This window comes from Marinilabilia salmonicolor JCM 21150, from assembly GCF_000259075.1.
GTDB classification, from domain to species: domain Bacteria; phylum Bacteroidota; class Bacteroidia; order Bacteroidales; family Marinilabiliaceae; genus Marinilabilia; species Marinilabilia salmonicolor.
Genome location: NZ_AJKI01000026.1, coordinates 1 through 57671, shown reverse-complemented (window position 1 = coordinate 57671; position 57671 = coordinate 1). Strand labels below are relative to the sequence as shown.

Sequence of the window (57671 nt, the reverse complement as noted above, 5' to 3'; positions counted from 1 at the left end):
AACTTCAGAATGGAACAGAAATTCCTTGTGAGTTGGCCGTCGTTGCGATTGGAGTGCGTCCCAATACTAAACTTGCCAAAGAAGCAGGATTGAATATTGGAGAACTTGGAGGTATTTCTACCAACGAATTTATGCAAACCAATGACCCGGATATTTATGCAGCTGGGGATTGTTGTGAGGTTAAAAATCTCATCACGGGAAAGAATGTGTTGGCTCCTTATGGTGATTTGGCCAACTTGCAGGGACGTGCCGTGGGTGAAAACACTACGAAAGGAAATATCGCTAAATTCCCGGGAACAATACAAACAGGTATATGCAAGCTGTTTGATTATGGAGTTGGCATTACCGGTTTATCGGAGACCAAGGCAATAGAAGCAGGGTTTGATTATGAACGTGTGCTGAATGCAAGTCCTGATAAGCCGGGGTTTATGGATGGGAAATTGTTGATAACTAAATTGGTAGTTGATCGAGAGAGCAGGAAGATACTTGGTGCTCAGGTTTTGGGCCCCGGAGATGTAAGCAAGCAGTTAGCCATCTGGGCGACTGCCATTAAAGGTAAACTAACAGTAGATGACATGGTCAATGCCGACCTGCCTTATGCACCACCATTCTCTCTGGCCATCGACCACAGTATCGCCACGGCACATATCATGCAAAACAAACTGGAGGGAATCTTTGACGGAATTTCTTCGGTTGATTTGAAAGCTAAATTGGATAAGGGGGAGGACTTGTTTATCCTGGATGCCCGTGGAGCCGATGAGTACGAACAAATGCGTCTGGGCATCGGCGAAACCCTGATTCCCATCGGAAAACTGAGGGAACGGCTTCATGAGTTGCCACAGGACAAAAATAAAGAAATTGTCACCTTGTGTAAGATTTCATTACGTGGTTACGAGGCAGCTGTGCTGTTGAAACATCACGGTTATAAAAATGTGAAAATCCTTGAGGGAGGAATCGCAGCATGGCCTTTTGAACGGGAGAAATAATCTGTATATTACTTTTGAGAGTTTGTTGAAGCCCGGGCAGAGTTGATTTTCTGTCCGGGTTTTTATTAACTATTCCGACTAATCACTTCCAGCTTTTTTATATTCTTTATTTCAATATCTTTTTTCTTTAGTTCCACAATCCCTTCGCTTTCAAATTCTTTCAAAAACTTAATGGTGCTTTCGGTGGAGATGGCGGCAAAATCGGCGATGTCCTGGCGGGTGAGGTGTTGAAATACCTGTTCCTGCATAAACGATTCAGAAGAGAGGTAGAGCAGGGCAGAGGCCAGTTTGCCGCGCATCTGCTTATATGAAAGATTCCCAATCACATCCAGGAGTTGTTTTTCGTTGCGACAATTCCGGGATACAATCCGAAGGGCAAAGTCAGCGTTGTTTTGCAGTAAATTACGGAGGGCATCTTTTTCTATCATACATACCCAGGCATCTTTTACTGCAAGGGCTGAATAGTTATAGGTGGTCTCTCCAAAAACAGAACTGAACGACAGAAAATCGCCAGGACCGGCCATTCGAATATTGAGCTGTCGGTTGTGACCGGTTTGCAGATACACCCGAACTAAACCACTCAACACATACGTGACATGCGGAGAAAAAGCACCCTGCTTAAAAATATTCTCTCCTTTCAGATATTGAACCCTTGTCTTACTGTCGCTGAGTTTCTCCAGTTCTTCGGGATAAAGTCCCTGAAAACAGGCAGCTGAGTCAAATATGCTCTCGGTATTTATTTTATCAGGCATGTAGCGTTCATTTTAAAGAATTTGATGGTAAAGTTAAGGAAAAAATGGTGGTAGACGTCCCCCTAAATCCCCCCAAATAGGACTTTGAAATGTATAATGAGTTCTGAATTGACCTCAGAGTTTAGATGTTGTTCACACAGCCCAAAACCCGAACACAGAACCCAAAATTAAAAACGCCAAAACTAAAAACCCTTTCATGACATAAAAAAAGCTGAAAAATTTCAGTTTTGAACCCGGAATGCTCCAGCCCTTATTTATTGGGCTGCTCAGGCGGACGTAGTATGTTTGCAATGTCAAATAAACGATGTCTCAATGATGAAATCGACATCAAATTGTAAACAAACAAAAAGTATAGTAATATGAAAATGTTGCAAACAGAAATCCAGGAGATTGAATCAGCCGATGAGCTGCAAAAAATTATTTCAGAAAATGATAACGTGATGGTATGCTGTGGACGTATGGGCCCCATGTGTATTCCCGTCTATGATGCTATGGAAGAGTTGGAAGAGGAGCGTGAGAATGTGAAGTTTTACTCGATGGCTTTCGATAATCCTGAAGCGCACGTAATTCGCAATGCACCCGAGGCACAGGGATTCATGGGACTGCCCTTTACTATGTATTACAAAAACGGTAAGGTAGCAAATGCCACCAGCAGTATTCAAAGCATGGATCAGATTACCAGTGTACTAGACGAACATTTCAACTAATATGAACGATACATACGACGTAATGATTATCGGAGCAGGAGCTGCGGGCCTCACAGCCGGCATCTACGCCTCCCGTGCCCGGTTGTCAACGCTGATATTGAATGACGGAGCTATCGGAGGACAAATGGTGCTGACCAATGAGGTGGCCAACTATCCCGGTGTGGAGACGACCAATGGTTATGTGCTGGCCAATACCATGAAGAAACAAGCCAAATCCTTTGGTTGTAAAATCAAGTCAAATGCAAAAATAGCCCGTTACCATCTGGAAGGTGATGTGAAGTCGGTGGAGTTGGAAGATGGTCGTACCTTCAGTGCAAAGACAGTGATTCTGACACCGGGAGGTCGTCCCCGTTCGTTGGGAATTCCCGGTGAGGATACTTTTAAAGGAACTGGGATTTCGTATTGTGCTACGTGCGACGGCGATTTCTTTAGGGATAAGGAGATTGCGGTGATTGGCGGCGGAAATTCAGCACTAGAGGAGGCAGTGACACTGACCAACTTTGCATCAAAAGTGACTATTGTGCATCAGTTTGATCATTTTCAGGCATTTGAACATGCAGTGGAGGAGGCTCGGAAAAATCTGAAAATAGAATTTGTGATGGAATCTGAACCCCGCGAATTCTCGGGAAACGGTTCGTTGCAGAGCCTTACCGTGGAGCATCTTCCCACAGGTGAAAAGAAAAATATTGCAGTAGACGGAACCTTTATTTTTATTGGTTACCTGCCCAATACTGAACCATTCAAAGGCTTGGTAGAGTTGAATGAGCGCAACGAATTTGTAGTTGATGGTGAGATGAAGACAAGCATTCCCGGAGTGTTTGCTGCCGGGGATTGCATCAACAAACGATACAGACAGATTACCACAGCAACAGCTGAAGGTACCGTCGCAGCACTGAGTGCTTCAGAATACCTCAGACAGATGTAGTTTTTTGAATTGTTTCTAAAAACCCAAAGATGGAAGAGGCCGGTTCGATGTTGTTCGAACCGGTCTTTTTTGATTTATTTGGATGCGAAATGGCCCGCTGTTTTAGTAGTTTTTGATTAATTAATTTAAGTTTAACTAAAAAGCAAAGTTCGGTGTCTGGCCAAAAAAGGCAAGTTGCAAAGCCTGCCCCGATTTTTTTTTCGGGGGCTTGCGACTACGTGCCACCTATAGCTTTAGCGGTGGGCACAAGACACAAAAAAGGGAGTCCCGAAGTAGCTTTTGTAAGGTTTTTTGAACAAAAAACCAACGAAAAGCACAATCGGGATGAGGTTTTTGGTGGCAAGCTTAACGCAGCAAATGGTGCTTTATGGACTGACACCTTTTAGAAACTCATATCTTCACCACCGCCATCATCTCCTCCATCTCTGCTTCCGCCACCCTGACGTTTATTTTGGTTCAGTCGATAGATAAATGAAAGTCTGAATTCCCGGGTGCTCCAGCGAAACTGGTTGTTCGATATGAGATTAGGTTGATGGATTTCGTAGCGGAATTTTCGGCTGTTCAGCACATCTCGCACATTGAAGGTGAGCGTTCCTTTTCCTTTCAGGATGTCTTTACTCAGAGACATATGCATCATATAAAAAGGTTTCCGGATTCCCTGGGTGGTCTCTTGTTCTCCCCGATAGAAGAAAGTGGTCTGAAAGCTCAGATCATTGTTCCAGCGCATACGGGAATTGAGACGGGTATCCCAGGAGTAGGTGTCGCTTTCTAAATCCTGAACAATTCCATTCTCTTCGAAACTTCCTTCAGTTTGCATACGATAGAAATTGACATTTCCTGAAAGATTCCACCATTTCCAGGGCTCGACTGAAACATTCGCTTCGGCTCCGTAGGCATGACGTTCGGCCAGATTTCGCGGCTCAGAAATGGTAATGCCATCGTCTGTTACAAAATTGATGCGTTCTTCTACTCCGGTGGTGTATCGGTAATAAACTCCGGCATAGTATGATGCCTGTCCCGGTGTATAGACATATCCACTTTCGTAGGCATCGGTATATTCGGGTTCCAACTCCGGATTTCCGCGACGGATATTCCGGGCATCACTTAGGCCGAAGAACGGGTTCAGGTGCCAGAAATGAGGCCGGTCGATACGTCTGCTGTAGCTGATCTGCCATGAGTTGTAATTATTGAAATGGTAGGTTGTGTGGATGGTAGGGAAAAAATCAAGATATGAACGGTCGTTTTCCTCTCCTGTTGTTTTCAGGAGGGTTGTTATCCCTGTATATTCCCCACGTAACCCCAGTTGGGCGCTGATGGGGCCCCACTTGTTGGCTCCCTGAAGGTAGAGCGCTACCACATTCTCATCATAACTGAAATCATTGGTATATTCCGGGTCATTCACCCAGTTCCCGGATTCGTTACGATTCTGCACTTCATAAGGATTGTCAATAACCCGGAATTCTCCGCGTGTCCCGGCCTCAAAGCGGCCGTTCTCACTAAAAGGATAGACATAATCGGCCTGAAACATATAATTCTCTTCTTTTTCTTCGTTCAGCACCTGCTGATAAATGATGTCATCAAGGGTGCCGGTTTCCGAGAGAAGCATTTCTTCTTCAATCTCAGAATCTTCTGTTTCATCATCGAGGATATATTGTGTAAAGATGTTGAGTTTATGTTCCTCATTTTGCGGATCGAATACTTTCTCAAAGTTCAAAGAGAATTCCACATCCCATTCTGTTTCAATCTCTTCATCGTATCGTCGGGTGCGTTCAAAGAGCGTTCCGGGCTCACCATTGTTGTCGTAATAGTCCTGATAGACCACATCGGTGTAATTTTTATCCGTGTCGTAGTCGAACATACCGGCAGCGGTGAGGGTGGTGGTGCTGTTAATGAAAAAGTCGGCACCTCCCCTCAGATTGTTGGAGAGACCTTTTCGTTCCCTGTCGCGGTCGAGTCGTGTATGAAAGGGCGTCTCTACCAATGGGAAAAACTGATTGGAGTAACCTTCTCCCAATCGGTTTCCGTATCGAAGGCCGTAATTGAAAAAGTAATTGATTTTTTCGCGTCTGAAATTTACATTGGCTCCAAACTGGTAACGTTCGGGAGAGGCCACAGAGGCTTCAAAAGAGCCATTTACTCCTCTACGTTCGTCTTTCTTCAAAACAATGTTGATAATTCCTACCATACCGGCAGCTTCGTACCTGGCACTGGGGTTGGTAATTACTTCTACGCGCTCAATCATATTTCCCTGCAAAGCCTGGAGCGCACTTGCATCTCCCGAGTTGACAAGTCCTGATGGTTTTCCGTCAATCAACATACGCACCCCGCCACTGCCTCTCAGGGAAATGTTCCCTTCGGCATCTACCGCCACCGTGGGGATGTTGTCCAGAATTTCCGCAGCTGAGTTTCCTGTGTTGCTCAGATCTTTCCCTACGTTGAAGATTTTGCGATCTACTCCGATTACCATCTCGCTTTTTTCACCCCGAACGGTTACTTCGTTCAGATTGGTTGTGGCGGATTGCAATCGGATGGTTCCTAAATCCACGGAAGCCTTGCGATTGGCAATATTGACGTCTTCGATGGTACGTTTTTCATAAGATACAAACTGAACCTCCACATAATAATCGCCGGGATTCAGTTCAAACAGAAACTCTCCTTTGGCATCCGTAATACCACCATCCACCAATGATGAATCAGTTGTGAAAATAGAAACAGTGGCAAATTCGAGTGGCGCATTTTCTGAGGCATCCATAACTTTTCCCGTTATTTTGCCTTTTGCTGCCGGAGGTGGTGCCGACTGACTATAAAGATTTATGCTGATTAGGGAAAGTATGGTAAGAAAGAAAAAGCATCTTTGCATCATAACAATTTATTTTATGTTATTGTATTTCGGTAATTTAGATGCTTTTGTCCTGAAATAGTTTAATCTTTTGATGCGTTAAGATGTGTTAATGCTTCTGATTTGTAAGGAATGACCCTTCAGGTTAATAAAACGGTTAATGTGAACGGATTTCCCAATTTTGTTTGTACTAAAGGGAAATAGTTCTGATATTTCTGATGTGAAAAATCAACTTTATTAAATCTTCTGATTATGAAAACGACTGTATTTTTATTCTTTTTAACAGTTTCTTTAATGGCAGGCTGTACGCAGCCACAGAACAGGCTTACAGAGGAAGAACATAGAGACGGGTGGCAACTTCTTTTCGATGGCTCTTCAACAAATGGTTGGCATATGTTTAATGATTCTGGTGAGGTTACCGGATGGACTGTTGAAGATCAGTGTCTGGTCGCCTTGGGTAAAGGAGGGGACATTGGTGGTGATATTGTTTCAGAGCGCCAATTCCAAAACTTTGAACTTAAGTGGGATTGGAAAATAGAGGCTCAGGGAAACAGTGGTGTAATGTATCATGTTATTGAAGATAAAAAATTCGGGGCACCTTATCTTACCGGACCGGAATACCAGATGATAGATGATTTCGAATTCCCTCAGGAACTGGCGGATTGGCAGTTGACGGGTGCCGATTATGCTATGCATATTGCTGATCCGGAGAAAAAGATTATAAAAAAGGCCGGGGAGTGGAATACTTCACGTATAGTTTTTGACAATGGAAATGTTGCACACTGGCTCAATGGTGTGAAGATTGTTGAGTTTGAAGCATGGACAGATAAATGGTTCGAGTTAAAAAACAGTGGGAAATGGGAAAATGCACCGGAGTACGGTTTGGCGCAAAAAGGAAAGTTCTGTCTGCAGGATCACGGCAGTAAAACCTGGTTCAGAAATATAAAAGTCAAAGAGCTTCCTGACAAACCAAAGTCCTTTGGTCTTTTTAACGGGGAAAACCTTCATGGATGGACAGAGTTTGGGAATGAAAAATGGTATGTTGAAGAAGGTGCTATTATTGGAGAAAACGGGCCTGAAAAAGAGTATGGCTATCTTGCTACAAGAAGGTATTTTGATGACTTTGATCTTACCTTTGAATTTAAGCAGGTGAAAGATGGTAACAGCGGATTATTTTTCAGAAGCGTTTTGGAAGGAACAAAAATAACCGGTTGGCAAGTGGAAATTGCACCCCCGGGAAAGGATTCCGGTGGTGTTTATGAATCGTATGGCAGGGGCTGGCTCATTCAAATACCTGAAGAAAAAGAAGATCTACTGAATTATGGCGAGTGGAATAACCTGAGAATAAGACTGGAAGGCTCAAGAGTAACTACCTGGCTTAATGGAGAACAAATGGCAGATCTGGAAGATGAAAAGATTGGTCGGGCCCAGGGGCGTATCGCGTTGCAAATACATTCTGATTCAAATGTTAAGATAATGTTCAGAGATTTGAAGCTTCAGGAGTTGTAAGTTGAAGAAAATAACAATTGCCAAAAAAAGCCGGCGGACACGTTTGTCCACCGGCTTTCCTAACTTAAACCTAACCCAAAAGTTCAAAAAAAGGTAAATCTAATTCATGAATTAGATTTACTGGTCGTTGATATCTATATCCAATACTGTTTCCTCAAGACTTTCAACCTGAATATCTTCCAAAACCTTCAGTACCTGGCTGAATTCACCCTCCAGGGTTTCAACAACGATTAAATCGTAAGCTCCCGGAGCCAAAAATGCCAAGGTGTAATTACCTTCTTCATCAACTTTCCAGTTGGTAACGGCATTGGAAAAACGGACTGCTTCTTCTTCCGGTTCTGCAGCTTCTTCTTCTGTATAAATACCATCTTCATAGGCATAAACCATTATGCTGCTTCCTTCGGGAATATTGGTGACAGTTCCCGAGATGCTTCCCGCCTGATTGTCCGCAATCAGCCGAATGGTGGGCTTGAGAATGTATTTGCCCGAATTGCCGGCTTTAACAACTGATTTTCGTGCGTCGAAATCGGCTGTAACGGCTATCTGCCCATTCACAGGAACCGTGAAGTTACCGGTGGCTTTGTACCCGGTTTGAGCTCCGCTGGGTACGAAAAGTGGTTGGGTAGAGCCATCTTCAAATTCCAGGTAGCATCCGGGGTTGGCCATTGCCGATGCAGGCACTCCAACAGGCAAATCTAAAATAAAGCGCAGTTGGGTATAATTACCTGATCCTAATTCAAATTGTCCCAATAATTCGGATTCGCCTCCCGTCAACTCCAATAAATTAAATGTATCCGGTTCAAATCCTTCAAACGATTTCCATTCTTCACCTTCCACGTGATACTGCACTTCTTTAACGGCAATATTGACTGCCGTGATGCCATCCGTATCAACCGGAGCATCTGTTATTGAAAGTTTCAAAGTACCTGTTCCTGAGGTTGAATTTCCATCCTCATTACAGGATAAAAATAGAAATGGTGTAATTAACCCGATTGTCAGAAAGATTAATTTCTTCATAATTGCCCTTGATTTTTTAGTTAAAAAAATAAATTCTCCGGTTTTATCTCCGGACTTTAATGAATAGACGTGGAGGTTGGTGAAGGGTTGGAAAAATTATAAAGAAAATGTGTAACCAACCGAAATGGTGAAGTTAAAAGATGTGTTGGAGGATTGGTTTAGATTGCTGGAAATTAAATCGTTGCCTGCGAAGATGTTTTTCAATCCCTGCCTGTAAAACGCACCTGCTGCCAGCGTTATTTTGTTCGTTACAGGAGCGAAATATTGGTATCCTGCAATGATGCCAAAGTCAGTTTTTGTATAATCTGTTGAGATGTCTGTTCTTTGGTTGCTGATAAATTGATGTGCATCATTTAAAAATGCAGAATAAAGGCCTGTTGAAAATGCATGGTTCAGATTTCTTTTAAATGGCCTGTAGCGGGCTCTTAAGGCAATGTCTGTATATTCCAGGTCAATGTTGTTGGAGACATATTTCCCCTGGTAGTACTCTTTGTAATGTTGGCCGGTTTGTCGGGCGAAACTGAACTGTCCTACTATCTCCCATCGCTCTGTAATGTTTCCGGAAATCCCGATCCCGTAATTTTGTTTTATGGTTGTCTGGTTGGCCGTAAAGTCTTGTGGATCGAACGCCTCTTTTGTTTTGGGGCTGATGAGCCAGGTATTTGCCAGTTCGCCAGCCGCAAAGATGGTAATTCTGGAAAGAATCTGATTTGTATTGCTTCTTTCAGGGAAGATTGGTTCTTGTTTCGGTTCCGGCATCTCAATATGGGCCTGAAGTGTTTCGTAATCTATGGACATTTTGGCTTCAGGGATGATGAAACTCATTGGGGAAAGCCTGTCCTTGTTGATTCCTATGTGGCCGGCGTTTCCCGCCATGGGAAACACAGGGGATGCAGTTTCGATGTGAAATGAATCCGGATTTACTATTATTGTCTGATTATCCGGTTCCGGTTGCAGGTCTGCCATCAGGATACTCTTATCAGTATCGTTTTTTTGTTTTTTCTGGGTTGACTGTATAGGAATAATTAGGGTGTGAGACATTTCCTGAAGGGAGCTGGTATCTGTTTGTAGCAGGGGAGGGGCAATGCTCTCAGGTTGATGCAGAGTTGTTGGGGGTGAGGATGAATTGATAGCAATGGGGGGTTCAGTGGTTGTTTGTCGAAAACGATTTATGAGCATTGTTCCTACTGAAAGCAACAAAAGAATACCGGCAGCAGAGGATGCCCGCCAAATCCAGATTTTCCGGCGGTCTTTCTGCAGTGATCTTTCGAGGCGTTCATACACATGGTCAATATCCAGATCATTCTGAATATCTTCCCATGTATAGTCAGGAGGCTCTTCCTGGCCTGAATCTACTGTGTTTTTATACCACTTAAGAAAGTCCATCTTTTTTGTGCATTAATTCTTTTACCCATCCCTGAAGCAATTGTCGCGCCCGGCTGAATTGCGACTTGGATGTTCCTGTTGTAATGTTCAGTTTTTCTGCAATTTCATGGTGTGTCATTCCCTCCAGAGCATATAAGTTGAATACAATTCTGGCTCCTTCCGGCAAGCGCGCTACCTGTTGGTGCAATTCATTCATGCTGATGGAAACAGTTTCTTCGTCTATCTCTTCCGTTTCCGGGATCTCCTCATTAATCAGCGGTACGTTTTTAATATTTCTTCGAATATGGTCAATTGCTGTATTGGTGACAATACGTCGAATCCAACCTTCAAAAGAACCCTGGTTTTTGTATGATTGAATATTTCTGAATATTTTCAAAAAAGAATCGTGTAAAACATCACTTGCCTGCTCCCGGTTTTGGGCATAACTAAGACACACCCCGTACATTTTCGGGGCAAAACGGCGATATAACAGTTCCTGATAATATCGCTTTTTTTCCTTGCAGCCTTCTATTACCTCCTCTTCAGGAAACAGTTCTTTCTCCATTCATGCTATTCAAAAACTAAAGAAAAAGACTCTTCAAGTCTTTCACTCATAGCTGTAAAAAAGGGTGTATCTTTTTCGTTGATATTGCTTATGATTATTTCGTTTCCCTCTGTGAGTTCCTCTTTTTTATGTTGAGCTAACAAAGGAATTGGGAAAAATTTGAAAAAGTAATCTGCATCCAGGTTAAGGGATGCCTGCTCTTTGTGGTCCTTATTCAGAATAATACTGTCGCCGGGTCTTCCGGCCTTTTTGGTTGCCTGGATCGTTACTTCCTGTTTCAGAACAAACTGATAATTGAAAGTGATTGTTGGTGATTTTCCCGGGGTAACTTCTCCTTGGAATTCCAATGCGGTGTGGTTCTCTGTGCCCATAAAAATCCTGAGTTCGAGTTTTTCGTACACCCCCTGAGGAATGTCAAAGGAAAGATGTTGGGACGTGGTTTTTCTCTCGTCCAGTTGAATCTCCAGGGGAGGATCAAAGGGAATGGTCTCATATACATCAGCACCCTGTTTTCTTATTCCTTCTATAATCATGTCGGTGATGAAAAAAGTGGCTTTAAAAATCTCCATTTTTTTAATTAATCCCGGAGGTGGGGTTTGCCCAAGGATGTCAGTATTACTTAGGGAACTGTTTTTGAGCAGAGCCTGACTTGATTGATAATCAATATCGCTTTTAACAAAGGGTATAAGGTCGAAGTTTACATCCACACTGGCGGGCAATGTCAGTTCGTCTTTTTGACATGCCCCCAGTATCAATGTTGTTAAAATCAGCAGATAGAACCTTTGTTTGCGCATTTTTTGTTGTTTTTGGTATTTTAAAGACGATGAAGAGCAAAAAAGGTTGGAATAAATTTCCTGTTTTATTTAAACAGATTAGCCTGTGTCCCCTTTACATTTGTTTCTATTACAAACAAAGACCCGCTTTGAGGATAAGTTTTTAGCTGTTCTTCCGATAGTCCCTCGCGTGCAGTAGTAATGTAGAGGGTGGTAAGATCAGACCCTCCGAATGCGCAGGAGGTAACGTTGGGAGCTGGTACTTCAATTTTCTCCATCAGGTTTCCGGTTTCCGGATCCCAACGATAAACGCCGTTGCCACCCCAGTGAGCTATCCAGAGTTTGCCTTCTGCATCAATGCTCATTCCGTCAGGACTTCCCTTTTCTTTGGGGACTTCCACTACAACCCGCTTATTGGAGATGGCTCCGGTTTCAGGCTCATAATCGTATGCTGCCACTTGTTGCGTCGGGGTATCAATGTAGTACATGATGTTTTTATTGGTATCCCAGACAATTCCATTGGAAATAGTGATGTTACTTTTTTTGATGTGCAGGCTGTCGTCCCCCAACATATAGAGTTTGGCAGCACCCTCTTTTGCTGTTTTTTCCATGGTTCCAACCCAAAAACGTCCTTCCGGATCACATTTGCCGTCGTTGAACCGCACATTGGAAAGTGCATCGGCCGGAAAATCAGCAATTTTTTGTTTGGTCCCGTCCTCTTTTAATCCGGAAATCCCTGTTTCCTGGGCTGCAATGGCAAAATATTCTCCGGTTGCCGGCACCACCGTACCTACCATACTTTCAAGAGAGATGTCGTGAATCATTCCTTTGCCTGGTTTGTACATATATACCTTGCCTCCGGTGATATCCACCCAAAGCAAAGCTTCTTTTTCGGGATGCCAGATAGCACCTTCCCCTAATTGGGCAGTTGGGGTGCTTTCGACAGGTTTAATGCCTGAAGAGCAGGAGGTTATAAGGATTATTGCTGAGAAGAATAAAAGGTTTTTCATGGTTTTTGTTTTTTCATGTGTATGAAGTATAAAAGTAATCATTTTCTGTGGGCAACAGAACGAGGTTGTTTCTGATTTTTAGTTTTTGACAGGTTGCTCCCCTTATTTCATCCTTTATTTGGTTTCATTCTCAATATTTCCATGATTATTTTCGTGATCCAAAATCAAATGTTAAAGATAAACGACAAATAATATGGACAAATTATTAATAGGAACAGAAACAGAGAAGAATTTGTTGAAAGCTTTTGCCGGTGAGTCTCAGGCACGCAGTCGCTACACCATGTTTGCCAGCCAGGCACGCAAGGAAGGATATCGTCAGATTGAGGCCATTTTTATGGAAACTGCCGAGCAGGAGTTGCAGCATGCCAAACGATTTTTTGATTTTCTTGAAGGTGGGGATGTGGAGATTACTGCTACCTATCCCGCCGGTAAAGTGGGCACTACAGCAGAGAACCTGGAAGCTGCTGCCATGGGGGAAAATGAAGAGTGGGAAGAGCTGTATCCCAAATTTGCTGAGGTTGCTGCTGCCGAAGGTTTTCAGAAAGTGGCCAATGCCTTTAAAAATATTGCTAAGGTAGAGAAGGAACATGAAGCCCGCTACCGAAAACTGAAGGCCAATGTGGACGAAGGAAAAGTTTTTGAGCGTGAGGAAAAAGTACGTTGGAGATGCCGCAAATGTGGTTTTGTTCATGAAGCTAATAAAGCGCCCAAGGCTTGTCCCGCCTGTAACCATCCGCAGGAACATTTCGAGATTGAGCCGGAGAATTACTAGGAAATAGCTATTTAGTGTTTGTCTATAAAGTCCAAATTCTGCGTTGTTGCTCAAAATATAAATCCTCAAACACACTAGTATTCTGCGGTTTAGATTTTTCACACGCCTTGAATTTGAACTTTCTAGCTCAAACACATGAAAAACGCTTAGTTTATGGACAGAGACTATTTAGTGCCCGTCTATAAAGTCAGGAAAGTTTCTGGCTGGAGCTGTGTCTGTTCAGAAAGTGCCAGTTACAAGGCTTGCGAAGTCCGAAAATACGGAGTTTACTTTTCGTAAATGAGTACTTTCCGGACAAGCGTAACGCAGTAAATGGTACTTTATGGACAGAGACTATTTAGTCTTCAGGCAGAAGGCAGAAGAGATTTTTTTATACAGAGGGTCTCACATCAAGCGAGTGAGGCCCTCTGTTCTTTATTTCTTACTGATTCAATTTTTTAATGACTTTGGCCGGATTGCCAACAGCCAGGCTGTCTGCAGGAATGTTTTTTGTGACTACCGCCCCTGCTCCAATCACAGCTCTGTCGCCAATGGTAACTCCCGGACAGATGGTGGCATGACCACCAATCCAGCACTCATCTCCAATGGTAACTGGCCGACAGTTTTCCCATTTTCTTCGATCCTCAATGTTTACAGGGTGTTCCGCTGTGTAGATGTGCACTCCCGGTGCAATGAGGGTTTTACGTCCAATGGTCACTCTGGCTCCATCAAGAATAACAGCTCCGAAGTTGATGAAAACACCATCACCGGCATAGATATTCTCTCCATAATCGCAGTAGAAGGGTGGTTCCAAATGTATATTTGGGGCTGAGTTGGGACACAGCTCATTCATCGTATCTTTAAAGTGGTCGGTATAATATTCGGTCACATTGAGCTTGTGTAATATGCGTTTTATCTTTGTACGTATGGCAATCATCTCTTCGCAATGAGCATCATAGGGCTCACCTGCGAGCATTTTTTCTTTTTCTGTTTTCATCCGTTTAAAATCTTGTAATTGCCTGATGTAGAATTAAATAAAAATTTGAGAACGAATTGAACCGCTTCGCTCTCACATCCTCTTTGGAGGTAAAAAACCATTTTCTTCGGTGACTCCCCCAGCCAGGGGGATAATAGCGCCGGATATCCAGGAGGCTTCATCAGATATCAGGAAATTCACCATATTGGCAATATCTACGGGTTCTCCTACTCTTTTTAGCGGATGACGCACTCTGGCACCCTCTATCATTTTGTCGTAATCTTCCCGACTGGTAAAAATGTTGTTGTCGAAATGCAGATGGGTTTTTACTAATCCCGGATTAATGGAGTTGACCCGGATGTTGTAGGGCCCTAAGTCGGCTACCAGAAAACGTGTAAGCATATCCAGCCCTGCTTTGGATACAGAATAGCCTATGCTGGTGCCCGGACGCAGCCCTGCAATAGACGAAATGTTGATTACGGAAGCTCCATTGGCTTTTTTCAGAAGGGGGAGCATTGTTTTTGCCATAAGAAAGGGGCCGGTAAGATTTACATTCAGCATCATTTGCCAGTCAGCAGGACTGAGTGTCTCCAGTGTTCCTATGCTAATGATTCCTGCACTATTGATGAGCCCATGCAATACGCCATATTGATTTTGAATATACGAAAACAGCTTGCCAATGCTTTCCTGACTGGAAACATCCCCTGGTATGAAATCCACTTTGTTTTTCAGTTGGGGCTTCTCTTTAACCGCACGTTCAATTTTCTCCTGATTTCGGCTTACAGAAATGACCTTGTAATTTTGACCTGTTAATTTCTCTGCAATGCTGAGTCCGATTCCCGAACTTCCGCCGGTTATGAGAATTACTTTTTTGTTATCCATAATTTTGTTTTTTCACGAAGGTAACAAACAGTAAGTGGAACTGGAACATTTCGGAGGTGAAGTTATGATTGTTTTATTGATTGCGACCATGGCCCGGATGTAGCTTTGTCGTAAAACGTTTTTATTCTACTCGAAAATAATATTCGCCCTCAGATTCATCTAAAAATCTCCATGAAATTTCACCACATGAATTAAAGCCTAGTAGATTAGGACTGTTTTGGATTGGATAATTATTGATAACATTTTTATGTCTATTTGCATTTTGAATTGTTGCATTTCTCCAGCTAATGGCATAATCTCCGATTAGCAGAGGTTTTAATCCAATTCTATATGTGTAAAGTAAATTATCTTTTTCTAAAACTGGTGACATATATAAGTCTGCATTTTTACAACGACCCAATGAATAGTCTCCTTTGTCTAATATTAACTTGAATTTATTCATTGCGTCTATGCAGTTTGAAGTTCCGTCAGGTTCAAATATTTTATAGATTGAAAAATAATCACCATTGGGAGACTCCAGGAATACAGAGTCATTCAATGATAGATTATATACTTGTGAAGAAATAATTCCTTTTATCCAAATGGTATCATTTAAAGAGAAAGATGATGCAGGTGATATATTTACTTTATAATCATTATACTTTAAAATTTCCTGATTTTCATCCTCGCATTGAAATGCCATTAAGAATGTCGAAATAATCAATAGCTTCCATAATCTTTTGAGAAGGATTCTTTGTTTCATGGGTTAGTTTAAATCTGGTTTTTAATGTTTTACAATTCAATTCATTGGTGTCCGGTTAATAGATTGATATTGCTTCTCTACGTTCGCAATGACGGGCCTCTGCCAACCTTGCTGAAAAACTTTTACGTGTTATTCCTGTCCTTAAACCTCCTGATTTTAATCTTCAAAACTGCAAAAAGTATGCTCATCAAAGGACTGATGATATTAAAAAAAGCATAAGGAAGATAATCAAAAGTGGCTACTCCCAGAATTCGGGATTGGGTTGCCCCACAGGTATTCCAAGGTATCAGTACGGAGGTCATGGTACCTGAATCTTCCAGCGTGCGGCTCAAAACCTCTGGTTTCAGTCCTTTCTCTTCATAGGCTTTTTTGAACATACGCCCGGGGACTACAATGGAGATGTATTGATCGGAAGCCGTGGTGTTGAAGAAGATGCAGGTTCCCACAGTGGATGTCACCAATGCCCCTGTTGATTTGGCCATCTTCATAATCGGTCGTGTGATGCGGGTAAGGAGTCCTCCGGCTTCCATGACTCCGCCAAACACCATGGCAGAAAGAATCAGCCAAATGGTGTCCAGCATCCCGCGCATCCCGGAAGTATTCAAAAGAGCGTTAACGGTAGAGTTTGTTGTTGAGAGTTGCACATCGCCAAACATTGCCTGCATCACTGATATGTAGGAGGCTTTCACGAAACCCACTCCTTTGCCTGCCACTTCCTGAATGGTTTCCGGTTGAAAGATAATGGCAAAGAGTCCGCCCAGTAAGGTTCCGATCATAAGTGCCGGGAGAGGGGGCATTTTAAGAATAATGATGGTCAATAAAATTGACGGAACCAGAAAAAGCCATGGCGAAATGTTAAAGGAACCTTCGATGGCTGCTTTTACGGTTTCTGTACTTGTGATGGTGGTTCCAAAATTGTAATTGATGCCGATAATTGCGAAGATAATCAGGGTGATGGTCATGCTGGGAACCGTGGTGTAAAACATATACCTGATGTGCGTGAAGAGGTCGGTGCCAGCCATGGCCGGTGCCAGGTTGGTGGTGTCGCTCAGTGGCGATATTTTGTCGCCAAAATAGGCTCCTGAAATAATGGCGCCGGCAGTAACGGCATCATTTACACCGATGGCTTTTCCAATTCCTAACAGGGCAATTCCAATGGTCGCAATGGTGGACCACGAACTTCCGGTCGCAACCGAAACGATGGCACAAACGATTACGGCAGTAATCAGGAATACGTGAGGATTTATAATATCCATACCGTAATAGATCATTGCCGGAACTACCCCGCTAATCATCCAGGTTCCTGCCAGGGAGCCTATCAGCAATAAAATTAACATGGAGGGCATAGCCGAACCGATGGTTTTTACGATGTGATTTTTGGTATTAGCCCAGCTTAGCCCGTTGCGCGAAACAATGATGCCTCCCAGTGATGCTGCCAGTAACAAAGCAATCTGGTTGGCACCTCCCAGTGTATCATCAAACAGAAATACATTAGCCGTAAGTAACCCAATCAGGAACAGGATGGGAAGAAGTGCTTCGAACAGAGATGTGTTTTTGGAATCAGGCATGTTAAAAATTAAAGTGTGTTCTGACAGCAAATATAAGCACATCTTCATCAATTCCACTGGCATTTCGGATTCCCTGGACGTGGGGCGAGATGTGAATCCATTGATTGATCTGTCTTCTGAAATACAATTCTGCCACTTGTTCTTTTTCTATCTGATCATTATCCGAGAAGTTTTCGCCATAAGCCATCCCTATTGCCAGGGTCTGGTTTGCAATGATTCTTACAAATCGTGTTCCCGCGCTCCATGCTTCTTTGATGCCCCGGAACTGTGCCACATTGTCTTCATTTTGTCCATAACGACCAAAAAAGTGGTAGGCGCCAAACAGGATTTTATCAAAGCTAATCCCCCACCCGCATCCGTGATTGGCCAACGGGTGTTGGTAGCCGTATATTCGAAGGTTAGATTCGAAGCCGGTGCCTGGTAAAACCGTCCATCCCAGACTGCCGATTCTATAGATGTCTTCGAATATTTCATCACCTGAATTATCTGCACTTGAGGCTCCGAACTGAAAGTGGTATTTATCAAGCAAGGTGGTTCTTAATCTCACTCCCGGTCCATTGCCGGGAACTGCAAAAGCAGCACTGTTGATAAATGCTCCGCTGATGAATTGCATCGTTTCGTCATTGGCCGAGGAGTTGTTATCGAAGTAGTTGGTCAGATCAATCTTTCCTGCAGTTATGGTAATTGCCTTATTCAGCATGGTGAATTCAGTCCATGCTTCCAGAATGGTGAGCCTGTCGGTGCCGTCAGAAGATTGGGTGGAGCCTGCATCACCATTGATTCCGGCCATATTTGGATAGTATTTGTCGGGCCCGTTGCCGCCAATTGCTTCCAAATCGAAAAAGAGCAAGGAATTGGGACTAAAAGCTGTATGGGCATAAATGTCGAATGAGCCGGTAAAAGTATTGTGATGATCTTTTCTGTTGCGGGAGTTTTGATAAATCGATGTCGCTCCTCCGTTAAATTGTAATCGCCCCGGTTGTTTTGTGATCGCCTGTAATAGGGCATCAACTCTTCCGCGTCGTGAACGTGACTGGAAATTTTCATCTGTAGTTTCGTTGGGGTCAAAAATGCTGATTAATTGGTTCATATCTGAATGACTGGAATCCACCGCCTGGCGCAACTCATTGATGGCTCCCTGCATTTGCCGGAAGGCTTGTTTTAAGGAGTCAAGTTCTGCGTCTGTTTTGGTATGTCTGACAGAGTCGTTTTCAGTAGTTGTCTGACTGTTTATTTGTGCTGAAATCAAAAGTAGTATGAGTAATACAAACTGTTTTGGGGAGGAGGGAATCGCCGTAGATAATATTCTCATAGCAAAACAATGATTTAGTGAAGGTTAATAAAAACAAACCTTATTTCTAATTGACAAATTATTAAATTTTCAGACCGAAAGCAAAACTTCAGAGCAATGCTCTCTGCCGTGCAAAAAAACCATATACATAATTATTGTGTGCAAAGAGCAGTAATATTCTGATCAAAAAAAGACAGGTTTCTCAGGTCATTTTTATTTTAAAATAACAATAAACCTGAGTTTTTGCTTTTATTATTTGAGAAAGGTTGTAAAATGAACTATCAGGCAAAACATAGAATCCTATAGGATTGGTTGAACCCGATTGCGGTGCTTGTTGTTTAGGAAATGTATAACAGTTTTTTTCTTTTTAAAATATGCTCCATGAAAAAGGTGCTTTTTATTGTTCTTCTGATATTGGCTTTTGTTGTGCCGATTGATAGTCAGTCAATTGAAGAGGTGAACTTTGAAGAGTTGTCTCCGCTGCTTCACCAAAACAACGATACCACATATGTTGTGAATTTCTGGGCAACCTGGTGCAAACCATGTGTGGAGGAGATACCTCATTTTCTGGAGGTGGCATCGGAGATGAAAGATGAAAAAGTGAAGTTTGTTTTTGTGAGTCTTGATTTTCCGACTCAAAAAGATAGTCGGTTATTACCATTCATTGAGAAACACCGGATTGGAGAGCAGGTAATACTGTTGAATGATCCTAATAGTAATGAGTGGATAAATAAAGTCGATCCAACCTGGTCGGGAGCGATTCCCGCCACTATGATTTACAGAGGTGACAGTAGGAATTTTCACGAAAGTTCCCTTTCAAAAGAAAAATTAATATCCATAATTAAATCAATAAAGTTATGAAGAAGCTGATGATGAGTCTGACAGTGGCATTTTTTGCCGTTGCTGTCACAGGACAGGGATATGCTCCCGGTGATGAAGCAAGAGATTTCCGGCTGAAAAATGTGGATGATGGTTTGGTGTCAATGGCCGATTTCCCTGATGCAAAAGGTTTCATTGTGATTTTTACCACCAATCACTGTCCTTATGCGGTTGCCTATGAAGACAGGATTATTGCGCTGGATAAAAAGTTTAAAAGCAGTGGGTATCCCGTAATTGCTATAAATCCTAACGATCCGGTGGCCTATCCTTCCGATTCTTTTGAAAACATGAAGGTGAGGGCAGAGGAGAAGGGTTTTACCTTTCCATATTTGTTTGATGAGACCCAGGAAATTGCCAAAACTTACGGAGCTACCCGTACGCCTCATGTATATCTGGTAAACAAGGAAGTCGGTAAGTTGATTGTAAGATACATCGGGGCAATTGACGACAACTATCAGGATGCATCTGCGGTAAAGGAGAAATATGTTGCAGCCGCTATCACGAGCCTGCAAGCAGGAGAGCCTGTTGATCCTAAAGAGACAAAAGCCATTGGGTGCAGTATCAAATGGAAGTAAGTTGATTGTGGGTATATTATCGTTAAAAAAGAAAAGGGCCTTTCCGAATTATCAGAAAGGCCCTTTTTTGGCTATGAAAAAAAGAGTTTTGTTGAATTTCTTTCTTCCGGGGATAACGGCATCAGATATAGGTTTAATTGACCTCAGGCGGATAATTTAAGTTTTACTCAACCTTTTTCCCCCATATTGCAGTTCCGTTCTCCATGATACCGGAAAAAAGAATGGTTTCTTTTTCGTTCTCCCAGTCCCATCCTGTAAAAACAGTACATTTTGCATCGTTTATTTCAAGGAGCTCACCATCAAAGGTCCACTGATTAATACATTCATGGTTGATTTTGCCATCATCGGAAAGTTCCAGTTTTTCAGATACGTTGAAAGCACTTTTGTCATAGGTCCAACCTCCGGGAGGAATCTGGCCCTGCCAAAGTTCTGTTTGATCTACAAGATCTTTGAAATGTATGACTTCCCATGTTCCGGGAATTTCCCCGGAGTTAATGCTTTTATCTTTCAATCCTGCGTATCGCTCGGGCGAAACAACAGGCCATCCGGATGGAAGCCATTTCATCTCCCTGACGTGCATTCTCATCTGCAGATTATCAGGAGCCAGACGTCCCTGATGTAGCATGAAAAACTTACCATTGTCGCTAAGAACGCCACAATGTCCGTTGCCTGACCAGCCGGGATGGTTTTCAAACATATAAGAATGAGTCAGCATTGGGTAGTTGTTGGTCTCTTCCGCCATATCGTTCCCAAAATAGTCCAGAAAAGGACCATTAGGATTGTCTGAACGGCCAACACGTATATTGTAGAATGTGAACAACGGATCGTAGGATACAAAGAGATAGTATTGGTCAAATTCAGGATGGTAAATGATTTCGGGGGCTTCGATTACACGCGTTTCTTTATTCCCTCTTGTGGCAACCAGGTTGCCTTGATCTCCCGGTGTTTTTGCCAGTCCGGTTTCTTCATCCAGTTCCATGACATGTAAACCACCAAAATAAGATCCATAATGCATCCAGACCTTATCGGTTTTTTTGTCCTTAATGACTGAGGCATCAATGGCATTCATAACACTTGAAGTGTCGGTTTTTACGACGACTCCTTTGTCGGTGAATGGGCCTTCGGGCGATCGGGCTTCTGCAAGTCCGATGTAAGATGCCTGTGAGCCAAAGCTGGAAACAGAGTAATAAATCCTATAGGTATCATTGTGTTTGTATATATAGGGAGCCCACATATTGTCAGCGCCTTTGTTGCCAGTGTATGAGTGAACATGGTCAATGGCCGGTTGAGGGATGGACTCGAGCGCCCATCCTGCGAATTCCCAGTTGACCAGGTCTTTGGATCTGCGAATGGGGATATTTCCCATTTTTTCGTCAGTGTCGTTGAACTTAACTCCTCGTTTTATATAGTAGGCATCGGTGGAGTAAACGTAGTAAAAACTGTCTGTCTTGATGATGGAGGGATCATGAACGTTTGCTGTTCCCCATTTGTCTCTTTGCGACAGCGGAGTGATGTCAGCGTAATCATCCTTGTACGGATTGGTTTCCGGGGAGGGGGCTTTTTCATTGCATCCCATTGCCAATATCAGAATGGCCAGTGAAGCAGGAAAGAAGATTTTTAAAATGTTCATCGCAAAATTTGATTAAATTACCATTAAAAAGGGTAGGAATAAACTGTTTTCAAATGTATTTACAACGCAGGGAAACAGGGAGGATGAAATGTGAAAAGTAGGGGACTGTTGAATAATTGTTTGTCTTGCGGCGTTTATTTGTTCTGGTTTCTTTTAAATTTATGCCTGTATAAAATGATTCAGCATATTGCAGGTTATCTGTTTTACAGGTTTTAATGGCTCGAATTTTTCAAATTGAGTGGAGGTTCTAATACTTCTTTGGCAGACGGAGATTAATATATTGAAAGCTGTTGAATAGCAATCCGGGCAACTTCAGTCTTGTTGCTCAAAGATTTTCGCTCTTTTTTAAGGAAACGATCAAGTGTCAAAGCAGTTCTAATATGAAAAAAATAACGATGGGATTACTTAGGAGGACATTATTCTTTTTTCTTTTTTTTGTTTGCACTCCCCTGCTTTTTCTTGTCAGAGGAGAGTTTAGTTACCATGTTCAGTATCTGACCATTGATCAGGGTTTGCCTCAGAATACGGTAAATGATATTTTACGTGATCAGGATGGTTTTATGTGGTTTGCCACCGGAAACGGTCTTAGTCGTTATGATGGATACGATTTTACAAATTATTGGAAACCTGATCTTCCTTCCAATCTTATAAATGCACTTACTCAAAGCCATGAAAATTATATATGGGTGGGAACTTCCCAGGGTTTGATGCGATACGATAAGGTTAACGAAGAATTCGAGGAGATTTTATTATCGGATCATCCGGAGCATTCCTTCAATGTTGTAGCTCTTTATGCAGATACGGATAATCGTGTTTGGGTGGGGACTTATGAAAACGGACTGTTTTTACTTAAAGAGAACGAAGATACTTTGGATATCAGTCATTATGATTCAGGTAACAGTTTGCTTCCCGGAGATCATGTGGCTTCATTTGGGAAGATGAAAGATGGTCGTTTATTGATAGGCACTAACCATGGTATTGCCGTTTTTGATAACCAGCGTTCCGGCATTCACCTGTTTTCGCATGCTGGTTTACAGGATGCCATGATACTTTCCATATTTGAGAGCAGAGAAGGCGACCTGTGGGTAGGAACACTTAACGGATTGTGGGTATATAATCCTGTTTCGGGGAGAGATGAGTGGTTTTTTCATGATCCACTGGATGATTCTTCTCTTAGCCACAACAGGGTCAACTCTATTGTACAGGACTTTAGAGGTAATGTTTATGTGGGATCTCTGGGCGGAATAGATGTCTTTAAAGCGGTTAGTAATTCTTTTGAATCATTTCCTTTCAATACCATTGATGAATTTTCCCTCAACAGCATTTTTATTAACACTGTGGATATTGACAAAGAGGGAAATGTGTGGGTAGGAACGGAAAAGGGTGGCGTCAATCATTTCAACCTTTACCAAAAGCCTTTTAATTACATTATTCATGAGCCGAACAATTCCAATAGTTTGTCTCACAATGCTATAAATTCAATTTATGGTGATGATGATGTTTTGTGGATTGGCACTGCAGGTGGAGGCTTAAATAAATTTGATCGCCGCACCGGGAAATTTGACCGATTCCGTCATGAGCCCGGAAAACCTTCTTCCCTACCTTCTGATTATGTGACAGCCATTACGAAAACACCAGGAGGAACTCTATGGGTGGGAACATGGGGTAGCGGACTTGCTAAAATGATGCCTGACGGAACATTTCGAACAGTGATTCCACCTGTTCCCAATCCTGAAACAAATTATCAGAATGCTTTCATTTCATCGTTGCTTTACGATACCAGGGGATATTTGTTTGTTGGTACGGAAGGCGGGCTGGCGATTCTTAATCTTAGCACGGAGACTTTTATCGATATAAACCAGGATGAAAATGCTCTTGTTCAGATCAGTGAAATTGGTTGTTTGATGAAAGATGACAAAAATAATCTTTGGATAGGAACCCGTAATGGATTGTTTAAATTCCCTGTTAATGCACTTGAGCTTCCGTTTAAAGCAATTTGTACATCCAATCAGCTTCGGGTATTCAAAAGCAATAATACCGAGGGTTTTCCGGGCAACTATATTACTTCGCTTGCTCAGGATATGGATGGGAATATATGGATTGGTACTTATGGAGATGGACTGGTAGAGGTTACTGCCGATACCGGGTACACCTTCAGGCAATACAATAAATCTGATGGGTTAAGCAACAATGTAATCTATGCAATTCAGGAAGATGTGGCCGGATTTATCTGGGTAAGTACAGACTATGGACTTTCAAGGATAAACAGTAAAACCGGGCAGATTGATAATTATTTTGCCGATGATGGTTTACTGAGTGATCAGTTTTACTGGTCTGCTTCTTTTAAGTCTGATGAAGGAGAGTTGTTTTTTGGAAGTATCAATGGAGTGAATCATTTCTTCCCTTCCGGTTTTCCTGTTTATCCGCATGAGCCGGAGGTTACCATCTCCTCGCTGAAGATTTTTAATTCTGAAGTTGAAGTGGGGGATAAAAGGAATGGTAAAGTTGTTCTTAAAAATCCCGTTCAGGATGTTGAGGAAATTTCGCTCTCGTACAAAGACAATGTGTTTTCACTTGAGTTTACAGCATTGGATTACTTTCTCACCCGAAAGATAAAATATGCTTATCAGCTGGAAGGGGTTGACCGCGACTGGGTGGAGGTAAGTTCTAATCAGCGATCCGCTTCCTATACTAATTTGAAAGGAGGTACTTATCTGTTTAAAGTAAAGGCCAGTAATAGCGACGGCCGTTGGAGCGATGAGGTAACCTCCATGCGAATAGTTATTCGGCCACCTTTCTGGCAAACTACATGGTTCCTTGTTTTACTAACCATTGCAGTGATTGCAGGGACTATTTTGTACATCAGGCACCATACTAAACGCTTGGTACTTGAAAAGGAGACACTTGAACGAACTGTACGCGCAAGGACTGAAAAGATAGCTGAACAGAATGAGCACATGAGGCATCAGGCCGAAGAGCTTAAAGCGACAAATACCGACCTGCAGAGGAAAAGTGATGAGGTGGAAGGTCAGAAACTTCAACTGGAGGAGAAAAACAGGGAAATTCTTCTGCAGCGTGATAAGTTGCTTCAGCTCAATGAGGAGATTGAGAGTATTAATCAAAGCCGATTGCGGTTTTTTACCAATATCTCTCATGAATTCAGGACTCCGTTAACCCTTATCATTTCCCCCGTAGAGCGTTTGCTGAAAGAGATGCACCTTCCCGGGATGGCCCACGAGTTATTGACATCGGTTCAACGTAATGCTCGCAGACTGAATCTGTTGATTGACCAGCTGTTGATGTTCAGAAAGATTGAGACTGGAAATCTTTCGGTGAGAATAACCAATAGTAATCTTTCATCTTTTATTTCTGAAGTATTTCATGCCTATGATGTGCTCGCCAGACAAAAGAATATTATTTATATAAAGAATGTGGAACTTAAAGGTGACAGTTATTGGTATGATGATGAGAAGCTTGAGAATATTCTGTACAATCTTTTGTCCAATGCTTTTAAATATACTCCTGAGGGTGGAGAGATAAACTTGAAGGTAACGGAACAACATTCGGAAAATCAGAAGCCTTCCCTTTCTATTGAAGTGACCGATACCGGGGTTGGAATTAAAGAAGAGCAAATGGAGAATATCTTTAAAAGGTTCTATCGTACAACCGGTGATAACCTTACAAAAGGTACCGGCATCGGTTTGGCTTTGACCAAAGATCTGGTGGACGTTATGAATGGCTCCATTGTTGTAGCCCGAAACGGTGTTCAGGGAAGTCGTTTTATCGTGACGATACCTTTCAGGAAGGAAGATTTTCCCGGTGCTGAGGTGAATGAACTGCCAACGTATGACTCTGCTGAAATCAACAATAAGGTACAGGTCGTTCTGGATAATATTAAAGAGGAGGAGGTTTTTCTGGGCTTGAATGAAGACGGAAATACCGATGAGGTTACTGTACTGATTGTAGAAGACAACAAAGAACTCGCATTATTTATTGCCAACTCGTTGAGTGGTCCGTATCATGTGCAGGTAGCTGAAAATGGGAAAATCGGTTACGATATGGCTCGTAAGAATCCACCTGATTTGATTATTTCGGATGTGATGATGCCCGAAATGGATGGTATTGAGATGTGTCGTCAGATAAAAAATAATCTCTATACAAGTCATGTTCCGGTTATCATGTTGTCGGCAAAGGCATTGCTTGAAGATCAGTTACAGGGGTTACAGTTTGGAGCTGATGACTATATTTCCAAACCTTTCAATCTGGATATTCTGAAGGCGAAAGTTCACAATGTCATTGAGACACGTCGAAAAATCAGAAGTCTTTTTACTGCCCGGGCAGATATCCCCCAGGTAAATCAGGAAAGCGAGTCTCTGGATGATAAGTTTTTGTCCAAAGCATACGATGTGCTGGAACAGTCCTACAGCAATCCGGATTTTAGCGTAGAGATGTTTTCAGACAGTATGTTTGTGAGTCGATCATTGCTTTACAAGAAACTTAAAGCTTTGGTGGACTTGTCGCCCAACGACTTTATTGCCATTTACAGACTGAAGAAAGCTCGTCCGCTCATCTTGTCTAAAGAGATGTCGGTGAGTGAGGTGGCTTACAGTGTCGGGTTTAACGATCCCAAGTATTTTAGCCGTGTGTTTAAGAAGTTTTTTAAGAAGACACCAAGTGAATATCTGGAATAGGTACTTTGTTTTCGGCTATGCCAGATTGGACTTTGCACAATTTCCTGGTTTTTGTTCATTAAAGTGATTGTGCGACTATTCTCTTGCCTGTCTTATGTATAAGGCAGGTCAAAATAGTATGATCCAATATCAAGAAATATCTATAATTCCTACGATAATCAAGAATATCGATAATTTAGTCGATAAATAGTCATATCGACTTAATAGTCTATATTTTTGACAATCTTATTTATTTGTTTTATCTTTGATTTTAACCGTAAATAGAGATACTGCTCAAATCAGCAGACTCGATTATAAAATTTAAAGCGAATGAAACAAGTATGATATTTTTTAAGCATAAATATCACCATAGAATATGTTTAAAAAATATTATGTGAGAGCGAAGCGGTTTTATTCGTTCTTAAATTTTTAATTAGTGCCCGTCCATAAACTAAGCGTTTTTCCCGTGTTTGAACTAGAAAGTTCAAATTCAAGGCGTGTGAAAAATCTAAACCGCAGTCCCGAAGTAGCTTTTGTAAGGTTTTTTAAACAAAAAACCAACAAAAAGCACAATCGGGATGAGGATTTAGATTTTGAGCAACAACGCAGAAGTTAGACTTTATAGACAAACACTAATTAGTTTTTCTATCAGATAAATACAAAGTTTCAAGCGAATGAAGGCTGTTATCACAGGCGATGTTATTGGCTCCAGGAAAAGTAAGAGTTTTGAATGGGTTGATTCATTAAAATCCGTTCTTTCTCTTTACGGGGAAACGCCTGGGGATTGGGAGATTTTCAGGGGTGATAGTTTTCAGTTGATGCTTGATGCTGATACGGCAATGCTTGCTGCTTTTCACATCAAGGCAGTGATGCGGGCTGCAGCTTCACTGGATGTTCGTATGGGTATTGGTGTTGGGACAGTAAAACATCAGGCGGTGAAAATCACAGAATCAAATGGAGAGGTTTTTGTGTTTTCGGGCGGTTGTTTTGAATCCCTGAAGAAGCAGACATTGGGTTTAAGAACAATGGATGGCTCTTTGGATAAAGCTTTGAATATTATGCTTGGTCTGGCTTTACTGACCGTAAACGATTGGAGCGCAGCGGTCGGACGGGTTATAAGTTCCAGAATAGAACATCCGGAGAAAAACCAACAAGAACTGGCGGTCTTACTCGAAAGATCCCAAAGCAGCATTAGTGATGCCCTTAAAAGGGGCGGTTGGGATGAAATGATGCTGCTTGAAGAATATTATCGTGAACAAATATCCTGCTTATGATAACCCTGGCCCTGAAGCTATTGATTGTCCATTTTTTGGCTGATTTTGCACTGCAACCCGACAGTTGGGTGGCTGCCAAAAACAAAAAACAGCAAAAGTCTCCCTTCTTGTATTACCATATCGGGATTCATGTGCTGCTTTTATTGGTTGTTTTTCAATTTGACTGGAGCTATTGGCTTCTGTTTTTGGTGTATACCTTAAGTCATTTTATTTTCGATCTGGTAAAACTATTTCTGAATGGGCGATTGAATCCGCGTTTTCTATTTGCAATCGACCAAATGGCACATCTGATTGTAATTTTTCTATTGGTCGGGTTTTATAATTCTTTCAATATTGATTGGAATACACTGATTTCTCCCGGCATATTGCTGTTTATCGCTACTTTTCTTGCGCTTACTTCCGTATCCTCTGTCATCATCAAACAGATGATGAGTCGCTGGAATGTGCAATCACTGGAAAATGATGAATCTTTAAAGAACGCAGGGAAATACATTGGGATGTTGGAGCGGTTGTTTATTTTCGGATTTATACTGCTACATCAGTGGCAGGCTATTGGTTTTCTTATAGCTGCCAAATCTATTTTCAGGTTCAGTGACCTCTCCCGGGCCAAGGACCGGAAGCTTACAGAGTATATGATTATTGGAACTTTTATTAGTTTTGGACTGGCAATACTTATAAGTGTTTTGTATTTGTATGTGGCGGATGCTCTTTAGTTTTGGAGGGTTATAGTTAAATCTGTATTTGTTGTTTTGATGAAATATTGTTTCCTCATTTTTCTCTTTTTAATGATCTCGTTTTCGGTTTTTGCTCGACCTGAAATCGATTCTCTTTTTCATGCGCTGGATGAGGTAATCGAAAGAAAACACGAGTTTGAGAAGGATAAAAAAGACGAAATTGAAAACCTTTCAAATCAGCTGAGGACAGTGAAAACAGGCTCCATGGAAGAGCGGTTTTCGGTGACAGAGCAATTGCATCAGGCTTATTTTACTTTTAATTATGATTCGGCCCTGCTTTATTCGCGGCAATTGCTTGAAATTGCCAACAGGTCAGGCCAGAAAGATATGATTGCCCGTGCCCAATTACGAATGAACGAAACACTTCTGGCCTCCGGACTTTTTGCTGTGGTTAAAGATTCTCTGGAGAAGATCTCTTTACCTGACCTGAGCGATAGCTTGCGTGCAAAGTATCATTATATGAATGCCCGGTTGTACATAGATATGAGTAATTATTACCAACGTCCTTTTTATTCCGAAAAGTTCGGTCAGTTGGTAACTGCTCATCTCGATTCTGCAGTTTATTGGGCAAGAAAGGAATCCAGGATCTGGTACTCACTCAGGGGATTAAGATTCATCTGGCGATTGGAATACCAGGAAGCCGAAGAAGTTTTTCATGATTTGTTCACCAATTTTGAAGTGGGAGGCCGGCAATATGCTGTTGATGCTTCTACTTTTGCTTTCGTTTTTCGACAGTTGGGGCAACCGCAAAAGGAGCTGGAGTGGCTGCTAAAGGCAGCTATCAGTGATATTAAGCTCGCCAATAAGGAGACGGTGGCACTTCGCATCATTGCTAACCGGCTGTTTGATCAGGGCGAAATTCAGAAAGCAAGCCACTACCTGAATGTGGCGATTGAGGATGCCCGTGGTTATGGTGCCATACAGCGCGAATTACAAATTTCCCAGATACAACCGCTTGTGGAAGCTGCAAAACTGGATCTGATTGAAAAGCAGAAATCCAGAATTCAAAATTTTGCATTGGCGCTTTCTGTGTTGTCTTTTCTAATTATTTTGACGCTGATTTTGTTGATGCGTCAATACAGAAAAATCAAAAGAGTTAAAGACAAACTGCATCTTTCCAACCGTGCACTTTCTGAAACCAATGTCCAGTTGCGGGAAGTGAATCTTATTAAGGAAGAGTATATTGCCTTTTTCTTCAAAACCAATTCCGACCTTATAGAAAAACTGGACAAATACAGACAGGCAATAGACAATAAGCTGGCTTTGAATAAAGTTCAGCAAATTGGGTCCATCATTACCCGTTCGGATATCAAGCGGGAACGAGAAGCGCTTTTCCGTGATTTCGATGCCGGTTTTCTGAATATTTTTCCTGATTTTATTGCCCGGTTCAATACTCTTTTCAAGGAGGAAGACCGTGAGTTGCCTGAGAGCAGTAAGCACCTTAATACAGATATGCGCATTTTTGCATTGATACGTTTGGGAATATCTGACACAGATAAGATGGCCCATATCCTCAACTACACCGTCAATACCATCAATACCTACAAAACCAGAATCAAGAATAAATCCATAGTCCTTAATGAGGATTTTGAAAAAGAGATTCTGAAAATTCAATCAATCTGACTCCGAAAATTAATCAGACATCCTCCTTTTTTGTTAATTAGTGTGTCAAAACCTCAAGAAATACTGCGAAATTCCATTATATTTTTTAGCTTGTTTTTCCTGGTTGGGTAAATGTTAATCTCCATATGGTCAGATGTTTGTTGTGTTTGAGGGGCCGTGAACTTGTTATATTCTCCTTATATTTTTTGATTGTCATTCTTTCCTTTAGCACATTTGCTTTGCTGAAATAAATCTGGTTTATGCAACCATTTTGTTGAATCCAATTTTAATCAAATGAAAAAAAAGTCAACTATTCTAATTCAGTTTCTTCTGATTTCATTTATTGCGTCCGCATGTGAAAATGATACACATGAAAGACCAAAGCCTACTGAAACAGAAGTCCCTCAACCCGTCCAATACGGAACTCCTTTCGAAAACATCCCTGAAACCCCCGATATTGCCATGTATGAGGTGAACCTGAGGGCTTTTAGCCAGACAGGAAACCTTAGTGGGGTGACAGAAAAACTGGATTCCCTCAAAAAGCTGGGCATCAATGTGGTTTGGCTTATGCCCATTTATCCAACTGGGGATGAGAAGAGTGTAGGCTCACCCTATGCTGTAAAGGATAATATAGATATTCATGAGGATTATGGAACTCTTGCCGATTTGAGAGAGCTGGTTGACGGAGCACATCAGCGCAATATGGCGGTAATTCTTGACTGGGTAGCCAATCATACTGCCTGGGACCATCAATGGATTGATGAGAATCCTTCCTGGTATGTGACGGATGATAACGGGAATATTATTATTCCTCCCGGCACCGGATGGGAAGATGTGGCTGAGCTAAATTTCAATAATAACAATATGCGTTCTGAAATGATCAGTGCAATGAAATATTGGGTTCTTGAGGCAAATGTGGATGGTTTTCGGTGCGATTATGCCCACGGGGTCCCGGATGATTTCTGGAAGCAGGCTATTGATACGCTACGCAGCATCCCGAATCGGGACATCATTATGTTTGCTGAGTCGGAGCGCAAAGAATTGTTATCACAAGGTTTCGACATGATGTTCGGATGGCGTTTTTATACCGGATTGAAAGAGACCTTTAGTGAAGGGGAATCCACTGTTGCTATTGTGGAAGCCCATGAAGAAGAATATCGTGGACTTTCAACCGGAAAGCATGTGCTTCGATGGACTTCCAATCATGATCAAAACGCCTGGGAAACTACTCCCATAGATCAGTTTGAGAATGAGGATGGAGCTATGGCAGCCTTTGTTATTACTGCTTATATGGGCGGTGTACCTCTGATTTACAGCGGGCAGGAGGTTGGTTTTCCCGAGCAGCTCTCTTTTTTTGAAGGCAATGCCAATAAAATTGACTGGGGCATTAATGCAGCTTACAAGGTAGAATATGAGCAGGTATTAAACTTTCGTCAGGAGAGTTCCGCATTGCGACATGGTGATTTGACCAATTACAACTCCACCGATGTTATGGCATTTGAAAAAACTGTGGATGAGGAGTCTGTTTTTGTTTTGGTGAATGTCCGGAATCAAGCGGTATCTTATGAAATCCCGGAATTATTTCAGGAATCTGTTTGGCAGAATGCCTTTACAGAAACCGCGACAAGATTTGGGAGTAATGTGGAATTGGCTCCTTATGAGTGTTTGATTTTGAGGAAGTAATCGATTTCCTTTTACATACAATGGATCTAAAATAGCAACATCATGAAAAAAACTTTTGAACATGGGCAACGGGTTCTTTTTGCCGTGTCATTTATCCTTGTTTTATTAATTTCGGGATGTGGTTCGGGGCCACAAAACTCAGGGGAGGTTACTTCTCCTGATGGTCGTATGTTTTTGGTTTTTAACTTGAAAAACGACAGTGCCTGTTATGCGGTATTCCGCGATGGAAATCCTGTGATTAACAACTCTCAACTTGGAATCAGTCTTGATGAAATGGTCGATTTTGCCGGTAATTTTACCATTGATGGTTTTGAGACCAGCTCATTTTCTGAAACCTGGGAGCAACCCTGGGGCGAGAAACGTGAAATTCTCAATGAATACAACGAGTTGGTCGTTCATCTTTCGGTGAAAGAATCGGGACCGGAAAAGCTTGACATTGTTTTTAGGGTTTTCGATGACGGAGTGGCTTTTCGGTATGTTTTTCCGGAGCAGGAAGGCCTGAAAGAGTTTAAAATTATGGATGAGCTCACGGAGTTTAATTTTACCGCCAATCATGATGTCTGGTGGCAACCTGCATATCGTCCCGATCGTTATGAATATCTTTACAACAAAAGTCGCCTCCAGGAAGTGGCTGATACGATGCATACACCTCTGACCATTGAAGCCGGTGATGACTTGTATATATCTGTTCATGAAGCGGCACTTACCGATTATGCTTCCATGACCCTTTTTCATAAGGGAAGCAACAAACTGGAGTGCGATTTGGTACCCTGGTCTGATGGAGTGAAGGTTTATGCCGAAGCACCATTCTCAACGCCCTGGAGAACTATTCAGATTGGTGAAACTTCTGGAGATTTGATTGAATCTTATATGATTCTGAATTTGAATGAACCCAATTGTCTGGAAGATGTTTCGTGGATTAAACCGGCCAAATATGTGGGGATCTGGTGGGAGATGCACATCAATAAAAGTACGTGGGGGCAGGGACCTAATCATGGTGCTACAACCGCAAATGTGAAGAAATACATTGATTTTGCGGCGGAAAATAACTTTGGCGGAGTTTTGGTAGAGGGTTGGAACCTGGGCTGGGATACTGATTGGTGGAATGATGGAAACGGTTTCAATTTTACCACTCCTTATCCCGATTTCGACATTAAAGAGATTACCGATTATGCAGCATGCAGAGGAGTTGAGCTGGTAGGTCATCATGAAACCGGTTGCGCCGTGGAGAATTATGAAGCTCAAATGGAGGATGCCTATGCTTTTTATGAAAAATATGGTGTCAATTATATCAAATCTGGTTATGTTAACCCACGTGGGATGAACAGCAAGGAGTGGCATCATAGTCAGTTTGGGGTACGTCATTACCGCAAGGCTTTGGAAACAGCTGCAAAGCATCAGATCATGCTCGATGTGCACGAGCCTATCAAAGCTACCGGAATTCGTCGTACCTATCCTAATATGATGACGCGTGAAGGCTCTCGAGGTATGGAGTTCAATGCCTGGGGGCCTGATGGCGGGAATCCTCCCGAACATGAGACGATTCTGCCCTTTACCCGCTTGCTGGGAGGCCCCATGGATTTTACCCCCGGTATCTTTAATATTGCACTGCCGGAGAATCCTAACAATCAGGTAAATACTACGCTTGCTAAGCAATTGGCCTTGTATGTTGTTATTTACAGTCCTTTGCAGATGGCTGCCGATTTGCCTGCGAATTACGAGGAACAGCCGGCATTCCAGTTTATCAGGGATGTTCCGGTGGATTGGGAAGATACAAGGGGCTTGAATGGTGAGATTGGGGAATATGTGACCATTGTCAGGCAGGATCGTAATTCGGAAGATTGGTTTTTGGGAAGCATTACCAATGAGCAGGAACGATCATTGACCGTTAGTCTTGACTTTCTTGATCCGGATACCAAATACAAAGCTGTTACTTACAAAGATGGTGCTGAGGCCCACTACAAAGATAATCCGCTGGATATACGCATTGAAGAAAAAGAGGTGGCTGCCGGGATGTCCATTACTCTGCACTTGGCTGCAGGAGGAGGGCAGGCAGTTCATTTCTCGAAATTGAAATAAACCAATTTTTATCTTGTGTATACCTAACCTGATTAATTCATAAATTATCTATTACAATGTTCAACTACTTGCTAAATTCAGGCGTCCTCAATAAAACTGACTCGAAAATAGTTCACTATTTCCTTCATCAATTTTCTCTGCGGTTGGCAGAATTTATTGATATTTGAACATCTCATAACGAAGATTCATGAATAAATCAGGCTAATAGATTGTTTTACCAGTATTAATTGCTGCGCAATTATTTTTTTGTTGTCCACGAATTATTCGAATTCCACGAATTATTCACACTGATGGTGCGAATTTAAACGGCATCGCCGTTAAAAAAAAGCTTAACACAGCTTTTATAATCGTTTAATTCGTGGACCCAAAAGACAAGAAATGGCTTTCGCCATTTTTGTCTTTAATAACATCGAAATCAACATTGAGGTACACACTAATACGATGAAACAATAATCAATAACCTACTGGTCAAAGGCCAATTTTTCCTAAAAACGGCTGTCTTCAAAAATTCCTTTATTTTTGCTGCAACAAATAAATTCATTGTTATGTCTGAAAAGATAAATCCGGATTCACTGTCCGTTATTCCCACCGAAACTCAAAAGCGAATGGCTCGTTACGCTAAGGCTCTGGGGCACCCGGTTCGAGTTTACATTATGCAGTTGTTGGGCAGTCAGTCTTGCTGTTACAGTGGAGATCTCTCCCAGGAATTACCGATTGCCAAATCCACACTCTCGCAGCACCTTAAGGAGTTGAGAGATAGTGGTTTGATTCAGGGCGAAATAGAGGCTCCCCGCGTTAAATATTGTGTCAGCAAAGAAAATTGGGAAGAAGCAAAAAAAATGTTCAAAGATTTTTGGTCCCTCTGATTTTTTTATATTTTTGTTCGTGGTTTTACGAACAACGAACAATTAATTTTTAGAAAGATTAAAATCTATGGACATTAAAGTATTAGGTACAGGGTGCCCTAAGTGTAAGACACTTGAAAAATTGACCCGTGACGCAGTGGAAGAATTAGGCCTTGATGCCAATATTGCGAAAGTGGAGGATATCATGGACATCATGCAGTATAATGTGGCGAAAACGCCCGCATTGGTTGTGGATGGGAACGTACTGATTAAAGGAAGTCTGCCCTCCTATGACGCTTTGAAAAAGATGTTGAGCTAATTCAGCCTTAAAACTATAGTCATTATGAAAAAGAAATTAAGTACGTTTTCTGTCTTTATGTTGCTGGCCATTGTTTCAGTAGCAGCACAATGTTGCAATTCATCAGCCCAAAAAAGTGACAACAACGAAAGTGAGTCAGTTGCAACTACAGAAGCTTCCGATGTTGAAGTTTATTATTTTCATGCAACTCGTCGATGTGCCACTTGTCAGGCTGTGGAAGATGTTACCAAAGAGGTTTTAGCTGAGAAATACGGCGAAGATGTTTCTTTCAAGTCTATCAATCGGGAAGAAGAAAAAGATCATCCGTTGATTAAAAAGCACAATGTGAGTGGTCAGACATTGCTCATTATTAAAGGCGACATGGTGGAAAATCTTACCAACTATGCCTTTATGAATGCACGGACCAATCCTGAAAAGCTGAAAAGTAAAATTGAAGAGACGATTGAATCCCTCTAAAAGATATTTTTCATGGAATTGTTACAAAACCTCCTTGAAAATACAGAGCTTCCGTTGCTTACCGCATTTTTACTTGGGCTGATGACTGCCATCAGCCCTTGTCCTTTGGCCACTAATATTACGGCCATCGGGTTTATCAGTAAAGATATGGAGAGCCAGAAGCAGGTTTTCATTAATGGATTGGTTTACACGCTTGGTCGAAGTGTCTCCTATACTGGAATCGGATTGTTGTTCTTTTTTGGAGCCAGTCAGTTTGAGTTTGCCGGTTTTATTCAGGAATGGGGCGAAAAAGTGATTGGTCCGGTGTTGATATTAATTGGTCTCCTGATGTTGGGCATTATCAATATTAAGATTCCGGGTCTCGGCTCTATTTCTGATAAAATGCAAGACCAATCGGGAAAAGGTTTCTGGGGCGTCTTGCTGCTGGGAATTGTTTTTGCACTGGCATTTTGTCCTTATAGCGGTGTGCTTTACTTTGGGATGCTTATTCCCATGACTGTTTCCAGTGTAAGCGGACTTTATTTACCAATCATCTTTGCTCTGGGAACCGGTATTCCGGTCATTGTTTTTGCGTGGCTCATAGCATTCTCGGTAGGATCAATCGGGAGTACCTATAATAAATTAAAGACCTTTGAAATCTGGTTTCGCCGGGTAGTCGCTGCTTTGTTTATCGGTGTTGGGGTTTATTATACGGTTTTGTTGCTGCTGTAAAATAAGTCGCCCTTTTTTTGTGGATATTGTTCGTAAAATTACGAATGATTCAAGGTTTAGAGACTGGGGCTAAGGCTGAGGTTAAGGCTGAGATTGAGTTTGACGTTTCAAAAACAAAAAACTATTTCCGCTATCTTCTGCCCCCTTTGAAGGGAAGCCTCCGACACATAATTTGTGCCCGTCTATAAAGTCGGGAAAAATTTTAATTGGAGCTGTGTCGGTTCAGGAAGTTGCGTTTGCAAAGCCTGCCCCATCCTTCGGGGAAGCAAACGTGACTTTTTGGACAGACGCATAATTAGAGTCTGTCCATAAACTAAGCGTTTTTCAAGTGTTTGAGATAGAAAGTTCAAATTCAAGGCGTATGAAAAAACTAAACCGCAGAATACTAATGTATTTGAGGATTTAGATTTTGAACAACAACGCGGAAGTTGGACTTTATAGACAAACACTAATTAGTAAAGACGCACGATCGTGCGTCTCAACTCAGAACCCCAAAGTCCTTCCATAGGATTTTGGGATCCAAAACTTAAAATCATGGAAATAAAAAAAGAACTAAAAATATTAGGCTGGATTATAGCAGTATTTCTTTTTGCCTTTTTTATGCCATTGGACAGTGCCCGTTTTCAGGAAGCCATCATGGCTACCTTCGACCTGACCAAATGGTATGCGCAGGAACATGTGATACTATGTTTGTTGCCTGCTTTCTTTATAGCCGGGGTAATTGCTGTATTCGTTAGCCAGGGTGCGGTGATGAAATACTTCGGCGCCAAAGCAAAAAAATGGGTGGCTTATACCGTAGCATCGGTTTCCGGAACCATTCTGGCTGTTTGTAGTTGTACGATACTGCCGCTTTTTTCTAGTATTCATAAACGGGGTGCCGGATTAGGACCTGCCATTGCTTTTTTGTACAGCGGCCCTGCTATCAATATCCTGGCCATTATTCTTACTGCCCGTATTTTAGGAATTGAAATGGGGATTGCCCGAATCATTGGTGCAGTGGTTTTTGCCGTAGTAATCGGTTCTGCAATGTCGCTCATTTATCGCAAGGAAGAGAAAGTAAAGCGGGAAGAGCAGTTGAATTTTCCTGATGTCCCGGAAGAACGTCCCATGTGGCAAACGGCCTTTCACTTTTTTACGCTGGTACTGATTTTGGTTTTTGCCAACTGGGGAAAACCCGGTGATGATGTGACCAGTGGTGGTTTTTACTGGTTGTGGGCCAATAAGTGGTACATTACCTCTTTCTTTTCTATATTATTAGTTTTCTCACTTATTTTTATTCTGAAACTGAGATGGCAGTATGTAGCACTTGGTGTTATTGCAACTGCCGCATCAGCTTTTCTGACCACTTCGCCACTTGTGCCGATGGTAGTTGGTATTGCAGCTTTGAGTATTATTACACTTACCGATAAAAAACATGACGAAAACCGGGAGTGGACAATGTCTGCCTGGGACTTTACCAAACAGATTATGCCACTTCTGGCTATTGGTGTGGTAACAGCCGGTTTTTTACTGGGTTCTACGCATGACGATACTGCTATGGCCGGAATTATTCCCGAAAGCTGGATTACCTCATTGGTTGGTGGTAATTCATTGTTTTCCAACTTTTTTGCCTCTATTGTCGGTGCGTTCATGTATTTTGCAACTCTTACCGAAGTCCCTATTCTGCAGGGATTGATGGCTGCAGGAATGGGAAAAGGTCCCGCTTTGGCACTGTTGCTGGCCGGACCGTCATTGTCATTACCCAACATGCTGGTGATTCGAGGGGTGATGGGAACGCAAAAAACTTTGGTTTATATCGGACTTGTGGTGGTTATGGCTACCGTCTCAGGGCTTCTTTTCGGAACCTTTTATTAGTATTATATTAAGCTTGAAAATCTTTGTAAGGAATTGATAGATGAAAACGGAATTAATGCAAAGGTTTAGAAAGTAACTGACTTCGCTGAAATAGGAAAATTCGGTGTGATGATGACTCCCGCTTTGGTTGTGGAAGGAAAAGTACTGTCACAAGGGAAAATTTCTACCAAAATCACTTTAAAAAATTGGCTGGAAGATGGAAAATGAAGCGATAAAAAAAACCAGACCGAATGTTGCAATATTAAAGCCGGAAAGCTGGTGTTATGAGAATACAGGAATTTCACATCGAAGGGGTCAGGCATATCAGTCCCGAAGAGGCTTTTACGTTGCTTGACAACCCGGATACAATCTTAATTGATGTACGCGAAAGTTATGAAACCGATATTGACTGGATTGATCATGACCGGGTTGAATACCATCCCATGTCGGTTTTCATAGAACGCCTGGAAACTATTTATAAAGAACAAACAATTATTGTGGTGTGCCGTGCCGGAGTGCGAAGCAGCAAAATCGTCAACTTGCTAAACCGACAGGGATATCCGTCGGCATTTAATCTCGATGGTGGCATTTTGGCTTGGAAAGCCAAAGGTTTTCCATGGGATAGCATTATCGATTCAGGGAAAGGATGTAATTGTACCGGAGGATGTAACGGGTGTTGATTTGTCTAATGACCTATTATAAAACCTGGATTCTTCCGACGCTTGTAATCAACGACCGGAATGTGGCCAGAGGTTATGTGCCGGATGCTAAAGTATTTAGAACCATTATCAAAGCTGCCAGAAGCGAAGTTCCGGCAAAAATAAGTTTCAGTTTCTTGGATGGGATTTTTACCGTCATGTGTGTCCCCAAATAGCCTCCAATAGCACCTGCAATTGCCAGCGGAAAAGCCAGTGACGGGTCAAAATGACCAGTGCTCATGTGTCCCAGGAAACCAGCTGTAGCAGTTATCATCACCAGAGTGGTGGAGGTGCCAACAGCGATGTGCATGGGGACGCCCACGCCAAGAACCATCAACGGAACCAGGAACGAACCGCCAGAAATGCCCACCATTCCCGAAACAAAGCCGGTGATGAGCACAATTGGGATAAAGATGAACAGGTTGATGTGATAAGTGATTGCTCCCGATCTTAGTTTAACCCTGAATTTGCTGTTTTGTTTTGGACCTTCCTTTACCGGTTTCAGCATTAAAATGGAGGCAATGGCAATAAACACGGCAAAAATAATTTTCAGCATTTGGCTGCCAAACACGTCTGAAAAAAATCCACCCAGAAAGGCCGAAACCAGTGTTATTCCTCCGATATGCAGCACCAACTTCCAGTCGGTAACCTTTTTTTTGCCAAAAAAGAACGTGGCTGTCACTGAAGATGCAATCAGGATAAACTGGCCGGTTGTAGCAGCTTCGTGCATTGCAATGCCCGTCAGGGCCAGGGTGAGGACATAAAAGTTTCCTCCCCCCCGGCCGGTTGTTGTCATGAGCGCCGCAATGCCAAATATTATCAGGCCTAATATCCAGATACTCATAGCGCTATTGGTTTAGATGTTTGTAAATTTTCCCGGGCATCAGGGCCTGGAAAAGTTTTGTGTAACCACCTTCCAAAATCCTTACCTGCTCAAATCCTTTGCTCTTCAGGTAAAGAAATATCATGACACATCGGACGCCTGAAGAACAAAAAACACCTAAGAATTTGTCTTTAGGAATTTCTTCAATTCTGGAAGGAATCTCATGTGCCGGGATTTCGAGTAAATCAACGTGGTGTTTAAGGGGGAATTGTACTGTCTCCATTTCCTCTTTCGAACGGACATCTAACAGCAATGCTTTTTCGGTTTTCAGGAATGCTTCCGGCTCAACTTTATGTTGGCCGGTTGCAAAATACTGGAAATCCATGGTTTGGATGGTTTTTTCTAATTCGTTCATTTTTATCTTAATTTGGTTTTTGATTCTATCCTGAACTATTCATAAATTATCTATTACAATGTTCAACTACCGGCTAAATACAGGCGTCCTCAATAAAATTGACTTGAAAATAAATTATTATTCCCTTCATCAATTTTCTTTGCGGTTACCCGTATTTATTGGTATTTAAACATCTCATGACGAAAACTTATGAATAGACCAGGCTATATTTCTTTTGCACTGCATTGAACCTTTTTACATTCATCCGGGCAACCAGTTATTTTCCTGGCGCAACCTATAAAATCAAACAAACATGGTATTGTTAATTGATAATAAACCGTATTTCGTTCTTTGGTTCCTTTGATGAGTTTATATCTTTTTAATAAATCCAGATGTTTGGACATGGTAGATATGTCAATTCCAACCATTTCCGCAAGTTGTGACACGGAATAGGACCTTTTTTTTATGGATTGAAGGATGAAAAGTCTTGTGGGGTGTGATAAAGCTCGAAAAATATCGGCTTCATTTTGATATTGGTTAACAATGTCTTGGTTCATAATATTTTCGCTTTGTAATTGTTAGGGGCTTAACCCTGACAATTCGTGTTTTTTTGGCAAAATTTTATTTGCCACTTTCTGTAAAATTATTGCCTCAAGAACTCCGGTGGTTTTGATTTTTTTCAGCTTTAAAATTCATTTGGTGCTGGTTGGTTTGGCTTTGGTCATAAGATTGGTATCATCTCAGCCTCAGTCTCAACCTTCTTTTACCTGTTTGGTTCCGAATTGTCCGGTTTAGGTCTTAATGTTGTTTTAAACAATTCAGAGTCGAATACTAAATGAACTAATTGGCTAATTTGCCAAATAGGAAAACAAATATATGGATTATATTTAATACTAAGCATCAGGAGTTATTTCTTTGTTGTTCGCTTAAACTTTATGACATTTTTGGTGTTGAAATAAGACTGGATTTAAGTCCCTTAATTAGTGTTTGTCCATGAAGTACCATTTGCATCGTTACGCCTGCCGCCAAAATGCTCGTTTACCCAAGTAAACTCGGTATTTGGCGGCTTCGAAAAGCCCCGATGATATCGGGGCAGGCATTGCAATTGGCACTTTCTGACCTGGCACATGACTTTTTACAAACTTTCCGGACTTTATAGACGGGCACTAATTATAGCCACACGCAATGGATTTTCTGTTTTCCCGGGATTACTCCGGCAAACATTAAGAGACGAATATAAGTAGTGTTCATTTTGGTTTGGTATCCGGAAAATAGACTTAACGAAAAAAAATTTACTTATGAAGATTATCTTAATTGCAATAATATTTTTTTCCCTCTTATCCTGCAATCAGGCAAATCAAAATTCTAAAGAAACCAAAGAATTTCCCCCACAGGGAATGAATCAGAATATAAATTCAGAAGTACAGGTGGATTCAACGGAGAGCGCTGGTCTTGGTGAGGTTGAACCGCAAATCGCAGAAGAAAGCAACTCTGAAGTAATGCTAAACCCGCCTCATGGTGAGCCGAATCACCGTTGTGATATTCCGGTGGGAGCTCCACTGAATTCCGAATCGGAAACTGCAAAAAAAGAATCTGAGGTAATGTTAAATCCACCTCATGGAGAGCCGAATCATCGGTGCGATATTCCTGTGGGCGCTCCGCTGAATTCTCCTGCCGGGACAACCAGTCATCCGGCCAGACCCACTGCAACAGATCTTGCAAATAACCCCATGGCTCCAACCGTGGAAAACGCCAAACGTCTGAATTTACGTCGAAGTTCATCTTCCGCTGCTCCTGCAACAGGAGAAAAACCTCGTATCAATCCTCCTCACGGTCAACCATGGCACAGATGTGATATTGCAGTTGGGAGTCCTTTGCCTTAATTGAAAGATATGAGAAATTATGGCAGCCATATTACCGGTAGGAAATTCTTTCCCTTAGCAATGATTTGTCTGGTTTTGATTATTTCTGGTTGTACAGCATCCCGATATGCCGCAAGCCATAAATCTGCTTCGTGTTCTTGCGCTCATCGTAGATAATTCTTCTAACAATTTAATGGAATGATTTTAAAAAATATGACGTATAATTACGTCTGTTTGTAAATGTGACGTATATTTGCGTCAAATACTTGAGTTATGGTACTTGCAAAAAGCACATTGTTTGATGCTGATTTACAGGATGCAGCCCTCCTGTATAAGGCTTTGGGGCATCCCGCGCGCCTTCAGATATTGGGTTATCTTGCCGAAACCAAAGTGTGCATCACCGGAGATATATCGGAAGAATTGCCACTTAGTCGAACCACTGTCAATCAACATCTGTCGGAATTGAAGAAGGCCGGACTTATTCAGGGACATGTGAATGGTAAGCATACTAATTACTGTCTGAATCCTGAAAAAGTGAAGAAGTTGAAAGAAATGAGTGAGGCATTTTTGAAAGAGATAGATGTGGACAATTTGAAGTGTGGGTGATTCTTATTTTTGGACCGAATCTTTTTTTTTAGTCCCATTTTTTATCCCTTCTCGTTTTTTAATTTCATGTATAAAAATAAAACAGAAGAAATATGAAAATTCTTATTTTATGTACCGGAAACAGTTGTCGCAGCCAAATGGCACACGGCTTTATGCAATCCTTTAATAAAGATTTATATGTACGTTCTGCAGGTACAGAAGCTTCGGGTAAGCTCAATGCCAATGCAGTGAAAGCAATGAAAGAGATTGGTATTGACATAAGTCACCATACTTCTGATTCTGTGGAGAAATATTTGGGAGATGAATGGGATTACGTGATCACTGTTTGTGGAGGAGCCAACGAGAACTGTCCTGTTTTCATGGGAAAAGTGGAGCATCGCCTGCACATGGGCTTTGATGACCCGTCTCATGCTACAGGAACCGATGAATTCATCAGGAGCGAATTTATTCGTGTTCGTGAAGAGATAAAAGAGACCTTTAACAAGTTTTACAAAGAAGAAATAGAACCGCAGTTATGAATCCACAAGATTTGAAGTTGATTGTTCAGGATAAATATGGCAGGATAGCCCAAAAAGGTGGTTCCTGTTGTGGTGAGACTGGTTGTTGTGAAGGGGATGTCGATTATTCAGTGTTCAATGATGATTATTCCGGACAGGAGGGGTACAATAAAGAAGCAGACCTTGGCCTTGGATGTGGTCTGCCAACCGAATATGCAGGCATAAAAGACGGAGACCATGTACTGGATTTGGGCAGTGGAGCCGGCAATGACTGCTTCGTGGCCAGAACTCAGGCAGGAGATAACGGAAAAGTTACCGGGCTGGATTTCACGGATGAAATGATTCATAAAGCCAATGAGAATTTAAAGAAAACAGGCTTTAGGAACATTGAATTTGTGAAAGGTGATATTGAAGAGATGCCACTGCCTGATGCTTCTTTCGATGTGGTGATTAGTAACTGTGTGCTTAATCTGGTACCAGATAAGCAAAAAGCTTTCTCAGAGATATTCAGGGTTCTCAAGCCCATGGGACACTTTTCCATTTCTGATGTGGTGATAAAAGGAAAGTTGCCGGAAGGCCTGAAAAAGGATGCAGAGATGTATGCCGGTTGTGTATCCGGAGCCATTAATAAAGAGGAGTATATTTCCATTGTTGAAAAGCAGGGATTTTCGGGAATAACCGTTCAGAAGGAGAAAGAAATTGTTTTGTCGGATGAAACGTTGCTTTATCATATCAGTCCGAAGGAACTTGAAGCATTTAAGCAATCAGAGAACGGGATTTATAGCATTACACTGTATGCAAAGAAGTAATTGTCAGTCAATTTAAGAAAAGCTCTCTCACAGCTTTGAATCAGAATGATTAAACCTGATTAATTCACAAATTTACCTGTTACAATGTCCAATTATTTGCGAAAAAAAGTGTCCTCATCAAATTTGAAGCAGGAAATAGTGAACTGTTTTCAAGCCAAATTTGATTGCTGTTACTTGTATTTCTTGATATTTGAACATCTCACAACGATAATTCATGAATCGAAGATCGACGAAGTCAATAAATCAGGTTAAGTTGATAAAACTGAAATAAAACTTTGCTTTTTAGCGCATAGGGTAAAATTTATACGTTATGAGTACACAAAAACGAAAAATAGGATTTTTTGAAAAATATCTCACCATTTGGGTTGCCTTGGGCATACTTGGTGGAATAGGTATTGGTCATTTCGCCGGAGATTCCATCGAGATCATCAGCAGCCTGGAAATTGCCAAAGTCAATATTCCGGTTGCTATCCTCATCTGGCTGATGATTTACCCGATGATGCTTCAGGTTGATTTTTCAAGCATTAAAAAAATCGGAAAGCGCCCCAAAGGAGTCGTGCTGACACTTGTTGTAAACTGGCTTATCAAACCTTTTACCATGGCATTTTTTGCCTGGTTGTTCTTTTCTCAGCTTTATCAGGCCTGGATAGAACCCGAAATGGCCGGTGAGTATATTTCAGGAGCCATAATTCTTGGAGCGGCACCCTGTACAGCAATGGTGTTTGTTTGGTCGTATCTTACAAATGGGGATCCTAATTATACGCTGGTTCAGGTTTCTATTAATGATTTGATTATACTGGTGGCTTTTGTACCCATTGTCGGATTGCTTTTGGGTATCACGAATATTTCCATTCCTTATGATACATTGGTGGCCAGTGTATTGATTTTTGTTGTAGTTCCCCTTGTTGCAGGTGTTCTTACGCAAAAGATTCTGCTTAAGAGTCACGGAAAAGAATGGTTTAAAAATGTTTTTCTTCCGAAATTGAAACCTGTAAGTATTGTAGCTCTTCTGGTTACGCTGGTGTTACTTTTCGCTTTTCAGGGGCAGAACATTCTGAATAATCCCTTTATTATTCTTCTTGCGGCGGTGCCTTTGGTTATTCAGACCTATTTTATTTTTTTCATCACCTGGTTTGCCGGTAAGAGGCTGAAATTGTCGCATCCGGTATGTTCTCCTGCAGCAATGATTGGGGCCAGTAACTTCTTTGAACTTGCGGTGGCTGTGGCTATTTCACTTTTTGGGTTGCAATCGCCCGCAGCACTTGTAACTGTGGTAGGGGTACTGGTTGAAGTCCCGGTGATGTTGTCGTTAGTTGCACTGGCGAATAAGTGGAAATATTAACCAAAGTGTAAGATTATAATATAGCCGGAAAGCGCAAAGCAATTCATCGTTTGGTTGGCGCTTTTTTCATTACTTTTGTTGAATTGATGTATTATTTTGAGATTTATCGCTCAGAAATAGAAAATGATAAAAAAAATCCAGCAATCATTTGATCAGTTTAATATACTAAAATACGTTGTCAAGTGGTTCTTACTGACAATTCCGGTTGCTCTTGCCTCAGGTTCTCTGGTGGCCTTGTTTCTTTTCTTACTTGAAAAAGCGACTCATTTGCGATGGGAAAACGGATGGCTGATTTACCTGTTGCCTGTTGCCGGGATCTTAATCGTCGCACTTTATCGGTTTAAAGGGAAGAATGCTGAAGCCGGAAACAATCTGGTGATGGATGAGATTCACAAACCGGGAGGTGGAATTCCCGTGCGAATGGCTCCCTTTGTGCTGATAACGACGGTTGTAACTCACTTGTTTGGCGGATCGGCCGGCCGTGAGGGTACAGCCATTCAGATTGGTGGGAGTATGGCTCACTGGTTGGGAAAGATCTTTAAATTGAATCAGGGTGATTTCAGGATTTTGTTGATCTCAGGGATGGCCGCGGGTTTTGGCGGGGTGTTTGGAACTCCTGTTGCCGGAACTATTTTTGCCCTGGAGGTTATGGCTATTGGACGTATCAAGTACGATGCATTGTTACCTGCTTTCTTTGCTTCGGTGATGTCGCATATCGTCTGTACAGCTTATGGAATCACACATACGCATTATCAAATTGATTTCCATGAGGCCGTTACTTCAGGAACTTCTTTTTTACATTTTGATTTATCGCTGTTATTATGGGTGATACTGGCGGGTATCTTTTTCGGATTGGCAAGTTTTGGATTTTCCGAGTTATCGCATCAAATCAAGCATTTTGCCAATAAGTATATTCAACAAAAATTCCTAATACCCGTGATTGGAGCAGCACTGGTTTTAGGAATCTCATTTTTGTTAGGGACGCGCGACTATCTGGGATTGGGCGTTTATTCTCCCGACGGGGATGGAGTTTCCATTGTAAATTCCTTTAAAATCGGAGGAGCCGATACATTCAGTTGGTTTTGGAAACTATTGCTGACAGCAATTACCCTGAGTACCGGATTTAAGGGGGGAGAAGTGACTCCTTTGTTTTTCATCGGGGCCACTCTGGGTAATTCCATTGCTATGATCACGGGCAATCCTGTCCCGTTATTTGCTGCGATTGGTTTTATTGCGGTTTTTGCCGGGGCTACCAACACCCCAATGGCTTGCACCATTATGGGTGTGGAATTGTTTGGAGGTGAACATATTCTTTATTTTGCCGTAGCTTCTTTTGTCGCGTATTACTTCAGTGGGCATTCGGGGATTTACAGTTCTCAAAGGATCGATATTTCCAAGGGAGATATCGATCCTTCTATTGAGAGGGGTTCTACCTTGAAAAGTGCTCGAAAAAAGAAGATGAATCGGTAGTATGGTTTTTGTAAATTTGTTGTTTTTAATGATGAAAGTACTATTGTATTGCTGTTTTGAACTCTATTTTTTCTACTTTTTCACGAGCTGATTTTTCTCTTCTGATAATTTATAAAACGTTTAAAAACAAGGTTTCTGTCGCATTTGAAGTAGGTTTGGGATCAATCAAATCTTTATGAATAACTACTTTTTATACGCGCATTATTTTTCTTTGTACATTTCCCTTTATCTTGCCAAACTCTAAAACACAAACAAATAAAAACTACTATGAAAACGATTAAATTGGTATCTCTTTTGCTTCTATTTGCTATGGCTGCAAATAGTCAGGAGAAAAAGGCCATCTATCTTGACGACACCAAACCTATTGAAGACCGTGTTGAAGATGCTCTTTCACGTATGACGCTGGACGAGAAAATTGCCATTGTCCATGCACAATCAAAATTTAGCTCACCCGGAGTCGCCCGCCTGGGAATTCCGGAACTATGGATGACTGACGGGCCTCATGGTATTCGTCCCGAGGTTCTTTGGGATGAATGGGAGCAGGCAGGGTGGACCAACGACTCTTGTATTGCATTTCCGGCGCTTACATGTCTGGCCTCAACATGGAACGAGGATTTGTCTCTGCTTTACGGACAATCCATTGGTGAGGAAGCCCGTTACCGTGAAAAGGATGTGTTGTTGGGACCTGGAATTAATATCTATCGCTCTCCGCTCAATGGCCGTAACTTCGAATATATGGGGGAAGATCCTTACCTGGCTTCGCAAATGGTCGTTCCTTACATTAAAGGGGTTCAGCAAAATGGTGTAGCAGCCTGTGTAAAGCACTATGCGTTGAATAATCAGGAGACAGATCGTCACACCATTAATGTGAATGTGGACGATCGTGCTTTATACGAAATTTATCTTCCTGCTTTTAAAGCTGCTGTTCAGGAAGGAGGCGCCTGGGCCATTATGGGGTCATATAACCGGTATCAAAATCAACAGGGATGCCACAATGAGCGTCTCCTTGTCGAAATTCTCCGCAACGAGTGGGGCTTTGACGGAGCTGTAGTTTCCGACTGGGGGGGTGTTCACAATACGATGGAGGCCATTAAAAACGGACTCGACCTGGAATTCGGTACCTGGACAGACGGACTGACCATGGGAGCTACCAACTCTTACGACAATTATCATCTCGCCAATCCTTATCGGGAATTGATTAAAAAAGGAGAGGTTGGAACAGAAGAGCTGGATCAAAAAGTTCGCAATGTTTTGCGATTGAATTTCCGGACTGCAATGAACCGAAACAAGCCCTGGGGGTCAATGGGAAGCCCTGAGCATGCTGCAGCAGCAAGGAAAATTGCTGAAGAGGGAATTGTGTTACTGAAAAATGAAAAAAACACATTGCCCATTGACTTGAATAAAACCGATAAAATTGCTGTTATCGGTGAGAATGCCATTAAAATGATGACTGTGGGAGGAGGAAGTTCTTCGCTGAAGGCTTTGTATGAAATTTCTCCTTTGGACGGCATGCGAAACCGAGTTGGAGATAAAGCCGAGGTCGTTTATGCACGAGGATATGTGGGGGATGCCAGCGGAAGTTACAACGGGGTGGTTACCGGTCAGAACTTGTCCGACGACCGATCGCCGGAAGAATTGACAAAAGAAGCCCTTGAGGTTGCTCAGGATGCCGACGTGGTGATTTTTGTTGGAGGTCTGAATAAGAGCCAGCATCAGGATAGTGAAGGAGCCGATCGTCTGGGATTGGATTTGCCATACTACCAGGATGAATTGATTCGAAAACTAGCGGATGTCAATAAAAAGCTGGTGGTGGTTAATATCTCGGGGAACGCTGTAGCTATGCCATGGGTGGATGAAGTGCCTGCTATTGTGCAGGGATGGTTCCTTGGATCTGAGACCGGGAGTGCCCTGGCGTCCGTTCTTGTTGGTGATGCCAACCCTTCCGGTAAGTTGCCTTTTACTTTCCCGGTGAAACTGGAAGATAATTCAGCTCATTCTATTGGTGAATTCCCCGGAGAAGACGGGCAAGTTCATTATAATGAAGGCATCTTTGTGGGATATAGATGGCAGGAAAAAGAAAATATTGAACCACTTTTTAGCTTTGGTCATGGGTTGAGTTATACTACTTTCAAGTATGGGAAAGTATCTGCTGATAAAAAAGTGATGATCCCGGAGGGTAAGCTTACTTTCTCGGTAGATGTTACAAATACCGGTAAACGGGAAGGAGCCGAGATTGTGCAGTTGTTTATCAGTGATTTGAAATCTTCGTTGCCTCGTCCTGCGAAGGAATTGAAAGCATTTAAAAAAGTTTCATTGCAACCCGGAGAGACAAAATCAGTCACTTTTACCATCGATAAATCTGCTTTAAGCTTTTTTGATGCAGATACGCATGAGTGGGTTGCCGAATCCGGCGAGTTTGAGGCTCTTGTCGGGGCTTCATCAGCCGAGGTTAAAGACAAAATTAAGTTTGAGCTTAGGTAGATCTCATAGGAAATTCAATCTTCCGTGTTATATTTACACTTTCAAACTAAATAACTAATAAAACCATGAAACGAATTTTTATTTTTTTACTTGCTGTTGCGTTTTTGCAGGCGTGCAACTCTTCACCTCAAAAAAGTGCAGAGCCTGCAATTCCCAAAGATGCAGAGATTGAGCAGAAAGTGGAGGCTTTGCTTAGCGAAATGACTCTTGAAGAAAAAATCGGGCAAATGACTCAGTTGACTATCGACGTATTGGGTGTTCCCGGATCGGTTCATCAAGGTGATTTCCAATTGAGCGAGGCATTGTTGGATACAGTAATTGGAAAATACAAAGTGGGTTCTATTCTAAATACTCCCGGAACCACTGCTCAGACCAGAGATAAATGGCATGAGATCATCAGTAAAATTCAGGAAAAATCTCTGGAGGAAATTGGTATCCCGGCTATTTACGGATTGGATCAGATTCATGGCTCTACCTATATTCTGGATGGTACAATGTTTCCTCAGACACTGAATATGGGGGCAACCTTTAACCGCTCTTTGGTTCATAGAGGTGGAGAGATAACAGCTTATGAAACTAAAGCGGGTAGTGTACCCTGGACTTTTGCACCAACGGTTGACCTTGGGCGTGATGCGCGCTGGCCGCGTATGTGGGAAAATTACGGTGAAGATGCGTTATTGAATGCAGAAATGGCCCACGAAGCTGTTATTGGGCACCAGGGGGATGATCCCAATAATGTTGGTAAAGAGCAAATTGCTGTTTGTATGAAGCATTATATGGGATATGGTGCGTCTGTTTCAGGGAAAGACCGGACTCCTGCAATTATCAGTGAACAACAGTTACGTGAAAAGCATTTTGCCCCTTTCAAGGAAGCCATAGAAGCAGGAGCTTTAAGTGTTATGGTGAACTCTGGTTCTGTTAATGGAGTGCCTGTGCATGCCAGTTATGAATTATTGACTGAATGGCTTAAAGAAGATCTGAATTGGGATGGAATGGTTGTTACCGATTGGGCTGATATCAATAATCTTTATACAAGAGAGAAAACTGCAGCCGACAAAAAAGACGCCATTAAACAGGCCATCAATGCCGGTATCGATATGGCAATGGAACCGTATAACTGGGATTTCTGTGTTCTTTTGAAAGAATTGGTGGAAGATGGAGAAGTGAAGATGAGTCGTATCGATGATGCGGTTCGTCGTGTATTACGGATGAAGTATCGTTTGGGACTTTTTGAAACTCCCGTTTACGAGGTGGAAGATTTCCCGTTGTTTGGAGGTGAGGAATTTGGTAAAGCTGCTTTGCAGGCTGCTGAAGAATCTATCGTATTGTTGAAAAATGAGGACGATGTCTTGCCTTTGGTTGACGGGAAGAGGATTTTGGTTACAGGCCCCAACGCCAACTCAATGCGTACATTAAATGGTGGATGGTCTTACACGTGGCAGGGAACAGGTGCTGATAAATTTGCTGCAAAGCACAATACCATTCAGGAGGCTTTTAAAGCCAGATTTGGAAGCAGTAAAGTGGTTTATGAACCCGGTGTAACATACGATAATGATGGCCAGTACTGGGAAGAGAATGAGCCTGAAATCGAAAAGGCTGTTGCGGCTGCACGTAATGTGGATATGATTTTTGCCTGCATTGGTGAAAACTCCTATTGTGAAACGCCCGGAAATCTGAATGATCTGACTTTGTCAGAGAATCAACTTAATCTGGTTAAAGCCCTGAGCAAGACCGGCAAACCAATTGTATTGGTGATTAACAGTGGTCGTCCTCGTGTATTAAGTGAAATTGAACCGTTGGCAGATGCTGTGGTAAATGTGATGTTGCCCGGAAACTTTGGTGGTGATGCTTTGGCCAATTTGGTTAGTGGTGATGTGAATTTCAGCGGTAAGCTGCCGTTCTCTTATCCTAAAGCAGTGAATTCGTTGGGCAGTTATGATTACAAACCCAGCGAGCAAACCGGTATGATGGAAGGTGCATACAACTACAATTCTCAGATGTCGTTTCAATGGGCATTTGGTTATGGTTTGAGCTATACCGATTTCGATTACAGCAATCTTTCTGTGGATAAATCCTCCTTTACAGCCGGAGACGAGCTGACTTTTACTGTGGACGTGACCAATACCGGTGATGTTGTAGGGAAGGAAAGTGTTTTGCTGTTTAGCAGTGATCTTGTGGCTTCATTGACTCCTGATGTGCGTCGTTTGCGTAATTTCGAGAAAGTTGAAATTCAGCCAGGAGAAACAAAGACAGTTACTATGACCCTTAAAGGTTCTGATCTCGCGTTTGTTGGTGCTGACGGAAAGTGGATTCTGGAAGAAGGAGATTTTAAAGTACAGGTTGGCGAAGAAGTCGTGGATGTTGTTTGTGCTGAGACTAAAAAATGGGAAACTCCCAATATCTAATAAGCTTGCATAATATGAGATTAAAACGGGATTGTCCATGCGGGCACTCCCGTTTTTTTTGAGAGAAAGAGGGGATCAGAAAGTTGATTTGTATTTATTTCTTTTTATCCCGGATAAGGAATAAACTCCGTTTCTCCCGGTACCTTGGGGAAAAGTTGTTTTATCCAGTCTTTTTTTGCTTGCTTTAAGCGTTCTTTACTCGAGGAGACAAAATTCCAGTCGATGTAATGTTCTTCCGGCAGGGGAGTTCCGCCAAAAATGTAAACTGTTGAATTTTCTCCCATTTCAAATTCACAAACAACGCTGTCTTTGGCAATTAGTAACTGTTTTGACTCGTAAGTTTGTCCTTCGCTTGTGATATTCCCTTTTAGAATATAGATTCCGCTTTCGCCATACAAATCTTTGCCCGGCGATACTTTTTGAGGATATTTACTTTTGATTTCTATCATGTAGAGATTGCTAAAAGCCGGTACGGGTGATTTTTGTCCAAATGCTTCCCCTGCAATCAGTCTGAATTGTAACTCATCTTGTTCCCATTCCGGTATTTTATCTGCTTCGATATGTGTAAAAGAAGGTTCGATTTCCTCCTCCTCTTTTGGCAAAGCTACCCATATTTGCAGGCCGTGGAGACTTTTGTGTGCGTTACGCAGATAGTCTGGGGTTCTTTCGGAATGTACCACACCTTTTCCTGCCGTCATCCAATTTACTGCCCCCGGTTTAATTTCAACTTCATTTCCTAAGCTGTCCCGATGCATGATGGAACCTTCGAAAAGATAGGTGAGGGTCGAGAGTCCGATATGTGGATGAGGCAGAACATTCAGGTTCTGGTTTTTATCCATGGAGGTCGGGCCCATGTGATCGATAAAAACGAAAGGTCCTACTGCTCTTTTGCGTCGAAAAGGCAGTAGTCTTCCTACTAAAAAGTTTCCTATGTCTGCAGCTCTTTCTTCTATTATCAGGTTGTTTACTGACATAATGCTTTGGTTCTAATTAATTTTATGATTTCTGAAGATAGTAATTTGTTTGTTAAAAAAATAGAAAAAATAAATTAAGCGTTGCAACATATAAAGTTAAAACATATATTTGCAATGTGATTGATAATAAAAAAAGATCTATTGATATGGAAACAAGAAAACTTTTTACCGAACGTCGTTCAGTGAATAATTTTGACAAAACAAAATCACTTTCGCAGGAGCAGGTGAAAGAAATTGTTGATTTGGCAGTGATGGCTCCGTCTGCGTTTAATCTTCAGCCCTGGAGGCTTGTGATGGTTCAAACAGATGAGGGCAGGAACAAACTTTATGAGTTGGCCAATAATCAGGAGAAGATTCTTCAAGCCCCTGTTACCTTTATTGTTGTTGGTAACAAGGAGGGGTACAATAATGAAAATCCTGTATGGGAGGAAATGCTTCAATCGGTTGGTGGCAGAGAAGAAATTGTTGAAGGAGCCAAACAGGCTGCGCAGTTTCTCTATGGAACCAGTGAGGAGCGTAAGTTAAAGTTTGCAGAAAGCAATGCAGGGTTATTGGCTATGTCGTTGATGATTGCAGCCAAAGAATTTGGGGTGGATTCGCATCCTATGAGCGGGCTTGATTTTGACGGCGTTCATAAAGCCTTTGGACTTAAAGATAGTGAAGAGGTTGTGATGGCCATTGCTCTGGGGTATGCTGATGAGTCGAAAGACCTTTATCCGCGACGTCCCAGAAGGTCGTATGATGATATTGTTACTGTATTTTGAAAATGAAGGTTTAATTGTAAATTTTAAAGAGATGAAGAAGTTATTGTTTGTTTTTATAGTAGCAGTTGTCCTTGCAGTTAATGTTGAGGCACAGGAAACTAAAGAAGTAGATGTAAAGAAGAGTACTCTGACTTGGGAAGCCGGAAAAATTGGTGGATCACATGATGGAACCATCAATCTGAAATCAGGAGGTCTGGTGCTTAAAGACGACGTTATTTATGGTGGAGAATTCGTCATTGATATGGAAAGTATTGCCGTGACAGATATTGAAGATGAGTCATTGAATCAGCAGTTGGAAGGACATCTTAAGTCTGCCGATTTCTTCGATGTCGAAAACCATAAAACCAGCAGGTTTGAGGTTTTATCTTCATCAAAATCGGGTACTGACATAAAAGTCAATGGAAATCTTACCATAAAAGGAAGAACCAATCCTGTTGAATTTTTGGCACAGCCAACCAATGAAGGATACAAAGCGCGCATAGAGGTTGATAGAACTTTATACGATGTTCGTTACGGATCTAAAAAATTCTTTGATAATTTAGCCGACAAAGCCATTGATGATGAATTTTTCATTAATGTGGAACTATTTGTTAAGTAACCAAAGGATTGTTGAGCTATGCGCATCGAAGATGAGATAAAAGGACGCTTTCGGAACGAATACTACAAAGGGTTTATCAACCTGCGATATACTACAAATGTGCTGAGCTATGAAATGGTTCAGTCATTCAAACGGTTTGGCATTACTGAACCGCAATATAATGTTTTGAGGATTCTTCGTGGTTTTCGTTCTGAGGCGCCTTTGTCAATTGGCTTTGTTAAAGAGCGAATGTTGGATAAGGTGTCGGATGTGAGCAGGATTATCGACAGGCTGTTGGAAAAAAAGATGGTTACCAGAGTGGAAAATCCTGCTGACCGAAGGCAAAAGAGCATTGAGATAACCTCTAAAGGGCTTGCCTTGTTGGACGATATGCTGAGTTGTGAAAAGCAAACGGACAATCTTCTTTCAAATCTTTCTGCTGACGAGATTAGCGAGCTGAACCGTCTTTTGGATAAAGCCAGAGGGTGATTTTCTTCTTTACCGGAAATCACCCTTTTTTACTTTTATAAAATTGTGAATTCAGTATTATTGGTTGAGACGTGTTTTTTCTGAGATAATGAAAAGCCTCCATTTATAGTCAATAGGTGCCTCCTGTTGGTAGTGATTTTTTTATTATTTTTGTCGCTCTATGCATATACATTTATCAAAATATTGCGGCATTACTCCCCCCTGAATTTTTTATAGGAAAGGATGTGTCCTGCATAACCTTCTTATATTGCGTGTCGGTGACTCTTTTTAGTGTCATTGCTCGTTCAACAGATTTATTTCCTGAAAAGAATTTTTCCAATCATTCAAATATAAAACCGAGGCATGTTCAATCAGACCGAGAAAGAAGAGAGAAGCTACCTGGAAGAAGTTAAAGAAAAGTTGCAAACGGCCATCGATCGGATTGATAAAAATGTGCAGGAATATGCCAAAGAAGTTCAGGCTCAAAAGGACTATCTGTGGGAGCACAAAACCGGGATGGACCATGTGGAGAAAGTGGCTGTTCATCAGTCGGTAAGACAGTCTTCTTTGACTGGTGAGGCTGCCGTGGAAAAGAAAAAACGGTTGCGCAAGCTGATGCAATCCCCCTGGTTTGGTCGCTTTGATTTTAAAGAGCAGGGTGCTCAAAAAGCATTGCCTGTTTATGTTGGAGTTCATCCTTATTATGATGAGGAGCAAAAAGATAATTTGGTTTACGACTGGCGGGCACCGGTATCTTCCATGTTTTACGATTTTGAGTTGGGAGCGGCATATTATGAAGCTCCCAGTGGGAAAGTAGAGGGAGAAATCACCCTGAAGCGACAATTCCGCATTCGTTTTGGAGAGATGGAGTACATGCTGGAGAGTTCACTGAATATCCATGATGAGGTGCTTCAGCGCGAGTTGGGTAAAGCTTCGGATGACAAAATGAAGCACATCGTGGCAACTATTCAGCGTGATCAGAATGCCATCATCCGAAATGAAGATTCACGTGTGCTGATTATTCAGGGGGTGGCAGGTTCCGGAAAAACATCCATTGCTCTGCACCGGATAGCTTTTTTACTCTATCGGTTTAGAGAATCTATCTCCTCCAAAGATATTCTGATTTTATCGCCCAATAAGGTTTTTGCCGATTACATCTCCAACGTATTGCCCGAGCTGGGAGAGGAGCGAATCCCTGAAATTGGCATGGAAGAGCTGGCGCATCAGCTCCTGGATAAAAAAGTGCGTTTTCAGACTTTTTTTGAACAGGTTTCCTTGTTGTTGGAAAAGGAGGATGAGGAGTTCAGAAATCGCATTCAGTTCAAGTCAACTTTCGAGTTCGTAAATAAGCTGAATGAATATCTTACATACATCGAGAATAATTACTTTGAGCCGGAGATGTTGATGGTGCAACGCAATCCCATTCCGGATTCTTACATTTCCGATAAATTCAAGTCGCTACACCGGGTGCCGATCTTTTCAAGATTCAATGAAATTGTGAGTCATATTGAGCGCGACGTCTTGTTTTTCAATCAGTATGAAATTACCGGAAAGGAACGAAACGAGCTGCGTAAGAAAGTGAAAAATATGTTTCGAATCACCAACTTGCGCGAACTTTACAAAGATTTTTATCAATGGCTGGGGGAGTCTGAAATGTTTAAATATGCCCGTGCTTCCATCTTTGAGTATCCTGATGTGTTTCCGTTGACATACATGAAGCTGAAACTGGAGGGCTTCAAATCATTCAGCCATGTGAAGCACTTGCTGGTGGACGAGATGCAGGATTACACGCCCGTTCAGTATGCAGTTCTTTCGCGGTTGCTTCCTTGCAAAAAGACTATTTTGGGCGACGCCAATCAGTCTGTTAATCCTTTCAGTTCGTCCAATTCTGATGCTATTGCAAAAGTTTTTCCCGGTGCTGATTGTATGTTACTGAACAAAAGTTACCGCTCTACCAGTGAAATAGCCCGTTTTGCACAAAAAATCCGGCCCGACAGTGACCTCGAAGTTGTGGAGCGGCATGGAGAAGCACCCTCGGTGGAGTGTTTTAAAACCAGGCGTGCTCAAACTGATAGAATCAAAGCTGTAATCGATAAATTTGAACAATCGGACTATCATTCCCTGGGTATCGTGTGTAAAACCCAGAAGCAGGCAGCCAGAATCTATAAGAGTTTAGAAGATTCCTATGACAGAATTCTTCTGCTGACTGCCGAAACAGGGGCCTTTGGACAGGGGGTGGTTGTTACTTCATCTCACATGGCCAAAGGGTTAGAGTTTGATCAGGTTATAATCCCCGATGCAGATGCAGACAACTATAACAATGAAGTGGACCGGGGCCTTCTCTATATTGCCTGTACACGTGCCATGCACCACCTTAATCTAATGTATGTAAAAGAAAAATCGCCACTGCTGTTAGATTAATTACAATTGTAAATGAGTATTTTGGCGGCAAGCGTAACGAAGCAGGTGGTAATTTATGGACAGACACAAATTATCTTTTCAGGCAATTGGCACAGAATCGGATCTCAGGTCTGATTTTTAATCTCTCAAAAGGAATACTTTGGTGACACTTGGTGCAAATGCCAAAAATCCCGTCATTTTTAAGTTTCAGAACTTGTTCCAGTTGCGACAATCTGTTTTTGGAGTTGCGCATGCTGGCATCAAAAATTGTCTTGTTGTTGATGGCATCCATCCGGGAGATGCGCCCTATGGCACAGTCGGGTTCTATGGGTTCGGTGAATTGTTTCAACTCCTCTATTTTTGCCTTTAGTTTCTGTATTTCTGCTTCTATGATGGTTACTAATTGCTCTTTTTCGTCTTTGGTCATAATTCGTTTTTCGGTGGATTTGCTAAGATAGGTTTCTTGTTTTTTTCCGGCAAATGGTTGTTGTTACAATTTGCAATGATTCTTCTGGATGCTGTGAAATGATGTACTTTTACTTTAAATATGACAGAGGTTTACCAGAGAATCTGTTATTGCAAGGGCCCTGTCGGAAGCAATCTTTAATTGCAAAAGAATATTTTAAACTTTAGCTTGAATCTTTTCTATTCGGATGGTTATTATTCTTTAGGTATTTGTCTGTTTTTTCAGCAATTCGTTCCAGATAATCCAATATCTTCTCTTTTGATTCAGGAGGAGTTGACTCCATGGCTGTGGAGAATGAGTCAAGCACACGACTAAATTTCCGGAACTGGTTTTTGAGGATCTGTCTGTCTCCTGTTTCCCAGTAATAACCGTCGTCTTTTAGTTCGAAATCTTTCAGGTATTTTGAGCTGATATTTGAGGAGCTAATTTTCTGCATTGACTAAGTATTAATAAGAATTTGGGTTTCTTATCTACGATAAAAAAACCCGGTCTTATGACTGGGCTCCCATTTATTAACCCTATCCATCATCAAAAAAATGATTGAGGATAGGCATTTTAATTTAGTGGATTTTGGGGTTGTTGGCAAATTTGTGGGGTGGAGGTTGCGTTATTAATATATAAAATTCCTAAGTACATGACAAAATATTTATACAATCATTAAACTCCTTGATATTTAAGGCATTCATC

General features: G+C 41.8%; 50 protein-coding genes and 1 pseudogene (1 of these 51 running past the window's edge). 32 read left to right on the top strand and 19 right to left on the bottom strand.

Going from position 1 to position 57671, the window contains the following annotated elements:
* Window positions 1–986: the 3' portion of an FAD-dependent oxidoreductase gene (locus W7W_RS0113055; RefSeq protein WP_010664178.1), read on the top strand. It extends 706 nt beyond the left edge of the window; the window shows 986 of its 1692 coding nt (coding positions 707–1692); its start codon lies beyond the left edge, outside the window; it ends in the stop codon at window positions 984–986.
* 65 nt (window positions 987–1051) lie between these two features.
* Here W7W_RS0113055 and W7W_RS0113050 read toward each other — a convergent pair whose 3' ends face one another.
* The gene (locus tag W7W_RS0113050) at window positions 1052–1738 is read right to left on the bottom strand and encodes a Crp/Fnr family transcriptional regulator (RefSeq protein ID WP_010664177.1); all 687 of its coding nucleotides are present in this window, start codon (window positions 1736–1738) and stop codon (window positions 1052–1054) included.
* A gap of 359 nt (window positions 1739–2097) precedes the next feature.
* On the opposite strand from W7W_RS0113050, the gene W7W_RS0113045 reads away from it, so the two are divergent.
* A complete protein-coding gene (locus tag W7W_RS0113045; RefSeq protein WP_010664176.1) occupies window positions 2098–2445 on the top strand; it encodes a YbbN family protein in 348 nt (115 codons plus the stop codon).
* A 1-nt stretch (window position 2446) separates the two neighbouring features.
* The gene (gene trxB, locus W7W_RS0113040) at window positions 2447–3370 is read left to right on the top strand and encodes a thioredoxin-disulfide reductase (RefSeq protein WP_010664175.1); all 924 of its coding nucleotides are present in this window, start codon (window positions 2447–2449) and stop codon (window positions 3368–3370) included.
* Between the two features lie 382 nt (window positions 3371–3752).
* Here the strand turns inward: trxB and W7W_RS0113025 are convergent, their stop codons facing one another.
* Window positions 3753–6233, bottom strand: a complete 2481-nt coding sequence (locus W7W_RS0113025) for an outer membrane beta-barrel family protein (RefSeq protein WP_238532138.1) — start codon at window positions 6231–6233, stop codon at window positions 3753–3755.
* Window positions 6234–6461: 228 nt separating this feature from the next.
* Between W7W_RS0113025 and W7W_RS0113020 the strand changes: the two genes are divergently transcribed.
* The gene (locus tag W7W_RS0113020) at window positions 6462–7718 is read left to right on the top strand and encodes a 3-keto-disaccharide hydrolase (protein ID WP_010664172.1); all 1257 of its coding nucleotides are present in this window, start codon (window positions 6462–6464) and stop codon (window positions 7716–7718) included.
* Between the two features lie 117 nt (window positions 7719–7835).
* On the opposite strand, the gene W7W_RS0113015 is transcribed toward W7W_RS0113020, so the two are convergent.
* The 5 genes from W7W_RS0113015 to W7W_RS0112995 form a co-directional block, all read right to left on the bottom strand.
* Window positions 7836–8735: a DUF4382 domain-containing protein gene (locus W7W_RS0113015; RefSeq protein WP_010664171.1), complete on the bottom strand. Its 900-nt coding sequence runs from the start codon at window positions 8733–8735 to the stop codon at window positions 7836–7838.
* 96 nt (window positions 8736–8831) lie between these two features.
* Window positions 8832–10121, bottom strand: a complete 1290-nt coding sequence (locus W7W_RS0113010) for a porin family protein (RefSeq protein WP_010664170.1) — start codon at window positions 10119–10121, stop codon at window positions 8832–8834.
* The gene (locus tag W7W_RS0113005; protein WP_010664169.1) at window positions 10108–10665 is read right to left on the bottom strand and encodes an RNA polymerase sigma factor; all 558 of its coding nucleotides are present in this window, start codon (window positions 10663–10665) and stop codon (window positions 10108–10110) included. The genes W7W_RS0113010 and W7W_RS0113005 overlap by 14 nt, the downstream gene beginning before the upstream one ends.
* Window positions 10666–10670: 5 nt before the next feature.
* Window positions 10671–11459 (bottom strand): hypothetical protein, encoded by a 789-nt coding sequence (locus W7W_RS0113000; protein ID WP_010664168.1) that lies wholly within the window; start codon window positions 11457–11459, stop codon window positions 10671–10673.
* A 65-nt stretch (window positions 11460–11524) separates the two neighbouring features.
* The gene (locus tag W7W_RS0112995; protein ID WP_010664167.1) at window positions 11525–12448 is read right to left on the bottom strand and encodes an SMP-30/gluconolactonase/LRE family protein; all 924 of its coding nucleotides are present in this window, start codon (window positions 12446–12448) and stop codon (window positions 11525–11527) included.
* Between the two features lie 193 nt (window positions 12449–12641).
* Here W7W_RS0112995 and rbr point away from each other — a divergent pair, with 193 nt between their 5' ends.
* Window positions 12642–13220: a rubrerythrin gene (gene rbr, locus W7W_RS0112990; protein WP_010664166.1), complete on the top strand. Its 579-nt coding sequence runs from the start codon at window positions 12642–12644 to the stop codon at window positions 13218–13220.
* A 421-nt stretch (window positions 13221–13641) separates the two neighbouring features.
* On the opposite strand, the gene W7W_RS0112985 is transcribed toward rbr, so the two are convergent.
* The 5 genes from W7W_RS0112985 to W7W_RS0112965 all read right to left on the bottom strand — a co-directional run bounded on the left by W7W_RS0112985 (window position 13642) and on the right by W7W_RS0112965 (window position 18679).
* Complete coding sequence (locus tag W7W_RS0112985; protein WP_010664165.1) at window positions 13642–14196, bottom strand: sugar O-acetyltransferase; 555 nt, start codon at window positions 14194–14196, stop codon at window positions 13642–13644.
* A 72-nt stretch (window positions 14197–14268) separates the two neighbouring features.
* On the bottom strand, window positions 14269–15057 hold the full coding sequence (locus W7W_RS0112980; protein WP_010664164.1) for an SDR family NAD(P)-dependent oxidoreductase: 789 nt from the start codon (window positions 15055–15057) through the stop codon (window positions 14269–14271).
* Window positions 15058–15178: 121 nt separating this feature from the next.
* Window positions 15179–15799, bottom strand: a complete 621-nt coding sequence (locus tag W7W_RS0112975; RefSeq protein ID WP_010664163.1) for a hypothetical protein — start codon at window positions 15797–15799, stop codon at window positions 15179–15181.
* Between the two features lie 122 nt (window positions 15800–15921).
* Window positions 15922–17367: a Na+/H+ antiporter NhaC gene (gene nhaC, locus W7W_RS0112970; protein WP_010664162.1), complete on the bottom strand. Its 1446-nt coding sequence runs from the start codon at window positions 17365–17367 to the stop codon at window positions 15922–15924.
* A gap of 1 nt (window position 17368) precedes the next feature.
* Window positions 17369–18679: a carbohydrate porin gene (locus tag W7W_RS0112965; RefSeq protein WP_148660934.1), complete on the bottom strand. Its 1311-nt coding sequence runs from the start codon at window positions 18677–18679 to the stop codon at window positions 17369–17371.
* 360 nt (window positions 18680–19039) lie between these two features.
* Here W7W_RS0112965 and W7W_RS0112960 point away from each other — a divergent pair, with 360 nt between their 5' ends.
* The gene (locus tag W7W_RS0112960; RefSeq protein WP_010664160.1) at window positions 19040–19519 is read left to right on the top strand and encodes a TlpA family protein disulfide reductase; all 480 of its coding nucleotides are present in this window, start codon (window positions 19040–19042) and stop codon (window positions 19517–19519) included.
* A complete protein-coding gene (locus tag W7W_RS0112955; protein WP_010664159.1) occupies window positions 19516–20112 on the top strand; it encodes a thioredoxin family protein in 597 nt (198 codons plus the stop codon). Before W7W_RS0112960 ends, W7W_RS0112955 begins: the two co-directional genes overlap by 4 nt.
* Before the next feature lie 163 nt (window positions 20113–20275).
* Here the strand turns inward: W7W_RS0112955 and W7W_RS0112950 are convergent, their stop codons facing one another.
* Window positions 20276–21742: an arabinan endo-1,5-alpha-L-arabinosidase gene (locus W7W_RS0112950; RefSeq protein WP_010664158.1), complete on the bottom strand. Its 1467-nt coding sequence runs from the start codon at window positions 21740–21742 to the stop codon at window positions 20276–20278.
* Window positions 21743–22122: 380 nt separating this feature from the next.
* On the opposite strand from W7W_RS0112950, the gene W7W_RS0112945 reads away from it, so the two are divergent.
* From W7W_RS0112945 to W7W_RS0112880, 13 genes and pseudogenes are all read left to right on the top strand, one after another.
* Complete coding sequence (locus tag W7W_RS0112945) at window positions 22123–26433, top strand: hybrid sensor histidine kinase/response regulator transcription factor (RefSeq protein ID WP_029510602.1); 4311 nt, start codon at window positions 22123–22125, stop codon at window positions 26431–26433.
* A gap of 653 nt (window positions 26434–27086) precedes the next feature.
* Window positions 27087–27686, top strand: a complete 600-nt coding sequence (locus tag W7W_RS0112940) for a hypothetical protein (RefSeq protein ID WP_010664156.1) — start codon at window positions 27087–27089, stop codon at window positions 27684–27686.
* Window positions 27683–28399, top strand: coding sequence for a DUF3307 domain-containing protein (locus tag W7W_RS0112935; RefSeq protein ID WP_010664155.1), 717 nt, complete (start codon window positions 27683–27685; stop codon window positions 28397–28399). Before W7W_RS0112940 ends, W7W_RS0112935 begins: the two co-directional genes overlap by 4 nt.
* Before the next feature lie 72 nt (window positions 28400–28471).
* The gene (locus W7W_RS0112930) at window positions 28472–30043 is read left to right on the top strand and encodes a DUF6377 domain-containing protein (RefSeq protein ID WP_029510601.1); all 1572 of its coding nucleotides are present in this window, start codon (window positions 28472–28474) and stop codon (window positions 30041–30043) included.
* A gap of 273 nt (window positions 30044–30316) precedes the next feature.
* The gene (locus W7W_RS0112925) at window positions 30317–31705 is read left to right on the top strand and encodes an alpha-amylase family glycosyl hydrolase (RefSeq protein ID WP_010664153.1); all 1389 of its coding nucleotides are present in this window, start codon (window positions 30317–30319) and stop codon (window positions 31703–31705) included.
* A 42-nt stretch (window positions 31706–31747) separates the two neighbouring features.
* On the top strand, window positions 31748–33784 hold the full coding sequence (locus tag W7W_RS0112920) for a glycoside hydrolase family 97 protein (protein ID WP_010664152.1): 2037 nt from the start codon (window positions 31748–31750) through the stop codon (window positions 33782–33784).
* Window positions 33785–34329: 545 nt separating this feature from the next.
* Complete coding sequence (locus tag W7W_RS0112915; protein ID WP_010664151.1) at window positions 34330–34650, top strand: ArsR/SmtB family transcription factor; 321 nt, start codon at window positions 34330–34332, stop codon at window positions 34648–34650.
* A 67-nt stretch (window positions 34651–34717) separates the two neighbouring features.
* On the top strand, window positions 34718–34948 hold the full coding sequence (locus W7W_RS0112910) for a thioredoxin family protein (RefSeq protein ID WP_010664150.1): 231 nt from the start codon (window positions 34718–34720) through the stop codon (window positions 34946–34948).
* 24 nt (window positions 34949–34972) lie between these two features.
* Window positions 34973–35404, top strand: a complete 432-nt coding sequence (locus W7W_RS0112905; protein ID WP_010664149.1) for a nitrophenyl compound nitroreductase subunit ArsF family protein — start codon at window positions 34973–34975, stop codon at window positions 35402–35404.
* A gap of 12 nt (window positions 35405–35416) precedes the next feature.
* Window positions 35417–36115, top strand: a complete 699-nt coding sequence (locus W7W_RS0112900; protein ID WP_010664148.1) for an aromatic aminobenezylarsenical efflux permease ArsG family transporter — start codon at window positions 35417–35419, stop codon at window positions 36113–36115.
* A 534-nt stretch (window positions 36116–36649) separates the two neighbouring features.
* The gene (locus W7W_RS0112890; RefSeq protein ID WP_010664147.1) at window positions 36650–37969 is read left to right on the top strand and encodes a permease; all 1320 of its coding nucleotides are present in this window, start codon (window positions 36650–36652) and stop codon (window positions 37967–37969) included.
* A gap of 81 nt (window positions 37970–38050) precedes the next feature.
* Window positions 38051–38176 (top strand): annotated as a pseudogene (locus W7W_RS24070) (thioredoxin family protein); the annotation flags it as partial.
* 56 nt (window positions 38177–38232) lie between these two features.
* Window positions 38233–38628, top strand: a complete 396-nt coding sequence (locus W7W_RS0112880; RefSeq protein ID WP_010664145.1) for a rhodanese-like domain-containing protein — start codon at window positions 38233–38235, stop codon at window positions 38626–38628.
* Window positions 38629–38701: 73 nt separating this feature from the next.
* Here W7W_RS0112880 and W7W_RS0112875 read toward each other — a convergent pair whose 3' ends face one another.
* The 3 genes from W7W_RS0112875 to W7W_RS22210 all read right to left on the bottom strand — a co-directional run bounded on the left by W7W_RS0112875 (window position 38702) and on the right by W7W_RS22210 (window position 40420).
* Window positions 38702–39490, bottom strand: coding sequence for a sulfite exporter TauE/SafE family protein (locus W7W_RS0112875; protein ID WP_010664144.1), 789 nt, complete (start codon window positions 39488–39490; stop codon window positions 38702–38704).
* A 4-nt stretch (window positions 39491–39494) separates the two neighbouring features.
* Window positions 39495–39884, bottom strand: coding sequence for a rhodanese-like domain-containing protein (locus W7W_RS0112870; RefSeq protein WP_010664143.1), 390 nt, complete (start codon window positions 39882–39884; stop codon window positions 39495–39497).
* Between the two features lie 203 nt (window positions 39885–40087).
* A complete protein-coding gene (locus W7W_RS22210; protein WP_010664142.1) occupies window positions 40088–40420 on the bottom strand; it encodes an ArsR/SmtB family transcription factor in 333 nt (110 codons plus the stop codon).
* A gap of 741 nt (window positions 40421–41161) precedes the next feature.
* Between W7W_RS22210 and W7W_RS22205 the strand changes: the two genes are divergently transcribed.
* From W7W_RS22205 to W7W_RS0112825, 8 genes are all read left to right on the top strand, one after another.
* Entirely contained in the window at window positions 41162–41746 is a 585-nt protein-coding gene (locus W7W_RS22205; RefSeq protein ID WP_010664141.1) for a hypothetical protein, read from the top strand.
* Between the two features lie 252 nt (window positions 41747–41998).
* Window positions 41999–42331 carry an ArsR/SmtB family transcription factor gene (locus tag W7W_RS0112855; RefSeq protein ID WP_010664140.1) on the top strand — a complete coding sequence of 111 codons (333 nt, stop codon included), beginning with the start codon at window positions 41999–42001 and terminating at the stop codon, window positions 42329–42331.
* Between the two features lie 92 nt (window positions 42332–42423).
* Complete coding sequence (locus W7W_RS0112850; RefSeq protein ID WP_010664139.1) at window positions 42424–42849, top strand: arsenate reductase ArsC; 426 nt, start codon at window positions 42424–42426, stop codon at window positions 42847–42849.
* A complete protein-coding gene (arsM, locus tag W7W_RS0112845) occupies window positions 42846–43637 on the top strand; it encodes an arsenite methyltransferase (protein WP_010664138.1) in 792 nt (263 codons plus the stop codon). Before W7W_RS0112850 ends, arsM begins: the two co-directional genes overlap by 4 nt.
* Window positions 43638–43947: 310 nt before the next feature.
* Window positions 43948–44979, top strand: a complete 1032-nt coding sequence (arsB, locus tag W7W_RS0112840) for an ACR3 family arsenite efflux transporter (RefSeq protein WP_010664137.1) — start codon at window positions 43948–43950, stop codon at window positions 44977–44979.
* A gap of 123 nt (window positions 44980–45102) precedes the next feature.
* Window positions 45103–46449, top strand: a complete 1347-nt coding sequence (locus tag W7W_RS0112835; RefSeq protein WP_010664136.1) for a voltage-gated chloride channel family protein — start codon at window positions 45103–45105, stop codon at window positions 46447–46449.
* A 267-nt stretch (window positions 46450–46716) separates the two neighbouring features.
* Window positions 46717–48930 carry a glycoside hydrolase family 3 C-terminal domain-containing protein gene (locus W7W_RS0112830; RefSeq protein WP_010664135.1) on the top strand — a complete coding sequence of 738 codons (2214 nt, stop codon included), beginning with the start codon at window positions 46717–46719 and terminating at the stop codon, window positions 48928–48930.
* Window positions 48931–48995: 65 nt separating this feature from the next.
* On the top strand, window positions 48996–51335 hold the full coding sequence (locus W7W_RS0112825) for a glycoside hydrolase family 3 N-terminal domain-containing protein (RefSeq protein ID WP_010664134.1): 2340 nt from the start codon (window positions 48996–48998) through the stop codon (window positions 51333–51335).
* A 104-nt stretch (window positions 51336–51439) separates the two neighbouring features.
* Here W7W_RS0112825 and W7W_RS0112815 read toward each other — a convergent pair whose 3' ends face one another.
* Window positions 51440–52309: a pirin family protein gene (locus tag W7W_RS0112815; protein ID WP_010664133.1), complete on the bottom strand. Its 870-nt coding sequence runs from the start codon at window positions 52307–52309 to the stop codon at window positions 51440–51442.
* A 146-nt stretch (window positions 52310–52455) separates the two neighbouring features.
* Between W7W_RS0112815 and W7W_RS0112810 the strand changes: the two genes are divergently transcribed.
* The 4 genes from W7W_RS0112810 (at window position 52456) to W7W_RS0112795 (ending at window position 56539) form a co-directional block, all read left to right on the top strand.
* On the top strand, window positions 52456–53073 hold the full coding sequence (locus W7W_RS0112810) for a nitroreductase family protein (protein WP_010664132.1): 618 nt from the start codon (window positions 52456–52458) through the stop codon (window positions 53071–53073).
* 31 nt (window positions 53074–53104) lie between these two features.
* Window positions 53105–53671, top strand: coding sequence for a YceI family protein (locus W7W_RS0112805; RefSeq protein ID WP_025007156.1), 567 nt, complete (start codon window positions 53105–53107; stop codon window positions 53669–53671).
* A gap of 18 nt (window positions 53672–53689) precedes the next feature.
* On the top strand, window positions 53690–54139 hold the full coding sequence (locus tag W7W_RS0112800; RefSeq protein WP_010664130.1) for a MarR family winged helix-turn-helix transcriptional regulator: 450 nt from the start codon (window positions 53690–53692) through the stop codon (window positions 54137–54139).
* A gap of 342 nt (window positions 54140–54481) precedes the next feature.
* Window positions 54482–56539, top strand: a complete 2058-nt coding sequence (locus tag W7W_RS0112795) for a HelD family protein (protein ID WP_010664129.1) — start codon at window positions 54482–54484, stop codon at window positions 56537–56539.
* Window positions 56540–56609: 70 nt separating this feature from the next.
* Here W7W_RS0112795 and W7W_RS0112790 read toward each other — a convergent pair whose 3' ends face one another.
* On the bottom strand, window positions 56610–56945 hold the full coding sequence (locus W7W_RS0112790; RefSeq protein WP_010664128.1) for a TraR/DksA family transcriptional regulator: 336 nt from the start codon (window positions 56943–56945) through the stop codon (window positions 56610–56612).
* 202 nt (window positions 56946–57147) lie between these two features.
* Window positions 57148–57420, bottom strand: coding sequence for a hypothetical protein (locus W7W_RS0112785; RefSeq protein WP_010664127.1), 273 nt, complete (start codon window positions 57418–57420; stop codon window positions 57148–57150).
* Between the last annotated feature and the right edge of the window lie 251 nt (window positions 57421–57671).

Excerpts from the sequence above, each read along its gene's own strand:
- W7W_RS0113050 (WP_010664177.1), bottom strand. The coding sequence starts at position 1,738 with ATGCCTGATAAAATAAATACCGAGAGCATATTTGACTCAGCTGCCTGT.
- W7W_RS0113045 (WP_010664176.1), top strand. The coding sequence starts at position 2,098 with ATGAAAATGTTGCAAACAGAAATCCAGGAGATTGAATCAGCCGATGAG.
- trxB (WP_010664175.1), top strand. The coding sequence starts at position 2,447 with ATGAACGATACATACGACGTAATGATTATCGGAGCAGGAGCTGCGGGC.
- W7W_RS0113025 (WP_238532138.1), bottom strand. The coding sequence starts at position 6,233 with ATGATGCAAAGATGCTTTTTCTTTCTTACCATACTTTCCCTAATCAGC.
- W7W_RS0113020 (WP_010664172.1), top strand. The coding sequence starts at position 6,462 with ATGAAAACGACTGTATTTTTATTCTTTTTAACAGTTTCTTTAATGGCA.
- W7W_RS0113015 (WP_010664171.1), bottom strand. The coding sequence starts at position 8,735 with ATGAAGAAATTAATCTTTCTGACAATCGGGTTAATTACACCATTTCTA.
- W7W_RS0113010 (WP_010664170.1), bottom strand. The coding sequence starts at position 10,121 with ATGGACTTTCTTAAGTGGTATAAAAACACAGTAGATTCAGGCCAGGAA.
- W7W_RS0113005 (WP_010664169.1), bottom strand. The coding sequence starts at position 10,665 with ATGGAGAAAGAACTGTTTCCTGAAGAGGAGGTAATAGAAGGCTGCAAG.
- W7W_RS0113000 (WP_010664168.1), bottom strand. The coding sequence starts at position 11,459 with ATGCGCAAACAAAGGTTCTATCTGCTGATTTTAACAACATTGATACTG.
- W7W_RS0112995 (WP_010664167.1), bottom strand. The coding sequence starts at position 12,448 with ATGAAAAACCTTTTATTCTTCTCAGCAATAATCCTTATAACCTCCTGC.
- rbr (WP_010664166.1), top strand. The coding sequence starts at position 12,642 with ATGGACAAATTATTAATAGGAACAGAAACAGAGAAGAATTTGTTGAAA.
- W7W_RS0112985 (WP_010664165.1), bottom strand. The coding sequence starts at position 14,196 with ATGAAAACAGAAAAAGAAAAAATGCTCGCAGGTGAGCCCTATGATGCT.
- W7W_RS0112980 (WP_010664164.1), bottom strand. The coding sequence starts at position 15,057 with ATGGATAACAAAAAAGTAATTCTCATAACCGGCGGAAGTTCGGGAATC.
- W7W_RS0112975 (WP_010664163.1), bottom strand. The coding sequence starts at position 15,799 with ATGAAACAAAGAATCCTTCTCAAAAGATTATGGAAGCTATTGATTATT.
- nhaC (WP_010664162.1), bottom strand. The coding sequence starts at position 17,367 with ATGCCTGATTCCAAAAACACATCTCTGTTCGAAGCACTTCTTCCCATC.
- W7W_RS0112965 (WP_148660934.1), bottom strand. The coding sequence starts at position 18,679 with ATGAGAATATTATCTACGGCGATTCCCTCCTCCCCAAAACAGTTTGTA.
- W7W_RS0112960 (WP_010664160.1), top strand. The coding sequence starts at position 19,040 with ATGAAAAAGGTGCTTTTTATTGTTCTTCTGATATTGGCTTTTGTTGTG.
- W7W_RS0112955 (WP_010664159.1), top strand. The coding sequence starts at position 19,516 with ATGAAGAAGCTGATGATGAGTCTGACAGTGGCATTTTTTGCCGTTGCT.
- W7W_RS0112950 (WP_010664158.1), bottom strand. The coding sequence starts at position 21,742 with ATGAACATTTTAAAAATCTTCTTTCCTGCTTCACTGGCCATTCTGATA.
- W7W_RS0112945 (WP_029510602.1), top strand. The coding sequence starts at position 22,123 with ATGAAAAAAATAACGATGGGATTACTTAGGAGGACATTATTCTTTTTT.
- W7W_RS0112940 (WP_010664156.1), top strand. The coding sequence starts at position 27,087 with ATGAAGGCTGTTATCACAGGCGATGTTATTGGCTCCAGGAAAAGTAAG.
- W7W_RS0112935 (WP_010664155.1), top strand. The coding sequence starts at position 27,683 with ATGATAACCCTGGCCCTGAAGCTATTGATTGTCCATTTTTTGGCTGAT.
- W7W_RS0112930 (WP_029510601.1), top strand. The coding sequence starts at position 28,472 with ATGATCTCGTTTTCGGTTTTTGCTCGACCTGAAATCGATTCTCTTTTT.
- W7W_RS0112925 (WP_010664153.1), top strand. The coding sequence starts at position 30,317 with ATGAAAAAAAAGTCAACTATTCTAATTCAGTTTCTTCTGATTTCATTT.
- W7W_RS0112920 (WP_010664152.1), top strand. The coding sequence starts at position 31,748 with ATGAAAAAAACTTTTGAACATGGGCAACGGGTTCTTTTTGCCGTGTCA.
- W7W_RS0112915 (WP_010664151.1), top strand. The coding sequence starts at position 34,330 with ATGTCTGAAAAGATAAATCCGGATTCACTGTCCGTTATTCCCACCGAA.
- W7W_RS0112910 (WP_010664150.1), top strand. The coding sequence starts at position 34,718 with ATGGACATTAAAGTATTAGGTACAGGGTGCCCTAAGTGTAAGACACTT.
- W7W_RS0112905 (WP_010664149.1), top strand. The coding sequence starts at position 34,973 with ATGAAAAAGAAATTAAGTACGTTTTCTGTCTTTATGTTGCTGGCCATT.
- W7W_RS0112900 (WP_010664148.1), top strand. The coding sequence starts at position 35,417 with ATGGAATTGTTACAAAACCTCCTTGAAAATACAGAGCTTCCGTTGCTT.
- W7W_RS0112890 (WP_010664147.1), top strand. The coding sequence starts at position 36,650 with ATGGAAATAAAAAAAGAACTAAAAATATTAGGCTGGATTATAGCAGTA.
- W7W_RS0112880 (WP_010664145.1), top strand. The coding sequence starts at position 38,233 with ATGAGAATACAGGAATTTCACATCGAAGGGGTCAGGCATATCAGTCCC.
- W7W_RS0112875 (WP_010664144.1), bottom strand. The coding sequence starts at position 39,490 with ATGAGTATCTGGATATTAGGCCTGATAATATTTGGCATTGCGGCGCTC.
- W7W_RS0112870 (WP_010664143.1), bottom strand. The coding sequence starts at position 39,884 with ATGAACGAATTAGAAAAAACCATCCAAACCATGGATTTCCAGTATTTT.
- W7W_RS22210 (WP_010664142.1), bottom strand. The coding sequence starts at position 40,420 with ATGAACCAAGACATTGTTAACCAATATCAAAATGAAGCCGATATTTTT.
- W7W_RS22205 (WP_010664141.1), top strand. The coding sequence starts at position 41,162 with ATGAAGATTATCTTAATTGCAATAATATTTTTTTCCCTCTTATCCTGC.
- W7W_RS0112855 (WP_010664140.1), top strand. The coding sequence starts at position 41,999 with ATGGTACTTGCAAAAAGCACATTGTTTGATGCTGATTTACAGGATGCA.
- W7W_RS0112850 (WP_010664139.1), top strand. The coding sequence starts at position 42,424 with ATGAAAATTCTTATTTTATGTACCGGAAACAGTTGTCGCAGCCAAATG.
- arsM (WP_010664138.1), top strand. The coding sequence starts at position 42,846 with ATGAATCCACAAGATTTGAAGTTGATTGTTCAGGATAAATATGGCAGG.
- arsB (WP_010664137.1), top strand. The coding sequence starts at position 43,948 with ATGAGTACACAAAAACGAAAAATAGGATTTTTTGAAAAATATCTCACC.
- W7W_RS0112835 (WP_010664136.1), top strand. The coding sequence starts at position 45,103 with ATGATAAAAAAAATCCAGCAATCATTTGATCAGTTTAATATACTAAAA.
- W7W_RS0112830 (WP_010664135.1), top strand. The coding sequence starts at position 46,717 with ATGAAAACGATTAAATTGGTATCTCTTTTGCTTCTATTTGCTATGGCT.
- W7W_RS0112825 (WP_010664134.1), top strand. The coding sequence starts at position 48,996 with ATGAAACGAATTTTTATTTTTTTACTTGCTGTTGCGTTTTTGCAGGCG.
- W7W_RS0112815 (WP_010664133.1), bottom strand. The coding sequence starts at position 52,309 with ATGTCAGTAAACAACCTGATAATAGAAGAAAGAGCTGCAGACATAGGA.
- W7W_RS0112810 (WP_010664132.1), top strand. The coding sequence starts at position 52,456 with ATGGAAACAAGAAAACTTTTTACCGAACGTCGTTCAGTGAATAATTTT.
- W7W_RS0112805 (WP_025007156.1), top strand. The coding sequence starts at position 53,105 with ATGAAGAAGTTATTGTTTGTTTTTATAGTAGCAGTTGTCCTTGCAGTT.
- W7W_RS0112800 (WP_010664130.1), top strand. The coding sequence starts at position 53,690 with ATGCGCATCGAAGATGAGATAAAAGGACGCTTTCGGAACGAATACTAC.
- W7W_RS0112795 (WP_010664129.1), top strand. The coding sequence starts at position 54,482 with ATGTTCAATCAGACCGAGAAAGAAGAGAGAAGCTACCTGGAAGAAGTT.
- W7W_RS0112790 (WP_010664128.1), bottom strand. The coding sequence starts at position 56,945 with ATGACCAAAGACGAAAAAGAGCAATTAGTAACCATCATAGAAGCAGAA.
- W7W_RS0112785 (WP_010664127.1), bottom strand. The coding sequence starts at position 57,420 with ATGCAGAAAATTAGCTCCTCAAATATCAGCTCAAAATACCTGAAAGAT.